This is a genomic window from Streptomyces sp. NWU339 (genome assembly GCF_003143855.1).
Lineage (GTDB): Bacteria > Actinomycetota > Actinomycetes > Streptomycetales > Streptomycetaceae > Streptomyces.
Window position 1 is genome coordinate 163905 of sequence record NZ_QFRK01000012.1, and the last position, 44127, is coordinate 208031.

Genomic DNA, 44127 nt, shown 5'->3' on the forward strand with positions numbered 1-44127 from the left:
GGCGCTTCGGGGGGCCCGAGGATGTGGTCCGTCTCCGGGTCGACCGGACGGTCCAGATAACGGGGCAGGTCCGCGTCGGTCTCCCCGCGCAGGACCGCGGCCAGATGGAACACGAGCCAGCCCCCGAGGGTGGAGAACAGGGCCGCCAGCAGGACACCGACGGTCGCTTCGGCACGGATCACCGGGTCGTGGAAGGCGAGCCCGACGATCAGCAGGGACACGGTGAAGCCGATCCCGGACAGGATGCCGCCGCCCAGGACATGGCCCTGCCCCACCCCGGTCGGGAGCTTCCCGAGGCCGGTCCGGGTGCCGAGGTAGGCGCCGCCCCAGATGCCGACCAGCTTTCCGACGACGAGACCCGTGACCACCGCCCAGGTGACGAAGGAGGTCAGGGCATTGGTCAGGACGCCGTTGCGCAGGTCGACACCGGCGTTGGCCAGCGCGAACACAGGGACGATGACGTAGCTGGACCAGGGGTGGAGCACCGTCTGGAGCCGCTCGTTGACGGAGACGGCCTGCTGGAGCCCCCTGCGTGCCGTCTTGCCGACGTCCGCGAGGGGGGACTGACGGAAGGCGCGGAAGAGCCGTGCGGCCTGCTCCACTCCCTCGCGCGAAGGGTTCCGGGCGGGGATCAGGAGGCCGCCGAGCATGCCGGCGATGGAGGCGTGCAGGCCGGCCTGGAGGGTGGCGAGCCACATCACGAGGACGATCAGGACGTACGGGGCCGCCTGCCAGACGCCGAAGCGGGTCAGCGCGGACAGCACCACGCCCAGGAGGAGGGCGACGATCAGCTCCGGCACATTGATACTGCCGGAGTAGACCACGCCGATCACGGTGACGGCCACGATGTCGTCGATGACGGTGATGGCCAGCAGGAAGACGCGCAGCTGCGTGACGAACCGCGGGCCCACGATGGCGAGCGCGCCCAGCATGAACGCCGTGTCGGTGCCGATGACCACGCCCCAGCCCGTGGCGGCCTCGCCCCCGGGCGCGATCGCCAGGTACAGCAGGACGGGCACGAGCATGCCGCCGATCCCGGCGAGGAGCGGGATCATGAGCCGGCTGCGGCTGTTCAGCTCCCCGACGGAGACCTCGTAACGGACCTCCAGGCCGATGATGAAGAAGAACAGGGCCATCAGCCCGTCGTTGACCCAGTGCCCCAGGTCCATCGACAGCTCGGCCTTGCCGAGGGAGAGGGACATGTCGGTGGCCCAGAGCGACGTGTACGAGTCCGACCAGGGCGAGTTCGCCCAGATCAGGGCCACCGCGACGGCTATCAGGAGCAGACCGGCGCTGCCGGCCTCGGTCTCCATGAAGGAACGCACGCGGGTGGAGAGCTGCCCACCCAGTGAGCGGCGCTTCGCCCGGGACTGCGTGTCCGGAGTCTTCGTCGCGCTCATCACGGAATCACAGTACTCGTCCGCATGGTGGACAAGGCCTGGGAATGGTGCTGACAGGGGTTGTCGCGGACGGGTGTGATCATGCGGGACCCTCCTTCGGGTTCTTCAGATACTTCTGGCCTTTCGGGCTCTGCGTGCGGCGCGCGGCGGCCGGGACCTTGATCTTCAAGAATCGCACACAAGTTTTCGATTGCTCGTACAACCATTCACCGGTGTCATGTATCTGATCAGCTGAGTCAACAGACTCCAAGGTCACTCGGGCCCCGGAAGTGACGACGAGCCGTTGGGAACGACGACCATCGGGGCCCCTTCTCCACCTGGGGAATGCATGCGTATTCGAGCCACCGTCGTCGCCGCGGTCTCCGGCGCCCTGGCCCTGTCCGCCCTCGCCGCCCCGGCCGCGCAGGCCGACGGCCCCTCGTTCCGTGAGAAGGCCGCCTCCGCGTTCGCGTCCGCGCACGGAGCGTCCGCCCGCTCCACGTTCAGCACCGCCGCCGTCATCGATGACCTCGATGTCTCCTTCTCGAACTTCAAGATCGCCACGGCGGTCAAGGTCGGTACGACGAACAAGGTCTCCACCACGGTGACCTACAAGATCACGCACGGCGCCGACGTGGACATCAAGTCCGAGGACTTCGACACCGGCCCCTACCTCTACAAGGGCTCTTTCGAAGCCCCGGTCAACCTCCTGTTCGGCGACTACGCGGCGAACTGCACCGCGACCTCGTCGACCACCGCCAACTGCACGGGCAAGATCGACATCTACCCGGCCTACGGAGAGCTGATCAACTCCGACGCCGGTACCTGGAAGGGCGGCGCCCTGGCCCTGAACTACGAGACGGAGCAGTACGCCGACAAGGGCGCCCTCGGCACCATCAAGGTCCAGCGCTACTCCAAGCTGACCGTCAACGCCTCTCCCGAGCCGGTCAAGAAGGGCAAGACCATCACGGTCACCGGCAAGCTGACCCGCGCCAACTGGGAGACCAACAAGTACGCCGGTTACACGAACCAGTCGGTGAAGCTGCAGTTCCGCAAGAAGAACTCCAGCACCTACACCACCGTCAAGACCATCAAGACCAACTCGACGGGCAACCTGAAGACCACGGTCAAGGCCTCCGTCGACGGCTACTACCGCTACAACTTCGAGGGCACCACGACCACCCCGGCCGTCAAGGCCGCCGGTGACTTCGTCGACGTGAAGTAGGCCCTACCAGGGCTGGTCACGCGGTTCCCCGCGCCCCTGCAAGGGGCGCGGGGCCGTGTCGACATGCGGCTCCGCCGCGCGGGCGCGACCAGCCCCCACCGGCCCGCAGGGAAACCGACGGCCGATGTTCCCTGCCAGGCCGAGCGCTAAGCGGAAACGCGGTCCACCCGTCTCCACAGGAGTTCCAGGACGGCCGCCGCCACCACCGCGATGCCGACCGCGATCCACGGCATCGTCATCCCCACCAGCCTCAGCGCGAAGAACTCCTGCAGCCGCGGCACGACCAGCACCAGCAGGAACCCCGCGGCCATCGTCGCCACCAGCCCGATCCGCCACCAGGTGTAGGGCCGGGCGATGATCGCCAGCACCCACAGCGAGATCAGGAACAGCGTCAGCGTCGCCGCGCTCGTCTCCGCCTCCAACGCCCCCTCACCGCTGTAGTGGTGGCGGGCGAGCAGATACGTGGCGAACGTCGCCAGCGCGGCCAGCACCCCGCCCGGGACCGCGTACCGCATGACCCGCCGTACGAAGTTCGGCCGGGCCCGCTCCTTGTTGGGGGCGAGGGCCAGGAAGAACGCCGGGACGCCGATGGTGAGCGTGGACAGCAGGGTCAGATGGCGCGGCAGGAACGGGTACTCCACCTGCCAGCACACCACCAGCACCGCCAGCAGCACCGAGTAGACGGTCTTCACCAGGAACAGCGTCGCGACCCGGGTGATGTTGCCGATCACCCGCCGCCCCTCGGCCACCACCGACGGCAGGGTGGCGAAACTGTTGTCGAGCAGCACGATCTGCGCGACCGCCCGCGTGGCCTCAGAACCGGAGCCCATCGCCACCCCGATGTCGGCGTCCTTCAGCGCCAGCACGTCGTTCACCCCGTCGCCGGTCATGGCGACCGTGTGCCCGCGAGACTGGAGCGCGCCCACCATGTCCCGCTTCTGCTGCGGGGCGACCCGCCCGAACACCGTGCCCCGGTCCAGCGCCTCGGCCATCTCGTCCCGCTCGGCGGGCAGCCGGCGCGCGTCGACCGTCGTACCGCTCAGCCCGAGCTTGGCCGCGACCGCGCCGACCGACACGGCGTTGTCGCCGGAGATCACCTTGGCGCGGACGTTCTGCTCGGAGAAGTACCGCAGGGTGTCGGCCGCGTCCGGCCGCAGCCGCTGCTCCAGCACCACCAGCGCGGCCGGGCGGACCCCCTTGGCCGCGTCCGGGTCGTCCACGTCCACGTCGCGCTCGGCGCGGGCGAGCAGCAGCACCCGCAGCCCCTGCTCGTTCAGCCGCGTGGTCCGGGCGAGGGCCGGGTCGTCGGCGTCCAGCAGCACGTCGGGCGCCCCGAGCAGCCAGGTGACGGGCGGTTGCCCGGCGCCCTCGGCGCCCTCGTCGAAGGTGGCGCCGCTGTACTTGCGGGCCGAGGAGAACGGCAGGGTGTCGGTGCAGCGCCAGTCCCCGGTGTCCGGGTAGGCGTCGACGATCGCCCGGAGGGACGCGTTCGGCCGCGGATCGGACGCGCCGAGGGCCCCCAGCACCTTCCGTACGTACGTCTCGTCGCTGCCGTCGAGCAGCCGCAGTCCGGTGACGTCCATGCCGCCCTCGGTGAGGGTGCCGGTCTTGTCCAGGCAGACCGTGTCGACGCGGGCCAGTCCCTCGATGGCGGGCAGTTCCTGCACCAGGCACTGCTTGCGCCCCAGCCGGACGACCCCGATGGCGAAGGCCACCGAGGTGAGCAGCACCAGCCCCTCGGGCACCATCGGCACGATCCCGCCGACCGTGCGGGCGATGGAGTTGCTCAGCTCGTTGTGATTCACGACCAGCTGGCTGATGATCAGCCCGGCCGCGGTCGGGATCATCATCCACGTCACGTACTTGAGGATCGTGGAGATGCCCGAGCGCAGCTCGGAGTGGACCAGCGTGAACCGGGACGCCTCCTCGGCGAGCTGCGCCGCGTACGCCTCGCGTCCCACCCTGGTCGCCTGGAAGGCACCGCCGCCCGCGACCACGAAACTTCCGGACATGAGCCGGTCCCCGGGCTGTTTGACCACGGGATCGGCCTCGCCGGTGAGCAGCGACTCGTCGATCTCCAGCGCGTCCGCCTCGGCGCACACCCCGTCGACGACGACCTTGTCGCCCGGCCCGATCTCGATCAGGTCGTCCAGCACGATCTCGGACGTGCCGATCTCCGTCGCCGTCCCGTCCCGGCGCACCGTGGGCCGCACCTCGCCGATCAGCGCCAGTGAGTCCAGGGTCTTCTTCGCCCGCCACTCCTGGACGATGCCGATCCCGGTGTTGGCGAGGATCACGAAGCCGAAGAGGCTGTCCTGGATGGGTGCGACGGTCAGCATGATCACCCAGAGGACGCCGATGATCGCGTTGAACCGGGTGAAGACGTTCGCGCGGACGATCTCGATCATGGACCGGCTGCTGCGCGCGGGCACGTCGTTGACCTGCCCGCGGGCGACCCGCTCCGCCACCTCCGCGGCGGTCAGGCCGGTCACCGGCGAGGTGACGGTGCCGGGCTGCGTGGCCCCTGTCCGGGGGTCCGCGTCGAGAGGCGTCATGCAGCCGACGGTACGTGCGGTTTCACGGCTTCACCCACCGGATACGAGGAAGATCCGACCAGGGGAGGAGAGTCGCGGGGCGGCCGTAGTTCCGTGGTCGTACAGGAGCGGTGAAGAGTCAGTCGGCCGACGACGGGGAGGGGGTGCCGGAGGAGGCGCCCGAGGGACCGCCGGCCGGTTCCGTCTCCACCGACTCCGCTGTCTCCACCGACTGTGCCGACTCCGTGCCCCGCGCGGCCGCCGCGGCCTGCTCGCGCTTGATCGCGGCGTCGCGCCGGCGGACGTACCAGATGCCGATGAACCCGAGCCCGCCGCCGGCCAGGCAGGTCCACAGCCACCAGGTGTGGCCGTGGTCGTCGAACCAGCCGTAGAAGGGCAGCTGCACCAGGAAGAGGGCGAACCAGATGATCGTGCCGCCGACGATGGTGGCGACCACGGGGCCCTCCAGGGGCTCCGGCGCCTCGTGCTTGGGGGTCCCCGTGAACCAGCGAGAGAGACCCGAGAAGAAAGCGGCCATGCGGACAGCTTACGAGGGCGGGCGGGGGTGAGGTTCGCCGCATCGGGCCGCATGGGTCTACGCGCGGAGATAGCGTGGATGTCGTTATATCTTCATACTGAATCTGTTTGTCTCTGGCCAGTTCTGCTCGTAGGAAACGCCAAAGGGCTTTGATGGAAGTCCGACGGTGATGAGGTTCTGCATGTCCACGTCGGCCCCCAGCAAGGCCCCCCTGCCCGATCAGCCTGGGCCCGCGCCCGCGCGCGGCGCACTCGACCGCTACTTCAAGATCTCCGAGCGGGGCAGCAGCCTGCCCCGCGAGATCCGTGGCGGATTCGCCACCTTCTTCGCGATGGCCTACATCATCGTGCTGAACCCGATCATCCTCGGCAGCGCGAAGGACATGTACGGCAACCAGCTCGACAACGGTCAGCTGGTCACCGCGACCGCCCTGACGGCGGCGTTCACCACGCTGCTCATGGGCGTCATCGGCAACGTGCCGATCGCACTGGCCGCCGGCCTCGGAGTGAACTCGGTCGTCGCACTCCAGCTCGCCCCCCGCATGTCGTGGCCCGACGCGATGGGCATGGTGGTGCTGGCCGGCTTCGTCGTCATGCTGCTGGTCGCCACCGGTCTGCGCGAGCGCGTGATGAACGCCGTCCCGTACGGCCTGCGCAAGGCCATCGCCATCGGTATCGGCCTGTTCATCATGCTGATCGGCCTGGTCGACTCCGGCTTCGTCTCCCGGATCCCGGACGCCGCCCAGACCACCGTCCCGCTCCAGCTCGGCACCGGCGGTCACCTCACCGGCTGGCCGGTCCTCGTCTTCGTCCTCGGCGCGTTGCTCACGCTGGCGCTGATCGTGCGCAAGGTGCCCGGCGCGATCCTCATCTCGATCGTCGCGATGACGGTCCTCGCCGTGGTCATCAACGCCGTGGCCGACATCCCCTCCTGGGGCCTGACGAACCCGAGCTGGCCCGGCAACCCCGTCGCCACCCCCGACTTCGGCCTGATCGGCGAGGTCAGCCTGTTCGGCGGCTTCGCCAAGGTCGGCGTGCTGACCGGCGTCCTGTTCGTCTTCACCGTGCTGCTGTCGTGCTTCTTCGACGCGATGGGCACGATCATGGGCGTCTCCGACGAGGCCAAGCTGACCGACGCCGACGGCCAGATGCCCGGCATCAACAAGGTCCTGTTCATCGACGGTGTCGGGGTCGCCGCGGGCGGTGTCGGCTCCGCCTCCGCCACCACCGCCTTCGTGGAGTCCACGGCCGGCGTCGGCGAGGGCGCGCGCACCGGCTTCGCGAACGTCGTCACCGGCTCGCTGTTCGCCGTCGCGCTGTTCCTCACGCCCGTCGCCACGATGGTGCCGTCCCAGGCGGCCACCCCGGCGCTGTTCGCGGTCGGTTTCCTGATCCTTGCGGGCTCGATCAAGGAGATCGACTGGGCGGACTACACGATCGCCGTCCCGGCCTTCGTGACCATGGTGATGATGCCCTTCACCTACTCGATCACCAACGGCATCGGCATGGGCTTCATCACCTTCGTGCTGCTGCGCCTGGCGGCCGGGCGCGGCCGGGAGGTCCCGGTGGCGATGTACGCGGTGTCGGGGGTCTTCGCCTTCTACTACCTGATGCCGGCACTGGGTCTGACCTGACCCGACCCGGCCCGTCCCGACCGGCTCGGTGCGGGCTCAGGTGACGCCGTAGAACTTCTCCGTCTCCTCGACGGCGGTCTGGAACCGCTGGTCGAAGTCATCGCGAATGAGCGTCTGGACGACATAGTCCTGGACGCTCATTCCGCGTTTGGCGGCATGGCTCCGGAGTCTTTCGAGCAGTTCCTGGTCCATGCGCAGACTGAGTACGTCGGTCCCCATGGACATGAGCCTTGCCGCACTCTCCGGCCCGGTGCGCCCTGTTTCACGCAGAGATCACCCGTACGAGTGATCTATGGCCTGCTCTATGGCCTGCTCTATGGCCCGCTCTGTGGCGTGACTGCGGCATGACAGCGGCACGAGTGGCCGACCTCACGGGCACGGGCGGAGTTCGAGCGCGCCCCGACTGGTCCTTTAGCGAGAGTAATGAGTTATGCTAAAGAACATGCCGGACCTCAGCCATGGCGACGACGCGGCTGCCGTCAACGCCCTTCGATCCGCCGTGATGCGACTGTCCCGTCGACTCAGGCACCAGCGCGTCGACGAGTCGCTCAGCCCCACCGAGATGTCGGTGCTGGGCACCCTGGCCCGCTGCGGCCAAGCCACCCCGGGCGAGCTCGCCCGCAAGGAACACGTCCAGCCGCCCTCGATGACCCGCATCGTGGCCCTGCTGGAGGGCAAGGGGCTGGTCCGGCTGGAGCCGCACCCCGACGACCGGCGGCAGAAGGTCGTGACGCAGACCGAACAGGCCGAGGCGATGCTCGCCGAGAGCCGACGCAGGCGGAACGTCTTCCTGGCCGCCCTCGCCGAGGAACTCGACGAGGACGAATGGGCGAAACTCCGTGCCGCCGCCCCCGTGCTGGAGAAGCTCGCGCACATCTAGGAACTCAGCAGCTGTCGCTAGGAGGCGAACCTTGAGTACGGGACCCGGAGCAGACTCCGCCCCCGGACCGGACACCCACGACATCACCACCGGCGGTGACACACCGCCCGCCCCCGAAAAGCCGGGGCGGAACATCCGCACGTCCCGGATGTTCTCCTCGCTGCGGGTCAGGAACTACCGCCTGTTCTTCATCGGCCAGGTCGTCTCCAACATCGGCACCTGGATGCAGCGCATCGCCCAGGACTGGCTGGTGCTCACCCTCACCGCCTCCTCGGCCGCCGTCGGTATCACCACGGCCCTGCAGTTCCTGCCGATGCTGCTGTTCGGCCTGTACGGCGGCGTCCTCGTGGACCGCCTGCGCAAGCGCCCCACGCTGCTCGTCACCCAGTCGGCGATGGCCCTCACCTCGCTGGCGCTCGCGGCCCTCACCCTCACCGGACAGGTCGAGGTCTGGCACGTCTACGTCGCCGCCTTCGTCACCGGTCTGGCGACGGTGGTCGACAACCCCGCCCGCCAGTCCTTCGTCGCCGAGCTGGTCGGCCCCGGGCAGCTGCAGAACGCGGTCAGCCTGAACTCCGCGAACTTCCAGTCCGCCCGCCTGGTCGGCCCCGCCGTCGCGGGCCTGCTGATCACCGGCGTCGGCACGGGCTGGGCGTTCCTCCTCAACGGCCTGTCCTTCATCGCGCCGCTGGCCGGCCTGATGATGATGCGGGCCCGCGAACTGCACGCCGTCACGCCGTCCCCGCGCGGCAAGGGGCAGCTGCGGGAGGGGCTGCGCTATGTCGCGGGCCGGCCCGATCTGGTCTGGCCGATCGTCCTGGTCGGCTTCATCGGCACGTTCGCCTTCAACTTCCCCGTCTACCTCTCGGCCTTCGCCGACGACGTCTTCCACGGGGGCGCGGGCGCCTACAGCCTGTTCAACACCCTGATGGCGGTCGGCTCGCTGGCCGGCGCCCTGCTCGCGGCCCGGCGCGGCACGGCCCGCCTGCGGCTGCTGATCCTGGCCGCGCTGGCCTTCGGCGGACTGGAGATCGTGGCGGCCGGGGCACCCACCCTGTGGCTGTTCGCCCTGCTCATGATCCCGATCGGCCTGTTCGCCATGACGGTCAACGTCACCACCAACACCAGCATCCAGATGTCCACCGACCCGGCCGTACGCGGCCGCGTCATGGCCCTGTACATGATGGTCTTCCTCGGCGGCGCGCCCGTCGGCGCCCCGATCGTCGGCTGGATCACCGACACCTACGGCGCCCGTCTCGGCTTCGCGATGGGCGGTGCCGTCGCGGTCCTCGCCGCCGCCGTGATCGGCCTGATCCTGGCCCGCGTCGGCAACCTGCGCCTGACGGTCGGCTGGACCGGGGGCCACCCCCAGGTGCGGTTCGTACCGAGGGAACGGCAACGGGAGCTGACGGCGGTGGCCTGACGGCCGGACCCACCGCCCCGACGGGTTCCCCCGCGGTCAGTCGCGGGGGAACCCGTCGGTCTTGAGCACCAGACCGACGACCGTCCCGGTCAGGTCGACCCCCTCACCGAAGGGGAGCCGGACCGCCCCGCGGTACGTGCCGTCCTTCGGCAGGGTGTGCAGGTGCCACTCGCCGGTGTACGGGTCCATGATCAGGTACATGGGCACACCGGCAGTGGCGTAGGCGTCCTTCTTCGGCCCGTAGTCGTTGGCCGCGGTCTCCTCGGAGATCACTTCAGCGACGAACTCGATGTCACGGTGAGTGCCTCCGGTGAAAGCGACCACGTCGGAGGCGAACCCGTTGAGACGCCCCGGGTAGTCCGTGCGGACGTCGGACCACAGGCACTTGCGCGGGTACTTGGCACGCAGTTGCTCATGGATGTCGATGGTGATGTCCCAGTGGGTGTCCCGCTGGGGCGTCAGGAAGATGTGACCCCCGACGATCTCGGTCTTGTAGCCCTCGGGGACGGGCATCTTCTCGAGCCACTCGAACATCATGTCGAGCGTGAGTCCGCCGGTGTGCTCGGTCATCGGTGGTGTTCCTCCCGGCCGCACCCGGACGGGTGCAGCCGCGCAGTGCAACGATACGCACGGTGACCAGGACACGCGTGGGCGTACACGCGTTCCCCGGCGAGACTGGAGACATGAGACTCTTCGCCGCCGTGGTGCCGCCCGAGGACGTGATCCGTGAGCTTGCCGTCGAGGTCGAGGAACTGCGGCGGCTGCCCGGCGCGGACGCCCTGCGCTGGACCGGCCGGCCTGGCTGGCACTTCACGCTCGCCTTCTACGGTGAGGTCGACGACGAGCTCGTCCCCGAACTGACCGCCCGCCTGGAGCGGGCCGCGTCCCGGAGCGAGCCCTTCGGGCTGGCGCTGTGCGGCGGTGGCCAGTTCGGCCACGGACGGGCCCTGTGGACCGGGGCGGACGGTGACCTGCACACCCTGAGCCTGCTCGCCGACCGTACGGAGGCGGCGGGGCGCAAGGCGGGCGTGGCGATGGGGGAGCACCGCCGCTACAAGGCCCACCTGACGCTGGCCCGCAGCCGGACCGGCGCCGACGTACGGCCGTACGTGGAGGCCCTGGGGCGGTTCCGGAGCCGTGCCTGGACCGTGGGCGAGCTGGCGCTGGTGCGCAGCAACCTGCCGAGGTCGGGGGTGCCGGGCGAGCGGCCGCGTTACGAGGTGGTCGCGCGCCGGCCACTCGGGGCGGCCGGTTAGGCTCGAAGGCGTGGACCCGAAAACCCGGAACCGGATCATGGCCGGTGCGCTCGTACTGATGTTCGCGGTGGTGGCCCTGGCGGCGGCGCTCGGATACTAGCCCCGCCGCCAGGCACCCCCGGCGCTCCCGGCGTGCCCGCCGGGAAGGCGGCGTCCTACCAGGCGAAGGCCTCCGGAGAAGGCCCCGGGCCCGGGAAGATCTCGTCCAGTGAGGTCAGCAGTTCCTCGCTCAGCTTCAGCTCGACCGCCCGCAGCGCCGACGCCAGCTGTTCGGTGGTGCGCGGACCGACGATCGGGCCCGTCACCCCGGGCCGGGTGAGCAGCCAGGCCAGCGCGGCCTCGCCGGGCTCGACGCCGTGCTTGTCGAGCAGGTCCTCGTACGCCTGGATCTGGGCGCGGGCGGTGGGGTCGGCGAGCGTCTCGGCGGCCCGTCCGGACGCGCGGCGCCCGCCCTGGGCCTCCTTCTTGATGACCCCGCCCAGCAGACCGCCGTGCAGCGGCGACCAGGGGATGACCCCGAGCCCGTAGTCCTGCGCGGCCGGGATGACCTCCATCTCGGCACGGCGCTCGGCGAGGTTGTACAGGCACTGCTCGCTCACCAGGCCGTACGACCCGCGCCGGGCGGCGATCTCGTTGGCCTGGACGATCTTGTAGCCGGGGAAGTTGGACGATCCCGCGTAGAGGATCTTGCCCTGCTGGACCAGGACGTCGATCGCCTGCCAGATCTCCTCGAACGGCGTCGACCGGTCGATGTGGTGGAACTGGTAGAGGTCGATGTAGTCGGTCTGCAGCCGCTTGAGGGAGGCGTCGACGGCCCGGCGGATGTTCACCGCAGAGAGCTTGTCGTGGTTGGGCCACGCCTCGCCGTCGGCTCCCATGTTCCCGTACACCTTGGTGGCGAGCACGACCTTGTCGCGCCGCTCGCCACCCTTGGCGAACCAGTTGCCGATGATGGTCTCGGTACGGCCCTTGTTCTCGCCCCAGCCGTACACGTTGGCGGTGTCGAAGAGATTGATCCCGGCGTCCAGCGCCGCGTCCATGATGGCGTGACTGTCGGCCTCGTCGGTCTGCGGACCGAAGTTCATCGTCCCGAGGACGAGCCGACCGACCTTGAGTCCCGTGCGTCCGAGCTGCGTGTACTCCATGAGCACCAAGCCAACGTCTTGGAGCGCGCTCTATGCAAGGGGATCAGTCGGCGGTGCCTGCGGGGGCGGCCCAGGCCGTCGGCTGTCTCCTCCACGGGCCCCGTGAGGCCGGGTAGCCCGCCCTCGGCCAGCCAGGTCAGGAACGACATCCGCTTTCGGCGTTTGATGGCGTCCTCGAGAGCCGCGTTCACGGTGGCGACCTTGGTGCTCGTCCCGAAGATCTCGGCGGCCTCGGCCAGCTTGTCGTCGTCGATGTCGATGACCGTTCGTGCCATCAAGGAAGCCCCCGGGTTGTTGACGGAGACCAGGAGCACGTCGGTGTGATGGGCGCGGACGGGACAGGGATCAGTCGCGGGGAAAGTCGCCGGTCCCGACCGTCAGGTCCGCCACTGTGCCGGTCAGATCGATGTCGTCGCCGAAGTCCACCCGCGTCCTGGTGACGTAGTCGCCGTTCTTGGGGTCGGTGTAGACGTAGCAGAGGCCCTGGTAGGGGTCGGCGATGACGTAGAGCGGGACCTCGGCGGTCGCGTAGGCGGTCTTCTTCGGGCCGTAGTCGTTGGCGGCCGTGCCCTCGGAGATGACCTCGAAGACGAACTCGACGTCCTCGTAGCGCCAGCGGCCTTCGTCGTCCTTCTCGGCGGAGGCGCGAAGCACGGCCACGTCGGGGCAGAGGCCGTTCTCGTGGCCGGGGAAGTCGATGCGGACGTCCGAGAACACCTTGACGTCCTCCCCGAACCGGGCCTCAACGGCCATCGCCATCTTGAAGGTGATGGCCCAATGGGTGTCCCGCTGCGGTGTCATGTAGACGTTGCCCCCGACGATCTCGACCCTGAATCCTTCGGGGACGGGCATCCGCTCCAGCCGCTCGAACCACTCGTCCAAGCGCTGCGTGTTGGCGTCGGCCATGGCGATCCTGTCGTCTACGACGGTCATCGTGGCACTCCTCCCCGGCTGCCCCATGGAAGAGCACAGCCGCGAGGTACAACGATACGCACGGTGACCGGGACACGGGGAGAGGCGCATATGCCGCCGCAGCGCCGTCGTCGGTTACGGAGTGCAGGACGCGGAGTAGGGCCCGCCCAGCTCCCAGCCCTCGTACATCGCCTCCGCGAAGGCTTCCGCGATCCTGTGTTCACCGGTCGCGTTGGGGTGGGTGCCGTCGTAGGTGTCGGTGTGGATGTCGTACGACGGCGGGACGGCGGCCAGGAGGAGCGGGGAGCCCGGGGTGTCGAGGTCGGCGGCCGCCTTCGCGAGGAGTTCGTTGAAGTGGGTGACCTCGGTGGCGAAGGACGGGTCGGCCTCCGCGCGTATGTTGGGGATCACGGGCAGCACGACCATGCGGATGCGCGGGTTGGCCGCCCGCGCCCCGGCGACGAAGGCGCGGACGTTGTCCGCGGTCTGCTCGGCGTTCGTGTAGAAGCCGAGGTCGATCAGGCCCAGGGAGACCAGGAGCACGTCGGCGCGCTGGGACCGGACGGTCTCGCCGATCAGCGGCGCCATGTGCTGCCAGCCCTCGCCCCAGCCGGCCAGGTGGGCCCGGGGGAAGTCGGGGTCGGCGTAGGCGTACGAGGTGGGGGAGTCCGTCGCCTGGTCGTGCAGCGTCTCGCGCGGGCCGACGAAGGTGAAGGGGCCGCCGTACTCCGTGCACAGGTGCCGCCACAGGCGGTAGCGCCAGGTGTGTTCACCCGCGCTCCCGATGGTCATCGAGTCGCCGACGGGCATGAACCTGAGCACCCGGTCATCATCGTCGATCAGCCTGGCCGCCGCGATGTGAGACCGACCACCTGCCGTCAAGTCGGCGGCGGGATGGCAGTCTTGGGACATGCGCCGACCCTCCGCCCTGCTCGCCGCGGCCCTTCTCCTCGGGGCGACCGCTGTGCTCACCGCACCCGCCGCCCCCGCCTCCGCAGCCGACGGCGACGAGGGGTTCACGATCAAGGACCCGCGCATCACCGAGTCCAGCGGTCTCGCCGCCTCCCGCCTCCACCCGGGCGTCTACTGGACCCACAACGACAGCGACGACGGCCCCTACCTCTACGCCGTCGACAGCGCCACCGGCGACACCGTCGCCCGGCTCACCCTCACCGGCATCGGCGAGCCCCGGGACGTCGAGGCGATCTCCATCGGTCCGGGCAACCGGATCTTCGTCGGGGACATCGGCGACAACCTCGGCGGCACCTGGCCGTATGTGTGGGTCTACGAGCTGCCCGAGCCGAAGGAGCTGCGGGACCAGACCGTGCGGGCCACGCAGTACGTCGTGAAGTACTCCGACGGGCCCCGCGACGCCGAGTCCCTCGTCGTGCACCCGAAGACCGGACGCGTCTACATCGTCGACAAGAAGGAGGAGGGCGGGCACCTGTACGAGGGGCCGGCCGAACTCTCCGCCTCGGGCAGCAACGTCTTCGAGCCCGTCGCGCCCGTCGAGCTGTGGGCCACCGACGCCGCGTTCTCCCCGGACGGCCGGCAGCTCGCCGTGCGCGGGTACTTCGGCGGGATCCACTACGCGTGGGACGACTCCCGGGACGGGAAGATCGAGCGCAAGGGGCGGCTCAGCGTGCCGCTCCAGGGGCAGGGCGAGTCCGTCAGCTACTCCGCCGACGGCTCCCGGCTGATGTACGGGAGCGAGGGCGCGCAGAGCCCGGTCGAGGCCCGGGAGGCGCCCGGCGGTGGCGGCTCCGGACCGGCGTCCTCGTCGGGCGCCTCGGGTTCTTCGGGTGGGGGCTCGCAGGCGGGGGGCGAGGGCTCGGGGGGCGGTGCCGGTTCCGGTGACGGCCTCACGATCGGTGCCGTGGCCGCCGTGGCCGTCGTCTGTGCGGTCCTGTTCGGGCTGGGGCGCCGGCGCAGGCGGGGCTGAACCGGCGGGCGGTCACGCGGCGCCGTCCGCGGGCGCCGTCCGCACCTCGTAGTGGAGCGTCCGCGTCCGCATCAACCGGTGCGCTAGCGGGACCAGGGCGCCCTGCACGACCGGGTACTTGCGCCGCAGCAGCCGTGCCGCGTGCCGGTCCTCCTCGCTCCCGTGGTCCAGCAGCCGGACCCGGGCGCGCATCTCCGGTCCGACCGGCTTGCCGTCGGGGGTGGCGGGGGCCAGTTCCACCAGCGGGTCGCGGCGCAGGCGTCTGACCTTCTTGGCCTTGCCGGGGGTGCGGAAGTAGGCGTGGTCGCCCTCCACGGCGAGGTTCACGGCGGTGCCCACGCCCGTGCCGTCCCTGCGGTGGCTGGTGAGCAGCACGGCCCACTGTCCGGCGAAGTCCGTCAGTTCCGGGCGGGTGGGTTCCGGGTGTGCGCGCGAGGTGGTCATGCCTCCATCCAGGCACCGATCCGCCGGCCTGTCATCCGGTGGCACGTCGGCGGACCAGCACCTCCAGCCCGTCCAGGACGCGCTGCAGCCCGAACTCGAAGTGGTCGAAGTCGGGGCCGAAGGTGTCCTCGGAGAGGGAGGCCAGGACGGGGTAGCGCCCGCTGAGCATGGCCTGCTCCAGCGCCGGCCGCTGGGCCTCCCAGAACTGCGCGTCCGTCAGTCCGGTGCGGCGCTCCGCCTCCGCCTCGTACAGCTGGGTGCGGGCGGCCCCGACGACGTACCCGTCGATCATGATGATCACCGACACCAGTTCGGGGTCGGACAGGCCCATCGGCTTGATCCGGGTGAGCACCTTCTCCATGCCGTCGAGCGCGCTCGGGCCGAGGATCGGGCGGGACTGGTTGACCTCCAGCAGCCAGGGATGGCGGCGGTACAGGGCGAGGGTGGCGTGGGCCAGTGCTTCCAGGGCCGGGCGCCAGCCGCCGTCGCCGAAGTCGGCGGGGTCCTCCGACGGGCGCTGCACGCGGTCCAGCATCAGGTCGAGCAGCTCGGCCTTGCCGGGAACGTAGCGGTACAGGGACATCGTGCCGGTGCCGAGCTCGGCGGCGATCCGGCGCATCGAGAGCGCGCCGAGCCCGTCCCGGTCCGCGATTTCGACGGCGGCCTCCACGACGCGGTCCAGCGTCAGTCCCGGTTTCGGCCCCCGGCTGGGGCGTCGGCCCGTGTTCCACAGCAGGTCGAGGGTGCGGGTGATGTCGCCGCCGCCACTGCTTTCCGTACCGCCCGTACCGCTGGTCATGGGGGCAGTCTAGATCCGCGGAAAATAACTGGGTACGGCGTACGCGCAATCGGGTACGGTGTACCCGGTTATCGGAAGGGGGATTCATGAACGACGGTTACGACGACGGTTACGCGGTACGCGCCGAGGCCCTGGAGAAGCGCTACGGCGACAAGCGCGCCCTCGACGGCTTCGATCTGGCCGTCCGCGAGGGCACCGTGCACGGACTGCTGGGGCCGAACGGGGCCGGCAAGACCACCGCCGTGCGCATCCTGTCGACGCTGATCCGGCTTGACGGGGGGCGGGCCACGGTGGCCGGGCTCGACGTGGCCCGGCAGGCGCGCGAGGTGCGGGCGCGGATCGGGCTCACCGGGCAGTACGCGGCCGTGGACGAGGTGCTCACGGGGCGGCAGAACCTGGAGATGTTCGGGCGGCTGTTCCACCTCGGCGAAAAAAGGGCCCGGCTGCGGGCCACCGAACTGCTGGCGCGGTTCGACCTCACCGACGCCGCCGACAAGGGCGTCGGCGACTACAGCGGGGGCATGCGGCGGCGGCTGGATCTCGCCGCCTCGATGATCCTCGCGCCGGCCGTGCTCTTCCTGGACGAGCCGACGACGGGGCTCGATCCCCGCAGCCGGGGTGAGGTCTGGGAGTCCGTACGGGCGCTGGTCGCGGACGGCACCACCGTGCTGCTGACCACGCAGTACCTGGAGGAGGCCGACAAGCTGGCCTCCCGCGTCACCGTCATCGACCAGGGGCGGGCCATCGCCGACGACACCCCGGACGGGCTGAAGAACCGGATCGGTGGCGACCGCATCGAGGTCGTGGTCGCCGAACGGGCCGACATCCCGCGTGCGGTGAAGATCGTGGCCCGGGTCGCCGACGGTGAACCGGAGGCGGAGGAGAGCGAGTTGCGCGTGCACGCCGCGGTCACGGACCGGGTGGCCGCGCTGACCGACGTGGCGCGCACCCTGCAGGACGAGGGGGTGCGGGTCGAGGACATCGGGCTGCGCAGGCCGAGCCTCGACGACGTGTTCCTGCGGCTGACCGGGCACCGCACGGACGTCTCGGTCCCGCAGACGAAGGAGGCCGCCGCATGAGCGCCGTCGACCTGACCACCGCACCCGCCGCGCACGGCCGCACGTACTGGGCGCTCGCCGACTGCTGGAACATCGTCCGCCGCGGCCTGACCCACTACCGGCGCCAACCCGTGAACATCGCCTGGCAGCTGGGCTTCCCGATCCTGTCGGTGCTGCTCTACGGCTATGTCTTCGGCAGCGCGATGAAAGTGCCCGGCGGTGGAAACTACAAGTACTTCCTGATGCCCGGGATGTTCGTGTTGACGATGGCGTTCGGCTTCGTCAACACGGCGACCATCGTGGTGTACGACGCCACCAAGGGCGTGATCGACCGGTTCCGCTCGATGCCGATGGCGTCCTCCGCGGTGGTGGCCGGGCGCGGGGTGACCGATCTGGTCGTCGCCTGCGCGGAGTTGGCGATCCTCATGCTCACCGCGCTGGCCATCGGCTGGCGGCCGGACGGCGGTTGGGGCTTCCTCGCGGCGTTCGGTCTGCTGCTGTGGCTGCGGTTCGCGCTCATCTGGCTCGGAGTGTGGCTGGGCCTGCTGGTGCCCAACCCGGAGGCCGCCGGCGGGCTGTTCGCGGTCGCCTTCCCGCTGACGATGATCTCCAGCATCTTCGTGGCCCCGCAGCTCATGCCGGACTGGCTGGGCTGGGTCGCGGTCTGGAACCCGATCTCGTCCACGGCGGCGGCCACCCGTGAGCTGTTCGGCACGCCGGTCGGCGGCGACTCGTGGGTCGAGCAGCACGCGCTGCTGATGGCGGGGGTGTGGCCGCTCGTCCTGACGGCGGTCTTCCTGCCGCTCGCGGTGCGCAGGTTCCAGCGGCTCAGTCGGTGAGCGGCTGACAGGGCGTGCGGCGGGCGGTGTACGGAAGCACGAATACCGCCCGCCTCCTTGACGTGTTCATGTGACATGGCTTGCATGGGGGTGCAGGGTGATGGGAGCGCTCCCATTCGTTCCGGGCCCGTCCCTCCGAGAGGAAGCGGTGACATGTTCCGCAGCTTGCGAAGAGCGCTGTGCGTAGCCGTGGCGGCGTTCCTGCTGCCACTGGCGGGTGCGCCGTCGGCCGGTGCGGTGGAGCGGGGCGACGGCCCGGCGCGCACCGCGATGGCGGGCGAGGGCTACTGGCACACCGACGGCCGTCGGATCCTGGACGCGGCCGGGCGGTCCGTACGCATAGCCGGCGTCAACTGGTTCGGCTTCGAGACCGACACCCGTGTGGCCCACGGCCTGTGGGCCCGCGACTACAAGAGCATGATCGGCCAGATGAAGTCGCTGGGCTACAACACGATCCGTCTCCCTTACAGCGACGACATCCTCAAGCCGGGTGCCATGCCCGACAGCATCAGCCACGACGGCATCAACACCGACCTGCGCGGCCTGACTTCGCTCCAGGTCATGGACAGGATCGTGGCGTACGCGGGGCAGTCGGGCCTGAAGGTCGTGCTCGACCGGCACCGTCCGGACGCGGCCGGGCAGTCCGCGCTCTGGTACACCTCCGCCGTTCCCGAGTCGACGTGGATCGCCAACCTCAAGGCGCTCGCGGCCCGTTACAAGGGGGATTCGACCGTCATCGGCATCGACCTGCACAACGAGCCCCACGACCCCGCCTGTTGGGGCTGTGGCGACACCGCGAAGGATTGGCGGCTGGCCGCCGAGCGGGCCGGCAACGCGGTGCTGTCCGTCAACCCGGACCTGCTGGTCTTCGTCGAGGGCGTGCAGTCGTACAACGGGGTCAACGGCTGGTGGGGCGGCAACCTGATGGGCGTCGCCGAGCACCCGGTCCGCCTGAACGTGCCGGACCGGCTCGTCTACTCCGCCCACGACTACGCCACCAGCGTGGGCCGGCAGCCCTGGTTCGAGGATCCGTCGTTCCCCGCCAACATGCCGGGCATCTGGGACAAGTACTGGGGCTACATCTTCAAACAGGACATCGCCCCGGTCTGGCTCGGCGAGCTCGGCACGACGCTCCAGTCGGGCGTGGACCAGCGGTGGCTGTCCGCACTGGTGACGTACCTGCGGTCGACCTCGGGGCACGGCGCCGACAGCTTCCACTGGACCTTCTGGTCCTGGAACCCCAACTCCGGTGACACCGGGGGCATCCTGAAGGACGACTGGAAGACCGTGGACACGGTCAAGGACGGCTACCTCGCGGACATCAAGGCGCCGGGGTTCCCGGCCGGCGATCCGGGTGGCCCGGGCGGCCCGGGTGGTCCCGGGGGCGACGGGCCCGCGTGCAGTGCCGCCTACACCGTCAGCAGCGACTGGGGCGGAGGCTTCAACGCCGAGGTGAAGGTCACCAACACCGGGACGGTTCCGCTGAAGTCCTGGAAGGTGACGTGGACCTGGAGCGGCTCCCAGCGGGTCACCACCATGTGGAACGCCTCGTACACCCAGTCCGGCCCGACCGTCACCGCGACCAACGCCCCCCACAACGGTGCGGTCCCGACAGGCGGTTCGGCGAGCTTCGGCTTCGGTGGCGCCCCCGGCGGCGGAAGCACACCGAGCGCGACGTGCACGGCGACGTGAGCGGCGTGTGATCAGGGGGCCCGGCGCAGTGGCCGTACACAGCGCCGGGCCCTGGGGAGCTTGAGGGGTGCGACATCGGCTGGGCAAGGTCCTGTGCGCTCTCCAGAGGGCACGCAGAGGATCTTGCTCTCGTGGGCTCTCGGCATGCCGGGGGTTTCTGCGTTTTCGGACATCATCCGCGCCGAGCCGACGATTCCTTCGGTGCGGTGGCCGGGGGGCCAGTGCTGCGACAGCCGCTGACAGGACTTCGACATGGCCCCAGCCGCAGGACCTGCACAATCACGGCATGGCCGACACAGTCGAAGCAGCTTGGCGCAAGATCCTGACCACTGCCGGTGAACCTCGATGGCCGGAAGGATCACCGCTTCTGGAACCGTTTGCCGAGCTGGTGCGGGTGGCGCATGCCGAGCCGCTGCTTCGTCAGCTCTACCCCTGGACCGGTATGTGGGAGCTGCACTTCAGCAGGTGCACGGAAATCCGTCACACCTGGGACATCCCCTACATCGGCACCCTGAGAGACGGCCGGTACTACGTCGAAGGACCTAGCCGGAGCAGCCCGCGAATCGCCGAGACGGGCAGCGCGCGGACCGCAGTGACGATGGTCATCGATCGCCTGCCGCCGCACTGCGGCCCGGCCTTCATCGGCACCGCGGAGGAACTTGCCTCTCACGAGAAGGCACGAGACAGCGAGTAGAAGCGGCCCAACGACTTCGAGGAAGCGGAAACCGGCTTCATGAGCGGCTTTGAAGACGGGTCCTGGTGTGGGTGGCTTTCCGCGACTGTCCGGTGGGGCGGCGGCCTCGACGTGTGCGATGCCGGGGCGCGCGTCCACGCTCCAGGGAGGACACACCGTCCCAGAACCGTGAGCACTTCAGCCATCATTGCCCTGATGCCGCTCTTTTGAGCGCTTGAGTGACACATGTCCGCCGACTGCTCACGGTTTTCGGCACGGCACCCGTCTCCGGCCCCGCGGCGTCGGGCGAGCGCCTCACAGAGTTGACGGGAAGCGAGCGCTCTCCGCCTCGCCGAGCGCGAACAGCGCCCGACGAGGATCCGTCGGGCGCCCTTCGTCGTCGTGCGGGGGAGCGGTCAGAGCTGCTCGATGACGTAGTCGACGCACTTCGTCAGGGCCTCGACGTCCGTGGGGTCGATGGCCGGGAACATGGCGACGCGGAGCTGGTTGCGGCCGAGCTTGCGGTAGGGCTCGGTGTCGACGATGCCGTTGGCGCGCAGGACCTTGGCGACCGCGGCGGCGTCGACCTCGTCGGTGAAGTCGATGGTGCCGATGACCTGGGAGCGCTTGGCCGGGTCGGTGACGAACGGGTTCGCGAACTTCACGTCCTCCGCCCAGCCGTACAGCGTGCGGGCCGAGGTGGCGGTGCGGCGGACCGCCCAGTCCAGGCCGCCCTGGCCGTTGATCCACTTCAGCTGCTCGTTGAGGAGGAAGAGGGTGGACAGGGCCGGGGTGTTGTACGTCTGGTTCTTGCGGGAGTTGTCGATCGCCGTGGGGAGCGAGAAGAACTCCGGGATGTGGCGGCCGGACGCGTGGACGCGCTCGGCGCGCTCGATGGCGGCCGGGGAGAAGACGCCGATCCACAGGCCGCCCTCGGAGGCGAAGGACTTCTGCGGGGCGAAGTAGTAGACGTCCGTCTCGGCGATGTCGACGGGCAGGCCGCCGGCGCCGCTCGTCGCGTCCACGAGGACCAGGGAGCCCTCGTGGACGCCGGACACCCGCTTGATGGGCATGGCGACACCGGTGGAGGTCTCGTTGTGGGTGAAGGCGTAGACGTCCACGCCCGCCGCGGCGACCGGTTCGGGGTGCGTGCCCGGGTCGGCGGAGACGACGTCCGGCTCGGCGAGCCAGGGGGCGAGCTTGGCCGCCTTGGCGAACTTGGAGCTGAACTCGCCGAAGGTGAGGTGCTGCGACCTGTTCTCGATCAGGCCGTGGGTCGCGATGTCCCAGAACGCGGTGGAGCCGCCGTTGCCGAGGACGACCTCGTAGCCCTCGGGGAGCTGGAACAGGTCACGGATGCCCTCGCGCACTTCGCCGACCAGGTTCTTCACCGGGGCCTGGCGGTGGGAGGTGCCCAGCAGGGACGTGCCGGTCGCGGCCAGCGCGTCCAGCGCTTCCGTCCGCACCTTGGAGGGGCCCGCGCCGAAACGACCGTCGGCGGGCTTGATGTCAGCAGGAATCCGGATCTCAGCCACGAAAGGAGCCTAGCGGCTCCGGGAAACCCGGGTGCAATCTCGTCCGTCGGCTGAGACACGAACCAGCCGGTGGGGGAGGGGAGTGCCGGGGCAGGGCGGTGGGGTGGCGGGACGGGGGCGATTCCCCGTCCCGCCACCCCGAAAGTCGCCCCGAAGGCCGGCCCGGAAAGGTCAGCCGCCGAGTGTCACCGGCAGTTCGTACAGGTCGTTCTGGGTGACGACCGGCTTGTTGCGGAGTTCGGTCGCCGGGACCGCCAGGTCCAGCTTCGGGAAGCGCGCGTACAGGGCCGGCAGGGCGACGCCCGCCTCCAAGCGGGAGAGGGCCGCACCGGGGCACACGTGCGGGCCGTGCCCGAAGGAGATGTGCCGGTTGGCGGTCTCACGGGTGATGTCGAAGGCGCCGGCGGTGGGGCCGTGCGCCTGCTCGTCCCGGCCGATCGCGGCGTACGACACGATCAGCGCCTCCCCGGCCGGGAGGACGGCGTCGCCGACCGGTACGTCCTCGGTGGCGAACCGGATCAGCACGTGGGAGGTGGGCGTGGAGTACCGCAGGGTCTCCTCGACCACCGCCGACCAGTCCGCCTTGCCGGACAGCACCAGCTCGCGCTGCTCGGGGTGGAGGGAGAGGTTGACCACCGCGTTGACGATGAGCGAGATCGTCGTCTCGTGACCGGCCGCGATCATCAGCTGGAGCGTGGAGACGATCTCCTGGTCGGTGAGCCGGTTGCCGTCCTCGGACGCCTGGATGAGCGCGGACGTCAGGTCGTCGCCGGGGTTCTCCCGCTTGCTCGCGACCGTCTCGGCCATGATCCCGGCCAGTTCGGTCAGCGTCGCGATGACCTCCTGGGGCGGGGTCTGCGTCGAGAAGAACTTCTCGAACAGCTCCTTCAGCCGCGGCAGCCGCTCCTCGGCGAGCCCCATCAGGTCGGCGACCACGTACATCGGCAGCGGGTAGGCGAACAGGGCCTTCAGGTCGACCGTTCCGCCCGGTTCCGCGGCCACCTGGTCCAGCAGGCCCTCGGTCAGTTCCGTGATCCGCTCCCGCATCCGCTCCACCCGGCGGGGCGTGAGCGCCTGCGCGACCAGCGTGCGCAGGCGGCGGTGGTCGGCGCCGTCCACGGTGAGCATGGAGCGGGGCGGGTTGGCGAGTCCGATCAGCGGCCAGTCGGGGGCGATCTCGCCGCGCTGCCAGGCGCCCCAGACGTTGATGTCCTTCACCACCCGGGGGTCGGTGAGCAGTTTCTTCGCCTCGGCGTGGTGCGTGACCGCCCACACCGGTACGTCGCCCGGCAGCACCACGCGTGCGAGGGGCCCGGCGGCCCGCAGCACCGCGCTCTCCGAGTCCAGGTCGGAGACGAACGGGTCGAGGTGGATGGGGGTCTGGCCGGTGTCCGTCGTGGTGGTGGGAGAGTCCGTACCAGCAGCCGTCATCTGAGTCCTTTCGTGGAAACCCCTGCCTTCAGGCGGGGGTGGGGGTACCGCCCGCTCGCCAGGGAGAGATAAAACCCCTGCAAATCAGGACATCAAGCGGGATTTCGCCGTCAAGGCGGAAAACCGTGTCCTGACCGGCAGGTTTGATGCTTACAGGTGGTCGCGCTAATTTGTGAGCGTGACCGCGAAGTGCGTGAAGCGGGCGTTCAAGTACCGCTTTTATCCGACCGATGCGCAGGCGGCCGAACTGTCGCGCACGTTCGGCTGCGTGCGGAAGGTCTACAACCTGGCCCTGGCCGCCCGCACCGAGGCGTGGACACGGCAGGAGCGGGTCAACTACAACCAGACGTCGGCGTTGCTGACGGCCTGGAAGAAGATTGAGGAACTCGCCTACCTCAACAAGGTCTCCTCGGTCCCGCTCCAGCAGTGCCTGCGCCACCTGCAGGCGGCGTTCACCAACTTCTTCGCCAAGCGGGCGAAGTATCCGCGCTTCAAGTCGAAGAAGAAGTCGAGGAAGTCCGCCGAGTACACCACCAGCGGGTTCCGCTACCGAAACGGGCGGCTGACGCTGGCGAAGATGGCGGAACCGCTGGACATCGTCTGGTCGCGCCCGCTGCCCGAGGGAGCGCAGCCGTCCACGGTGACCGTCTCGCAGGACGCGGCCGGCCGCTGGTTCGTGTCCCTGCTGTGCGAGGACCCCCGAGTTCAGCCGCTGCCCGCCACCGATACGGCGGTCGGTATCGACGTGGGCCTTACCCACCTGCTGACCCTCTCCACCGGGGAAAAGATCACAAATCCCCGGCACGAACGCCGCGACCGCGCCCGGCTCGCGAAGGCCCAGCGGGAGCTGTCGCGGAAGGTGAGGGGCTCGGCGAACCGGGCCAAGGCCCGGCGCAGGGTCGCCCGCATCCATGCCCGCATCGCCGACCGCAGGCGGGACGTGCTGCACAAACTGACCACCCGACTCGTGCGTGAGAACCAAACGCTCGTGATCGAGGACCTGGCCGTGCGCACCATGGTCAAGAACCGGAGCCTGGCCCGCGCCATCGGTGATGCCGCCTGGTCGCAGTTCCGGAGCCTGCTGGAGTACAAGGCCGCCTGGTACGGGCGGGAAGTGGTGGCCATGGACCGCTTCTTCCCCTCCTCCCGGCTGTGCTCCGCCTGCGGCGCCCTGCGAGAGCGGATGCCGCTCAGCGTCCGCACCTGGACGTGCGGGAGCTGCGGCACGACCCATGACCGGGACGTGAACGCGGCGCAGAACCTGCTGGCCGTCGGACTGACGGTGTCGGCCTGTGGAGCCGGTGTAAGACCTCAACGGAGAACTCCGGGCGGGCAGTCGGCGGTGAAGCAGGAAACCCCACGGCGCGAGCCGTAGGACTCCACCTCCTTCGGGAGGGGGAGGAAGTCAACTGAGTCTTCCTCCAAGGGCGGGGGTCGGGGTGAACGTGACCGGAAGTTCGGACAGGCCGCGCAGCCACGGCGACGGGCGGCGGGTCAGGGACGCGGCCGGCACCGCGAGGTCGATGTCCGGCAGCCGGTCCAGGACGACCTCGATGCCGGTCCGCGCGATCACCTCGGCGATCTCCTGCGCCGGGAACGGGCACCGGTGCTCCCCGTGGCCGAAGGAGAAGTGCGCGCCGTTCCCGCCGGTCAGGGCGGAGCCGTCGGTGCGCACCTGGGGGTCGGAGTTGGCACCCTGGAGGCCGAGGAGCAGCATGTCACCGGCGCGGATGCGGCGACCGCCCAGCTGGGTGTCGCGGGAGGCCCAGCGGCCGGCCACGTTCTGGGTGGGGGTGTCCTCCCACAGCACCTCGTTCATCGCCTCGGCGACACTGTTGCGGCCGCCGAACAGGGACGCGGCGAACCGGTTGTCCGTCAGCATCAGGTGCAGGGAGTTGCCGATCCAGTCGGCGGTCGGCTGGTGCCCGGCCGCCATCATCACCATCAGGTCCTGGACGATCTCCTCGTCGGTGAACCCGGAGGTGTCGGCGAGCATCCGCGACGCCACGTCCTCGGCGGGCTCGTTCCTGCGGGCGGCCACCAGTTCGGTCATCGACGTGAACAGGTGGGCCTGGCCCGCCAGCGCCCGCTCCCGCCCGTCGATCATGTCGTTGAGGGCGGTGACCAGGACCGGTCCCTGCTCGTCGGAGAAGCCGTAGAGCCGGGCCAGTACGCGTACCGGCAGCAGCATCGCGAACTCGCCGATGATGTCGGCGGTGCCCTCGGGGCAGATGCCGTCGATCAGCTCGTCGGCGAACTTCTCGGCGTAGCGGCGCAGTTCGAACGGGTCCACCGCCTCCAGCGCGTGGATCATCATCCCGGCCCGCTCGCGGTGCCGCTCGCCGACGGTGTAGAGGATGGAGGGCTGCTTGCGGCCGATCATCGGCAGCAGCGGCCAGTCGTCGGGGATGTTCTCCCACTGGCTCCACAGGTCGGAGTCGCGGCTGAACAGCACCGGGTCGCCGGTGATCTGGTGCAGCTCGCGGTAGCCGAGCACCAGCCAGGCCGGTACGTCGCCGTCGAGTAGCACCGGGACCACGCTGCCGTGGTCGCGCCGCATCTCCCGGTACACCCCGGCGGGGTCGTCCTGGAGCAGGGGCCCGCTGAGGGCGACGGGGGCGGCGGCCGGGGACGCGGGGGTGGGGCTCACACCAGCTCCTGACGGGGGGCTCGGGCCGGGTCGGCGTAGCGGGCCTGGATGTGCTCCACCAGTGTGATCAGCACCAGCTTGCTGGACTCCCGGGACCGCGCGTCGCAGGTGACCAGCGGGACGTGCGGATCGAGGTCGAGGGCCTCGCGGATCTGCTCCGGGGCGAAGGCGGGGCCGCCGAAGTCGTTGCAGGCCACGATGAACGGAGTGCCGTGCTTCTCCAGCCGGTCGATGGCGTACCAGGATTCGTCGATGCGCCGGGTGTCGACCAGGACGACCGCGCCCAGGGTGCCGGAGAACAGCCGGTCCCACAGGAACCAGAAGCGTTCCTGGCCGGGCGCCCCGAACAGGTACAGCACATTGCGCCGGTCCAGGGTGATGCGGCCGAAGTCGAAGGCGACGGTGGTCGCGGTCTTGCCGCTCACCCCGCTGGTGTCGTCGACGGCCTCCCCGGCCCGGGTCATCGTCTCCTCGGTGTTGAGGGGACGTATCTCGCTCACCGAGCGGACCATCGTCGTCTTGCCGGCGCCGAAGCCGCCCACGACCACGATCTTGAGGCCGTTGTCGGCCGACGCGCCCAGCGGCGTACGCGTCTCAGAGGTTGCGGAGTCCAACGAGCACCTGCTCCAGGATGTCGGGGTCGGGTACGGCGGCCTGGCGGGGGTGGCGGGCGCTGACGCGTCCCGCCGCCTGGAGGTCGGCGAGCAGGATGCGGGTGATGCTCACCGGCAGCTTCAGCTCGGCCGCGATCTCCACGACCGCCGTGGGCCGTTCGGTCAGCCGCAGGATCGCGGCGTGCTCGGACTGCATGCCCGGCACCGGATCGCATTCGGCGACGACCAGGGTCACCAGGTCGAAGGGGTTGTCGGCCCCGGACCGGCTGCGCCCGCCGGTGACGGTGTAGAGGCGGTCGGGGGCGTCGTCCCTGCCCGGCCTGCTCATGAGGTGCGCGGCGGCGCGGTCAGGTGCTCCCCGAGCTGCTCCACCAGCTCGCTCATGTTGTGCCCGATGAGCCCGGCGTCGGCGTCCTCGTCGGTGATGACGGCCAGGTGCGCGCCCTGGCCGGCCTCCACGATGAACAGCACGCCGCCGTAGAACTCGGTCATCGCCGACCTGACGCCTCCGCTGCCGTCGCCGAACTCCACGGACGCGCCGTGCGACAGGGACTGGATGCCCGCGGCGATCGCGGCGAGCTGGTCGGCCTGGTCGGCGGAGAGCTCGGGGGTGCGGCACAGTTTCAGGCCGTCCCTGGACAGCACGAGCGCGTGCCGCGCGCCCGGCGTGCGCTCCAGCAGGCCTTCTATCAGCCAGGTGAGCTTCTCGTCGGCGGTCGTCGTGCCGGTCATGAGGTGGTGTCGCCTTCCGGTGTTACGGGGGTGGGAGTCGGGGTGGGGGTGTCGAGGGGGGCGGTGCTTGCGCCGGTGTCCGTGCTCGTACCTGTGCCTGTGCCTGTGCCTGTGTCCGTTTCTGTGCAGGGTTCCGCGTCGTCCGGGGCGGTGGCGCGGACGGCCTGGCGGAAGCTGCTGAAGCGGGCCGTGCGGGCCCTCGTCTCCTCGGCGGTGGGCGCCGTGGGGCGCGGGGTGGTGGCGCGGGTCCCGGCGCTTCGGGTGCGCTCGGCCTCGGCGAGGGTGCGGCCGCGGCGGCGGCGCGGGAGGCCGAGCGGGGGCGCTTCCGGCGCGGATGCGTCCGTGCCTGTGCCTGTGCCTGTGCCTGTGTTCGGGCTCGGGTCCGTGGGCCGGTCCGGGGACTCGTGGGTGGGCACCGGGTCGGGGTCGAGGTCGGCTCCGGCGCGGTGTGCCGCGTACGAGTGGCCGGCCGACGCGGTCGCCGACGTGGTCGCCGACGTGGCCGCGGGGCCCGTTTCCGTCGGGGCCGTGGCGTCGGCGGGGTGGACGGCCGGTGCCTCGGCCGGGCGGGTGCCGGTGCGCTGGGGGAGGCCCGGCGCGGACGGCCCGGGTGCCGCGCCCGCCGGTGCCTCCGCCTCGGAGCGTGCGGGCCGCGCGGGCCTGGTGTGCGCTCCGGTGCGGGTGCCCGTCGGGGCGGGGGCGCCGGCGGGCGGGATGTGGGGCGCGTCCGGCGATACGAGGATGTCCTGCGGTACGAGCATCAGCACGCCCGTGCCACCGCGGGCCGAGGGCCGGTAGGAGACCCGGAGGCCGTAGCGCCGGGCCAGCCGGCCCACCACGGCGAGTCCGAGCCGGGTGCCGGTGAGGCCGCCGAGCCCGCTGGTCTCGCCGGAGACGGCACGCTCGGCACGCCGCAGCTGGGCCTCGCCCATGACGAGCCCGCTGTCCTCGACGGAGACGATGACGCCGGCCGGCACCTCCTCCACGTAGACGTGGACCTCGGCGGTCGGCGGCGAGAAGTTGGCCGCGTTGTCGAGGAGTTCGGCGAGCGCGTGCATCACGCCCTCGGCGGCGTGTCCGGCGACGGCGGTGTCGGCGGCGGAGTGGACGCGGACGCGCCGGTAGCCGCTGATCCTGCCCATGGCACCGCGCAGGATCGACTCCATGCGGATCGGCCGGGCCCAGCGGCGGCCGGAGCGGGCGCCGGTGAGGACGGCGACGGAGTCGGCGAGCCTGCCCGCCTGCGCGGTGCGGTGGTCGAGGTGGAGGAGGTCGGCGAGGACCTCCTCGTCGTGGTGCTTGTCCTCCATCGCGCGCAGGTCCGCGAGCATGCCGGTGGACAGGGCCTGCATCCGGCCGGCCGCGTTGGCCGTCGCGGACAGCGCGGCGGCGCGGGCGCCGTCGGCCTCGCGCAGCCGGACGGCCAGCCGCGCGTTCTCCCCGATGTGCCGGTCCCGGTCCTGTGACAGCCGCGCCCGCTCCTCGCCGAGCCGCTTGAGTTCCGCGTCGAGCCGGTCGCGCTCGTCGGTGTGCTGCTGGACCAGTCGGGCGGTGTGGGCGTCGTGTTCCTCGGCGCGCCGGCGCAGTTCCCCGGCGTGCTCGTCGGCGAGCCGGGAGAGTTCGGCGGCGTGCTCGTCCCTCAGCCGGGTGAGTTCGGTGGCGTGCTCCTCCGCGAGCCGCGCCCGCTCGGCGGTGTGCTCCTGCGTCAACCGGGCCGTGGCGGTGGCATGTTGATCGTTGAGGCGCTCGCGCTCCGCCGCCACGGACTTCGCGAGGCGGGCCCGCTCCTGGTCCAGGTCGGCCGACAACCGGGCCCGCTCCCGGGTGAGTTCGCCGGTCAGCCGCTCGTGCTGGCGGCGGGCCTCCTCCGCCTGCCGGGCGCGCTCCTGGAGCAGCCGGCCGACGTCCTGGGAGACCTCCTCCAGCCGCCCGCGGAGCGCCCGCGCCGTCAGCACGGCGTGGGTGGCCCAGGTGACGGCCGCGCACAGCAGCAGGGCGGCGATCACTCCGGCCGCCGTGAGGGCGCCACGCGCGGAGGCCGGTCCCAGGAGCACCGCGACGACGACCCCGACCGCGGAGAGCGCCGCGGTGAGCAGGGGGACGGGCAGCAGGCTGCGGGGGGTGGGGCGGTCACCGGGGAGCAGGGGGGAGGTCATCAATCAGGGTCCTCGATCGGGTCCTCGGTCGGGTCCGCGGGGCATACGCCGTCGTCTGCCCGTGTCGTCTCGTCTGCACGTGTGGTCTGCACGTGTGGTCCGCGCGGCCCTCGAGTGGTCCATGGGGTCGCCGGGCCCGGTTCCGGGGTCGCTTCTGGAACGAGGGCCGACAACTGCGCGCAACTCGCGGTCACTATATGCAAGTTAGTGATCTGGTTGGGAAGATTCCGGTCTCGTTCCTGGTATTTGAGCCACTCCTGAGGGAATCGGGCCCCGGTGGTCCCGCCCCGTGTGCCGCGCGGGGTGTGAGCCGGCACCGGTCTTCCGCTCGTCCCGGGGGCATCCTGGGGGGTATGACGGATCTCCGGGAACTGCGGGCCGGGCTGCGCGCGGACGTGCGCGGTGAGGTGGACTTCGGCGTCACCGCGCGGGCGCTGACCACCATGGACGCCTCCAACTACCGCCGGGTGCCGCTGGGCGTGGTGTCGCCGCGGGACGCCGACGACGTGGCGGCGGCCCTCGCCGTCTGCAGGGAGCACGGCGTCCCCGTGGTGCCGCGCGGCGGCGGCACGTCGATCGCGGGCCAGGCGACCGGCACCGGTGTGGTGCTCGACCTCACCCGGCACATGAACCGGCTGCTGTCCCTCGACCCGGGGACCCGCACGGCCGTCGTCCAGCCCGGCCTCGTCCTCGACCGGCTCCAGGAGGCCGCCGCTCCGCATGGACTGCGCTTCGGCCCGGACCCCTCCACGCACAGCCGCTGCACCCTCGGCGGCATGATCGGCAACAACTCCTGCGGTTCCCACTCGGTCGCCTGGGGGACGACGGCGGACAACGTGCGGGAACTGTCGGTCGTCACCCCGCGCGGGGAGCGGCTGCGCCCCGGACGGGGGTGGGCTGGGGCCCCGGCGGGCCTGCGGGAGCTGGTGGACGGTGAACTCGCCCGCCTGCGCACCGGCTTCCCCGAGCTGCCCCGCCGTATCTCCGGCTACGCCCTGGACGCCCTGCTGCCCGAGAAGGGCGCCGACGTCGCCCGCTCCTTCTGCGGCTCCGAGGGCACGCTGGGCGTGCTGACACAGGCGGTCGTGGAGCTGGTACGCGCCCCACGCGCGCGTGCGCTCGCCGTGCTGGCGTACGCCGACGAGAGCGGCGCCGCCGAGGCCGCGGCCGGGCTGCTGCCGTACGAGCCGCTGACCGTGGAGGGCATGGCGGCCGATCTGGTGCCGTCCTCGGTGGACCTTCCGCGCGGTGGCGCCTGGCTGTTCGTCGAGACGGGCGGGGACACGGAGGAAGAGGCACGCGCGCGTGCGGACGCGATCGTCCGCGCGGCGGACGTCGTGGACTCCCTGGTGGTGACCGACCCGGCCCGGCAGCGCGCCCTGTGGCGCATCCGGGAGGACGCGAGCGGCACGGCGACCCGGATGCCCGACGGGACGGAGGCCTGGCCCGGTTGGGAGGACTGCGCGGTGCCGCCCGCCCGGCTCGGCGCGTACCTGCGGGACTTCCGGGGGCTGCTGGCCGCCCACGGGCTGCGCGGGGCGCCGTACGGGCACTTCGGGGACGGCTGCATCCACGTCCGTATCGACTTCGACCTGCTGACGGAACCGGGCATCGCCCGCTTCCGGACCTTCTCCGGGGAACTCGCCGACCTGGTCGTGGCCCACGGCGGATCGCTGTCCGGCGAACACGGCGACGGGCAGGCGCGCGCGGAGCTGCTGCCGCGCATGTACGGCACGGAGACGGTGGCCCTCTTCGAGCGCGTGAAGGGCCTCTGGGACCCGGACGACCTGCTCAACCCGGGGATGCTGGTGCGCCCCGAGCCCCTGGACGCGAACCTCCGCTTCGCCGTCCTCCCGCGCGAACCGGTGGACGTCGCCTTCGGCTACCCCGCCGACGGCGGCGACTTCTCCGCGGCGGTCCGCCGCTGCGTGGGCGTCGCCAAGTGCCGTACGGAGTCGGTGTCGGGACCGGCGGTGATGTGCCCGTCGTTCCGGGCGACGGGCCGGGAGGAGCACTCCACGCGCGGGCGCGCCCGGCTGCTGCACGAGATGCTCGCCGGCGAGCTGGTGACCGACGGCTGGCGGTCCACGGAGGTACGGGACGCGCTGGACCTGTGCCTGTCCTGCAAGGGCTGCCGTTCGGACTGCCCGGTCGAGGTCGACATGGCCACCTACAAGGCGGAGTTCCTCCACCACCACTACGCCGGACGCCGCCGCCCCGCCGCCCACTACGCGATGGGCCGGCTGCCGCTGTGGCTGGGCTGGGTGGCGCGCACCAGGTCGGCGGCGCTGGTCAACGCGGGCGCCTCGGTGGGTCTGCTCGCGCGGGCGGCGAAACGGCTGGGCGGGATCGCGGGGGAGCGGGAGATCCCGCGCCTGGCCGGGGAGACGTTCACCCGCTGGTGGCGGGGACGGCGGACCGCCGCGCCCTCCGCCCCGGGCACTCTGGTGGTCCTCTGGCCGGACACCTTCACCGAACACCTCTCGCCCTCCGTGGGCCGCGCGGCCGTACGGGTCCTGGAGGCGGCGGGCCTGCGGGTCGCGCTGCCCCCGACGCTGCGCCTGGCCGGACACCGGGGCCTGGTGGGGGACGCGCGCTCCCGCTCGGCGATGCGGCTGCTGACGGCCCGCCGCGGCCGGGTCTGCTGCGGTCTGACGTACATCTCGACCGGCCAGCTCGACCACGCCCGCGCGGTGCTGCGCCGCACCCTCGACCTGATGGAACCGGTGCTCGCCACCGACGCCCCGGTGGTCGTCCTGGAACCGAGCTGCGCGGCAACCCTGCGCACGGACGCCCCGGAGCTCCTGCACGACGACCCCCGCGCGGCACGACTGGCCTCCCGCGTCCGCACGTTCGCGGAGACCCTGGAGCAGTACGCGCCGGACTGGACCCCACCGGCCCTGGACCGCCCCGTCACCGGCCAGACCCACTGCCACCAGCACGCGGTCCTCGGCGACACGGCCGACCGTCGGCTGCGTGCCGCCGCGGGCCTCACCGGCGACCTGAGCGGCGGCTGCTGCGGCCTCGCCGGCAACTTCGGCTTCGAGAAGGGCCACTACGAGGTGTCGGTGGCCTGCGCGGAGGACCAGCTCCTCCCGGCGGTGCAGCAGGCACCGGAGGACGCGCTGGTCCTGGCCGACGGCTACTCCTGCCGCACCCAGCTGGCCCAGCTGGCGGGCGTACGGGGCCGCCACCTGGCGGAGGTGCTGGCGGAGGCCTTGCAGAAAGACTCGTGAGGGTTCAGGCGAGGCGGTTCGCGTCGCGGATGGCCCGGGTCAGTTCGCGGATGGCCTTGTCCTCGGTCCGGGAGGACAGGTCGGCGGCGCGGTCGGCGAGTTCGCCGAGGTCCGGGGCGCCGGGCAGGGCGCTGTAGCGGTGGTCGGAGGAGCGCAGGGCGTCGGCGAAGTAGGCGGCGGTCGCGGTGAGCGTGAGACCGCGGTTCGCGGTCCAGACGGAGTCGTCGAGGGCGTCGGTCTCCAGGGCGCCGGTCTCCTCGTGCGGGGCGCGGGTGTCGGGGTCGAGCCAGCGGACCGTGGCCGTGGCGAGGTGGCCGTCGGCGCCGGACCTCGTACGGACCGCGTACAGGGCGGTGACGGTGTGGCCGGGGCCCACCTCGCCGCCGTCGACACTGTCGTCGCGGAAGTCCTCGTCGGCGACGCGGCGGTTGTCGTAGCCGACGAGGCGGAACTCGGCGACGGTCTGCGGGTCGAAGGCGACCTGGGCCTTGGCGTCGCGGGCGGTCAGCTCGATGTGGCGGGGCAGCTGTTCGCAGAAGACCTCGCGGGCCTCCTCCTCGTCGGACACGTACACCGTGTGCCCGTCGCCCTTGTCGGCGAGGCGTTCCATCAGGGCGTCGCCGTAGTCGCTGCCGACGCCCACGCCGAAGAGGGTGATGCCGTGCTCGCGACGGGACGTCGAGATGCGTTCGAGGATCGCGTCGGCACTGGTCTCGCCGGTGTTAGCGAGCGCGTCGGAGACGAGGACGACCCGGTTGGTGGCGCCCTCGCGCAGGCCCTCGACGGCGGTCGCGTAGCCGGTCTCGACGCCCGCGCCGAGGTTGGTGGACTGAGCCGGTTCCAGGCTGTCGACGGCGTCGTGGATCCTGCCCCGGTTGCCGTCGAGGCGGGTCATCGGCAGGACGGTCTCGGCCTCGTCGCTGAAGGTGACGATCGCCACGGAGTCCTCGTCGCGCAGTCGGTCCGTCATGGTGCCGAGGGACCGCCGGGCGAGGTCGAGGCGGCCCGGTTCGGCCATGGAGCCAGAGATGTCGACGACGAAGGTGAGGGCCGCGGGCGGGCGCTCGCCGCTCGGTCCGGCGGGGCGGGTGGCGAGGCCGACGCGGACCAGGGACCAGTCGTCCTCATCGGTGCGGGCGCCGTCGACGGTGACCGTGAAGCCGTCGCCGTCGGGGCGTGCGTAGTCCTGGCGGAAGCTGTTGACGAACTCCTCGGGGCGGACCGCCGACGGGTCGGGCAGCCGGCCGTCGGCGAGGGTGCGGCGGGCGTAGCCGTAGGAGGCGGTGTCGACGTCGAGGGCGAAGGTGGACAGATAGTCCGGCGCGGGGGCGATGCCGCGGGAGTCCTGCTCACCCTCGCGCTGCCCGTCCTCGCGTTGTTCGCCCGAGCCCCGGGGGCCGTCGGGGGCGGGGAGCGGGGCCGAGCCGTTCCCCCTGCGGTCGTACCCGCTGTCGGTCGCCGAGTTCTGGTTGCCGCCCGCGCTGCATCCGGTGAGCAGCAGGCCGCTCGCCGCCGTGAGTGCCAGCAGTGCGCCGCTCAGCCGCTGTGTCCCGTGCCGCTTCGTCGTCCCGTGCCGCTTCGTCGTTCTGCGTTGCTTCGTCGTCGCGTGCCACTTCATCGTCCGTGCCCCCTCGGTCCGTTGAACCCGACTCATGCGACTGTGACGCCGGGGCGGGGCGGAACGTGCGGCACGGGGCGTCACAGGTGCGTCTCGAAGCGGGCACGGACGACGGCCGCCGAGACCGGTGGGTGACCTTCCGTTGACCTACGGCGTCATGCCGTCGTGTCGTCGCCCGTCCGATCGTCCGTATGACGGACCGGATTGACCCGGGCGGGACGCGGGCCCCATCGTCAGGTACGTGAAAGCTGCATGCTGCTGACTGGGTCCATTACTCTGGACCGGGCAGTTCATCGCCATGCACAATCCCCGAGGGGGGTCACCCGCTCCCCGTACCGAGCCCATGGAAGGCGCCGTGACCACCCCCAGCTCCGCCACTCCGTCCGTCCCGGCCCCGGCCGCCGTCCCCGCGGCGGCTCCCGGGCATACGCCCGGCGGGGCGGGTGCTCCGCGCGGGCGGGGCTCGCTGGGGCCCGTCGGGCTGGTGCTCGCCGGTGGGATCTCCGTGCAGTTCGGCGGGGCGCTCGCGGTGACGCTGATGCCGCGGGCCGGCGCGCTCGGCGTCGTGACGCTGCGGCTGCTGGTGGCCGCGGTCGTGCTGCTCCTGGTGTGCCGGCCCCGGCTGCGCGGGCACTCGCGCGCCGACTGGACCACAGTGATCGTCTTCGGGCTCGCGATGGCCGGGATGAACGGCCTCTTCTACCAGGCCGCCGCCCGCATCCCCCTCGGTACGGCGGTCACCCTGGAGGTTCTCGGCCCGCTCGCCCTGTCCGTGCTGGCCTCCCGGCGCGCGATCAACTTCCTCTGGGCCGGACTCGCCCTCGCCGGTGTCTTCCTGCTCGGCGGCGGAGGCTTCGACAGCCTCGACCCCGTGGGTGCCGCCTTCGCCCTGGGGGCCGGTGTCATGTGGGCGGCCTACATAGTCTTCAGCGCGCGTACGGGCCGCCGCTTCCCGCAGGCCGACGGGCTCGCCCTCGCCATGGGCGTGGCGGCGCTGGTGTTCCTGCCGCTGGGCATCGCCGAGTCCGGCACCAAACTCCTCGACCCGACGGTCCTCGGCCTGGGCGCGGCGATCGCGGTGCTCTCCTCCGTCCTGCCGTACACCCTGGAGCTCCTCGCCCTGCGCCGCCTGCCCGCCTCCACCTTCGCCATCCTGATGAGCCTGGAACCGGCCATCGCCGCCACCGCGGGCTTCCTCATCCTCAGCCAGGCCCTCACCCTCACCGAGGCCGCCGCCATCTCCCTGGTCATCGCGGCGAGCATGGGGGCGGTACGGACCCAGGTGGGACGACGCCGGGCCAAGGTGCTCCCGGACCTTCCCTAGAGGCTCCCGGACCCCCCCCGGAGCCTGCGACAGCCCTGGCCGGGCCGACGGTCACCGGCAGCGCATAGGCTGCGGATCTGATCAACTCATCGGGATCACGGGGAGGAAACCGATGAACCACACGGCCGAGGACTTCCAGCCTCTGCAGGACGACGATCCACGCGCAGTGGCCGGCTACCGCCTCGCCGCCCGGCTCGGAGCGGGCGGCATGGGCCGGGTCTACCTGTCGCACACCCGGGGAGGCCGGCCGGTGGCCGTCAAGGTCGTACGGTCGGAGCTGGCCGACGACCCGGCCTTCCGGCAGCGTTTCGGCCGGGAGATCAAGGCGGCCCGGAGGGTGAAGGGCGCGTACACCGCCGAGCTGATCGACGCCGACGCGGACGGCGTACCGCCCTGGCTGGCCACGCTGTACGTGCCCGGCCCCTCCCTGACCGAGGCCGTCGCCCGGCGCGGGCCGCTGCCGGTGCCGGCGGTGCTGTGGCTGATGGCGGGGGTGGCCGAGGCACTGCAGGCCATCCACGGTGCGGGAATCGTGCACCGGGACCTGAAGCCGTCGAACGTGCTGCTGGCCGCCGACGGGCCGCGGGTGATCGACTTCGGCATATCGCTCGCCGCCGACGGCACCGCGCACACCGCCACGGGCGCCACCGTCGGCACGCCCCAGTACATGGCTCCCGAGCAGGCCGTCGCGGGGGACGTCACGGCGGCGACCGACGTCTTCGCGCTCGGCCAGACGGCCGCGTTCGCGGCGTTGGGCGAGCCGCTGTACGGGGACGGCCCCGCGGTCAGCGTGCTCTACCGGATCGTGCACTCCGAACCCGACCTGTCCGGGCTGCCCGAGCGGCTCCGCGGGCTGATCGCCCGGTGCCTGGCCGCCGATCCGGGGGAGCGGGCCACACCGGCGGAGATCGTCGAGTGGTGCCGACGGGAACTGGGACAGGACGCCGACGCGGGTGCGGGTCCGGCCGTCTGGCGGGAGATCGCGGGGCCGGAAGTGACGGTTCCGCCGCCGGCTCCGGCTCCGTCCCCGGAGTTCCCGGCCCCCACCGCGGCGTACACGTGGCCGTTGAGCGCCCCGCAATCGTCGGCCGTCCCGCTGGGGCCCGCCGCCGCGCCGTGGCCGACCGTCCCGCAGGGGCCGACCGGGCCGGACGAGCGGAAGCGCCGCAGGAGACGCGCCGCCCTGATCCCGGCCGCCGCCCTGGCCGCGGTCGGGCTGCTGCTCACGGCGGCGTGGACGGTCATGGAGGCGAGGGAGGGAGCCCGCGACCGCGACCGGGACACGGCCGCGTCGGCGTCCGGGACACCCGGCCCGGCGGCGGGACGGTCGTCGGCGTCCGGGAAGCCGCCGTCCGGGTCGGCGCCGACGGGGGAGGCCGCGTCGTCGACCGGACCGGAGGCCACCTCGTCGACCGCGTCGGACACGGGGGCCGACGGCCCCGCGGGCGGTGCCGGGACGCCGCGGGCCCATGCCTATGTCGGGCTGTCGCTGAGCCCCGAGAACTCCCTCAGCATCGGCAGCGGCAAGCTGCGCAAGGACCGCAAGGGGGACATCCGCTTCGGCTGCTCGAAGAAGGTCGGCTGCGAGCTGGAGAGCGACACCAGCGTGTTCACCATGGTGTACGGCGATCCGGGGGACGGCACGTACGAGACGTGCCGCCTGCTGACCGCCAGCCAGGACGCTCGTCTTTTTCCGCTGGCCGCCGCTGCGGCGGGCAGCGAGATCTGCGTCAAGGACGGCGACGGCAACATCGGACTGTTCGTCATCCAGACGAAGTCGACCGCCCTGCCGGACCTCGGCTTCGTCAGGGCGGACATGACGGTCTGGCGGACGGACTGAGGACCGAGGGCGTCCAAGGGGCCCGGAGCTTTCGAGGGCGGGACCCGAGAGCGGCCGCACGCTTCGCACGAAATATGCAAGCACGATTGATTGTTTCTTGAGTGCCTGTCATGCTCGCTCCATGGCCGACCCGACGCCCGTGATCGACGACCTGTGTGCGGAGAGCGACGAACTCGACCGGCTGGTGGCCGGGCTGGGTGGGAGGGAATGGGTGCTGGACACTCCCGCGCCCGGCTGGACCGTAGCCCATCAGATCGCGCACCTCGCCTGGACCGACCGCTCCTCGCTGCTCGCGGTGACCGATCAGGGCGCCTTCGCCCGCGAGGTCGAGAAGGCGCTGACCGAGCCCGGGGACTTCGTGGACAACGCCGCGCGGGAAGGGGCGGGCCTGCCGCCCGCACGGCTGCTCGCGGACTGGCGGGCCGGACGCGAGGCCCTCGAGAGCGCCCTGCGGGCAGCACCCGAGGGGGCGCGTTTCCCCTGGTACGGCCCTCCCATGTCCGCGGCCTCCATGGCCACCGCCCGGCTCATGGAGACCTGGGCCCACGGCCTGGACGTGGCGGACGCGCTGGGTGTGGTGCGGCCACCCACCGACCGGCTCCGGCATGTGGTGCGGCTCGGCATCCGCACCCGCGACTTCGCCTTCGGGGTGCACGGGCTGCCCGCGCCGTTCGAGCAGTTCCGCGTCGAACTCACCGCCCCCTCGGGCGGACTGTGGACGTACGGTCCCGAGGACGCCACGGACCGCGTCACCGGCCCCGCGCTCGACTTCTGCCTCCTGGTCACCCAGCGCGCCCACCGCACCGATCTCGCCCTCACCGCCGACGGCCCCGACGCCGACCGCTGGCTGGACATCGCCCAGGCCTTCGCCGGGCCGCCCGGAGGTGGCCGGGAGCCGCAGGGGGACACCGCGCGGTGACGGCGACGACCCTGCGCATCGGGAACTTCTCCGGCTTCTACGGCGACCGCTTCGACGCCCTGCGCGAGATGCTCACCGGCGGTGAGCTCGACGTCCTCACCGGCGACTGTCTCGCCGAACTGACCATGCTCATCCTGGCCCGCGACCGGCTCAAGGACCCCTCCGCCGGGTACGCCCGCACCTTCCTGCGGCAACTGGAGGACTGCCTCGGCCTCGCCCACGAGCGCGGCGTCAAGCTCGTCACCAACGCCGGCGGACTCAACCCGGCCGGTCTCGCGGACGCCGTACGGGAGCTGGCCGGGCGGCTCGGCGTCCCGGTGCGGGTCGCCCATGTGGAGGGCGACGACCTCACCGCCGCCCACCCGGGTGCGCTGGCCGCGCACGCCTACCTCGGCGGCTTCGGCATCGCGGCCTGTCTGCGCGAGGGCGCCGACATCGTGGTCACCGGGCGGGTCACCGACGCGGCCCTGGTCACCGGACCCGCCGCCGCCCACTTCGGCTGGGCGCCGACGGAGTACGACCGGCTCGCGGGAGCCGTCGTCGCCGGGCACGTGCTGGAGTGCGGGACCCAGGCCACCGGCGGCAACTACGCCTTCTTCGGCGGGCGGCCGCCCGGCGACCTGCTGAGGCCCGGCTTCCCCCTCGTCGAGCTGTACGAGGACGGCTCCGGCGTCATCACCAAGCACCCCGGCACCGGCGGCTTCGTCGACGTCGGCACCGTCACCGCGCAGCTGCTCTACGAGACGGGCGGCGCCCGGTACGCCGGGCCCGATGTCACCGCCCGGCTGGACACCGTACGGCTCACCCAGGACGGCCCCGACCGGGTACGCGTCGAAGGAGCCGAAGGGGAGGCGCCGCCGCCCACGCTCAAGGTCGGGCGGAGTCGGCTCGGCGGCTTCCGCAACGAGGTCGTGTTCGTCCTCACCGGGCTCGACATCGAGGCCAAGGCGGATCTCGTACGGGAGCAGATGACCGGCGCGCTCGCCAAGGCGCCGCCCGCCGAGGTGCGGTGGGAGCTGGTGCGCACCGACCGGCCCGACGCGGACACGGAGGAGACCGCGAGCGCCCTGCTGCGGCTCGTCGTGCGGGACCCCGGACAGGAGGCGGTCGGACGTGCGCTGAGCGGGGCCGCCATCGAGCTGGCGCTGGCCAGTTACCCCGGATTCCATGTGGTGGCACCACCAGGGAAGGGCGCTCCCTATGGGGTGTTCGAGGACGTGTACGTCCCCCATGGCGGGGCCCACCATGTGGCCGTCCTCCACGACGGGCGCCGGATCACTGTGGACCCGCCCCACGACACCGCTGTATTCGCGGACGTGCCGGAGCCGGAGCTGCCGGAACCCCTGGCTCCCGGACCGACCCGCCGCGCCCCGCTCGGGCTCCTCGCCGGCGCCCGCAGCGGGGACAAGGGCGGGAACGCCAACGTCGGCGTCTGGGTGCGCGGCGACGACGCCTGGCGGTGGCTCGCGCACGAGCTGACCGTCGAGCGGTTCCGGGAGCTGATCCCCGAGGCCCGCGACCTGCCCGTCACCCGGCACGTCCTGCCCCGCCTGCGCGCCCTGAACTTCGTCGTCGAGGGGATCCTCGGTGAGGGCGTCGCCGCGCAGGCCCGCTTCGATCCGCAGGCCAAGGCGCTCGGCGAATGGCTGCGCTCCCGGCACCTCGACATCCCGGAGGCCCTGCTGTGACGGTCCTCGAATCCGCCCTGGACACGGGCGACCCGGAGTACCGGGCCCACCGCGAGGCCATGCTCGGCAAGCTCGCCGAACTGGACGCCGAGCACGCCAAGGCCCTCGCGGGCGGCGGTGAGAAGTACGTCGAGCGGCACCGGAGACGCGGCAAGCTGCTCGTCCGTGAGCGCGTCGAGCTGCTCCTCGATCCCGACACGCCCTTCCTGGAGCTTTCCCCGCTGGCGGCCTGGGGGAGCGACCACACCATCGGCGCCTCCCTCGTCACCGGCATCGGTGTCGTCGAGGGCGTGGAATGCCTGATCACCGCCAACGACCCGACCGTGCGGGGCGGTGCCAGCAACCCCTGGTCGCTGAAGAAGGTCCTGCGCGCCAACGACATCGCGCTCGCCAACCGGCTGCCCGTGATCAGCCTGGTGGAGTCCGGCGGCGCCGACCTGCCCTCCCAGAAGGAGATCTTCATCCCCGGGGGCGCCGTCTTCCGGGACCTGACCCGGCTCTCGGCGGCCGGCATCCCGACCGTCGCGGTCGTCTTCGGGAACTCCACCGCCGGTGGCGCGTACATCCCCGGCATGTCCGATCACGTGATCATGGTCAAGGAGCGGGCGAAGGTGTTCCTCGGCGGTCCGCCGCTGGTGAAGATGGCCACCGGGGAGGAGAGCGACGACGAGTCGCTGGGCGGCGCCGAGATGCACGCGCGCGTGTCGGGCCTCGCCGACCACTTCGCCGTCGACGAGCCGGACGCCCTGCGGCAGGCCCGCCGGGTCGTGGCCCGTCTCAACCACCGCAAGGCGTACCCCGATCCGGGACCGGCGGCGCCTCCCCGGTACGACGAGGACGAGCTGCTCGGCATCGTCCCCGGTGACCTGAGGATCCCCTTCGACCCGTGCGAGGTCATCGCGCGGATCGTCGACGCCTCCGACTTCGACGAGTTCAAACCGCTGTACGGCACCAGCCTCACCACCGGCTGGGCCACCCTGCACGGCTATCCCGTCGGCATCCTCGCCAACGCCCGGGGGGTGCTGTTCAGCGAGGAGTCGCAGAAGGCCGCCCAGTTCATCCAGCTCGCCAACCAGCGCGACATCCCCCTGCTCTTCCTGCACAACACCACCGGCTACATGGTCGGCAAGGAGTACGAGCAGGGCGGGATCATCAAGCACGGCGCCATGATGATCAACGCGGTCGGCAACTCCCGCGTCCCCCACCTGTCCGTCCTCATGGGCGCCTCCTACGGCGCCGGGCACTACGGCATGTGCGGGAGGGCGTACGACCCGCGCTTCCTGTTCGCCTGGCCCAGCGCCAAGTCCGCCGTCATGGGCCCGCAGCAGCTCGCCGGCGTGCTCTCCATCGTCGCCCGGCAGTCGGCGGCGGCGAAGGGCCGGCCCTACGACGACGAGGCGGACGCGGCGCTGCGCGCCATGGTGGAGCAGCAGATCGAGTCCGAGTCGCTGCCCCTGTTCCTGTCCGGGCGGCTGTACGACGACGGCGTCATCGACCCGCGCGACACCCGTACCGTCCTCGGCCTGTGCCTGTCGGCCGTCCACACCGCGCCCTACGAGGGCGTGCGCGGTGGCTTCGGCGTCTTCCGGATGTGAGGGGCTGTGTTCACCTCGATCACCTCGATCAATTCCGTACTGGTGGCGAACCGGGGCGAGATCGCCTGCCGTGTCGTCCGCACCTGCCGTGAGCTCGGGATCCGGACGGTCGCCGTGCACTCGGACGCCGACGAGAACGCCCTCCACGCGCGCGTGGCGGACACGGCGGTACGGCTCCCGGGTGCGGCGCCCGCCGACACCTACCTCCGTGGCGACCTGATCGTGAAGGCGGCACTCGCGGCAGGCGCGGACGCCGTGCACCCCGGTTACGGCTTCCTCTCCGAGAACGCCGGCTTCGCACGGGCCGTCCAGGACGCCGGCCTGGTGTGGGTCGGGCCGCCCCCGGAGGCGATCGAGGCGATGGCGTCCAAGACGCGCGCCAAGGAACTGATGGGCATCGAGTCCCTGCGCGAGGTCACCGAGGCCGACCTGCCGGTACTGGTGAAGGCCGCGGCGGGCGGCGGCGGGCGCGGGATGCGCGTCGTACGGCGCCTCGCGGACCTGGACGCCGAACTGGCCGCCGCCCGCGCGGAGGCGGCGAACGCCTTCGGCGACGGCGAGGTGTTCGTCGAGTCCTACGTGCAGGGCGGACGGCACGTCGAGGTGCAGGTCCTCGCCGACACGCACGGCACGGTGTGGACACTGGGCACCCGGGACTGCTCCCTCCAGCGCCGCCACCAGAAGGTGATCGAGGAGGCCCCGGCACCCGGGCTGCCCGCGCGGCTCACCGGCGAACTGCACACCCTCGCCGTACGCGCCGCCCGCGCCGTCAGTTATGTCGGCGCCGGAACCGTCGAGTTCCTCGTCGCGGACGGCAGGGCGCACTTCCTGGAGATGAACACCCGCCTCCAGGTCGAACACCCGGTGACGGAGGCCGTGTTCGGAGTCGATCTCGTCGCCGAGCAGATCCGGGTCGCCGAGGGGCACCCGCTCGAGAAGGACCCGCCGCGCGCGCACGGTCACGCCGTCGAGGCCCGCCTCTACGCCGAGGACCCCGCCCACGACTGGGCCCCGCAGACCGGCCGCCTGCACCGCCTCGCCGTCCCGGACGGCATCCGCCTGGACACCGGCCATGCCGACGGCGACGACATCGGCGTCCACTACGACCCCCTGCTCGCCAAGGCCGTCGCCCACGCCCCCACCCGCGCGGAGGCGATCCGCAAGCTGGCCTCCGCCCTGGACCGCGCGGTGATCCACGGCCCCGTCACCAACCGGGACCTGCTCGTCCGCTCCCTGCGGCACGAGGAGTTCGCCGGAGCCCGCATGGACACCGGCTTCTACGACCGCCACCTGCCCGAGCTGACCACCCCGGCCCCCGACCCGTACGCCCCGCTCGCCGCCGCCCTCGCCGACGCCCACGGCCGCTCCCGCTTCGGCGGCTGGCGCAACCTGCCCTCGCAGCCGCAGGTCAAGCGGTACGCGATGGCGGGCGAGGAACACGAGGCCCGCTACCGGCACACACGCGACGGCCTCGCGGCCGACGGGGTGCGGGTCGTACACGCCGACGCGGGGCTCGTCGTTCTCGACGTGGACGGCGTACGGCGCAGGTTCGAGGTCAGCCGTCACGGCGACCGCGTGTACGTGGGCGCCACCGCCCTCACCGCCCTGCCCCGCTTCCCCGACCCCACCGCCCGACACGCCCCCGGCTCCCTCCTCGCCCCCATGCCGGGCACGGTCGTCCGCATCGCGGAGGGTCTGACCGAGGGAGCCGTGGTGGAGGCCGGACAGCCCCTCCTCTGGCTGGAGGCGATGAAGATGCAACACAAGATCACAGCCCCGGTCGCGGGCACGCTGAGCACCCTCAACGCCCTACCAGGACAGCAGGTAGAGGTCGGTGCCCTTCTGGCTGTCGTGGAGACAGGCGCCCCTCAGGGGCGCGGGGAACTGCGCGACCAGCCACGAACGACCCGCACCCTCCCGACGACCTGAAGCCCCTCCCCCTTAGCCTCGATCCACCGACGTGCTCTGAAGGTGATCTCTTGATCGTTTTGTGAGCTGGTTTCGGTCGGTGATCGTGGATGGGCAGGTTGTTTCTGCTGGTCTGCCCAGCTTTTCCACGGTGCGGTTCCGGTCGAGCCCTGGCGGGCGGGGTGGGCAGGGGGATCAGGCCAGTGCGGGTGGGTCGTGGACGGTGTCGAAGAGGTGTGTCCAGGCTTGCTCCCAGGGCCAGTTGCAGGGCAGGTGCAGGGTGATGCGTCGTGCGGATCGCGCGATCCGGGCCGGGACCTGGACCAGGTGGGCCCGGAGGGTGGCCGTGGTGGCCTTGGCGTGGAACGCGGAGGCCAGGGAACCTGCGGCCCGCAGCAGGTTGTAGGCCATCGCCCACAGGGTCAGCCAGGCCGCGTTGGCGTGGAAGTGCCCGGACGGCAGATGGGCCAGGGCCCCGGCCTTGCTGTCCGCGATGACCTGCTCGACCA

General features: G+C 71.5%; 38 protein-coding genes (1 of these 38 cut by a window edge). 18 read left to right on the top strand and 20 right to left on the bottom strand.

Annotation, left to right across the window (positions count from 1 at the left end):
* Positions 1-1400: the 5' portion of a Na+/H+ antiporter NhaA gene (nhaA, locus tag DIZ27_RS17435; RefSeq protein ID WP_109379331.1), read on the bottom strand. The gene continues 496 nt to the left of window position 1, outside the view; 1400 of the gene's 1896 nt are visible here — the first part of the coding sequence; the start codon lies at positions 1398-1400; its stop codon lies beyond the left edge, outside the window.
* 328 nt (positions 1401-1728) lie between these two features.
* Here nhaA and DIZ27_RS17440 point away from each other — a divergent pair, with 328 nt between their 5' ends.
* Positions 1729-2604: a hypothetical protein gene (locus tag DIZ27_RS17440; RefSeq protein ID WP_109379332.1), complete on the top strand. Its 876-nt coding sequence runs from the start codon at positions 1729-1731 to the stop codon at positions 2602-2604.
* 146 nt (positions 2605-2750) lie between these two features.
* On the opposite strand, the gene DIZ27_RS17445 is transcribed toward DIZ27_RS17440, so the two are convergent.
* Positions 2751-5159 carry an HAD-IC family P-type ATPase gene (locus tag DIZ27_RS17445; protein ID WP_109379333.1) on the bottom strand — a complete coding sequence of 803 codons (2409 nt, stop codon included), beginning with the start codon at positions 5157-5159 and terminating at the stop codon, positions 2751-2753.
* A 118-nt stretch (positions 5160-5277) separates the two neighbouring features.
* Complete coding sequence (locus DIZ27_RS17450) at positions 5278-5676, bottom strand: DUF2530 domain-containing protein (RefSeq protein ID WP_258308418.1); 399 nt, start codon at positions 5674-5676, stop codon at positions 5278-5280.
* A 181-nt stretch (positions 5677-5857) separates the two neighbouring features.
* Between DIZ27_RS17450 and DIZ27_RS17455 the strand changes: the two genes are divergently transcribed.
* On the top strand, positions 5858-7309 hold the full coding sequence (locus DIZ27_RS17455; protein ID WP_109379379.1) for an NCS2 family permease: 1452 nt from the start codon (positions 5858-5860) through the stop codon (positions 7307-7309).
* 36 nt (positions 7310-7345) lie between these two features.
* On the opposite strand, the gene DIZ27_RS17460 is transcribed toward DIZ27_RS17455, so the two are convergent.
* Entirely contained in the window at positions 7346-7528 is a 183-nt protein-coding gene (locus tag DIZ27_RS17460; protein WP_109379380.1) for a ribbon-helix-helix protein, CopG family, read from the bottom strand.
* Positions 7529-7751: 223 nt separating this feature from the next.
* Here DIZ27_RS17460 and DIZ27_RS17465 point away from each other — a divergent pair, with 223 nt between their 5' ends.
* Positions 7752-8189 carry a MarR family winged helix-turn-helix transcriptional regulator gene (locus DIZ27_RS17465; protein WP_109379334.1) on the top strand — a complete coding sequence of 146 codons (438 nt, stop codon included), beginning with the start codon at positions 7752-7754 and terminating at the stop codon, positions 8187-8189.
* A gap of 31 nt (positions 8190-8220) precedes the next feature.
* A complete protein-coding gene (locus tag DIZ27_RS17470) occupies positions 8221-9612 on the top strand; it encodes an MFS transporter (RefSeq protein ID WP_109379335.1) in 1392 nt (463 codons plus the stop codon).
* Positions 9613-9648: 36 nt separating this feature from the next.
* Here DIZ27_RS17470 and DIZ27_RS17475 read toward each other — a convergent pair whose 3' ends face one another.
* Positions 9649-10182 (bottom strand): Uma2 family endonuclease, encoded by a 534-nt coding sequence (locus DIZ27_RS17475; protein ID WP_109379336.1) that lies wholly within the window; start codon positions 10180-10182, stop codon positions 9649-9651.
* A gap of 113 nt (positions 10183-10295) precedes the next feature.
* Here DIZ27_RS17475 and thpR point away from each other — a divergent pair, with 113 nt between their 5' ends.
* Positions 10296-10868 (top strand): RNA 2',3'-cyclic phosphodiesterase, encoded by a 573-nt coding sequence (gene thpR / locus DIZ27_RS17480; RefSeq protein WP_109379337.1) that lies wholly within the window; start codon positions 10296-10298, stop codon positions 10866-10868.
* Positions 10869-11023: 155 nt separating this feature from the next.
* Here thpR and DIZ27_RS17485 read toward each other — a convergent pair whose 3' ends face one another.
* The 4 genes from DIZ27_RS17485 to DIZ27_RS17500 form a co-directional block, all read right to left on the bottom strand.
* On the bottom strand, positions 11024-12013 hold the full coding sequence (locus tag DIZ27_RS17485) for an aldo/keto reductase (protein WP_109379338.1): 990 nt from the start codon (positions 12011-12013) through the stop codon (positions 11024-11026).
* Positions 11950-12288, bottom strand: a complete 339-nt coding sequence (locus DIZ27_RS48765) for a type II toxin-antitoxin system VapB family antitoxin (protein WP_109379381.1) — start codon at positions 12286-12288, stop codon at positions 11950-11952. Before DIZ27_RS48765 ends, DIZ27_RS17485 begins: the two co-directional genes overlap by 64 nt.
* 70 nt (positions 12289-12358) lie before the next feature.
* The gene (locus DIZ27_RS17495; RefSeq protein WP_109379339.1) at positions 12359-12946 is read right to left on the bottom strand and encodes a Uma2 family endonuclease; all 588 of its coding nucleotides are present in this window, start codon (positions 12944-12946) and stop codon (positions 12359-12361) included.
* Positions 12947-13060: 114 nt separating this feature from the next.
* Positions 13061-13747 (bottom strand): SGNH/GDSL hydrolase family protein, encoded by a 687-nt coding sequence (locus DIZ27_RS17500; protein WP_109379340.1) that lies wholly within the window; start codon positions 13745-13747, stop codon positions 13061-13063.
* Positions 13748-13835: 88 nt separating this feature from the next.
* On the opposite strand from DIZ27_RS17500, the gene DIZ27_RS17505 reads away from it, so the two are divergent.
* Entirely contained in the window at positions 13836-14867 is a 1032-nt protein-coding gene (locus tag DIZ27_RS17505) for a hypothetical protein (protein WP_109379341.1), read from the top strand.
* A 12-nt stretch (positions 14868-14879) separates the two neighbouring features.
* Here DIZ27_RS17505 and DIZ27_RS17510 read toward each other — a convergent pair whose 3' ends face one another.
* Both DIZ27_RS17510 and DIZ27_RS17515 read right to left on the bottom strand, forming a co-directional pair.
* On the bottom strand, positions 14880-15311 hold the full coding sequence (locus tag DIZ27_RS17510; protein WP_109379342.1) for a PPOX class F420-dependent oxidoreductase: 432 nt from the start codon (positions 15309-15311) through the stop codon (positions 14880-14882).
* Between the two features lie 31 nt (positions 15312-15342).
* Positions 15343-16110, bottom strand: coding sequence for a TetR/AcrR family transcriptional regulator (locus tag DIZ27_RS17515; RefSeq protein ID WP_109379343.1), 768 nt, complete (start codon positions 16108-16110; stop codon positions 15343-15345).
* Between the two features lie 86 nt (positions 16111-16196).
* Here DIZ27_RS17515 and DIZ27_RS17520 point away from each other — a divergent pair, with 86 nt between their 5' ends.
* The 4 genes from DIZ27_RS17520 (at position 16197) to DIZ27_RS17535 (ending at position 20393) form a co-directional block, all read left to right on the top strand.
* Positions 16197-17189 carry an ATP-binding cassette domain-containing protein gene (locus tag DIZ27_RS17520; RefSeq protein ID WP_109379344.1) on the top strand — a complete coding sequence of 331 codons (993 nt, stop codon included), beginning with the start codon at positions 16197-16199 and terminating at the stop codon, positions 17187-17189.
* Positions 17186-18007, top strand: coding sequence for an ABC transporter permease (locus DIZ27_RS17525; protein ID WP_109379345.1), 822 nt, complete (start codon positions 17186-17188; stop codon positions 18005-18007). The genes DIZ27_RS17520 and DIZ27_RS17525 overlap by 4 nt, the downstream gene beginning before the upstream one ends.
* Positions 18008-18160: 153 nt before the next feature.
* Complete coding sequence (locus tag DIZ27_RS17530) at positions 18161-19699, top strand: cellulase family glycosylhydrolase (RefSeq protein WP_109379346.1); 1539 nt, start codon at positions 18161-18163, stop codon at positions 19697-19699.
* Positions 19700-19985: 286 nt separating this feature from the next.
* Positions 19986-20393, top strand: coding sequence for a DUF6193 family natural product biosynthesis protein (locus DIZ27_RS17535; protein WP_219933621.1), 408 nt, complete (start codon positions 19986-19988; stop codon positions 20391-20393).
* A 395-nt stretch (positions 20394-20788) separates the two neighbouring features.
* Here DIZ27_RS17535 and serC read toward each other — a convergent pair whose 3' ends face one another.
* Positions 20789-21907 (bottom strand): phosphoserine transaminase, encoded by a 1119-nt coding sequence (gene serC / locus DIZ27_RS17540; RefSeq protein WP_109379347.1) that lies wholly within the window; start codon positions 21905-21907, stop codon positions 20789-20791.
* A gap of 171 nt (positions 21908-22078) precedes the next feature.
* On the bottom strand, positions 22079-23338 hold the full coding sequence (locus DIZ27_RS17545) for a cytochrome P450 (RefSeq protein WP_109379348.1): 1260 nt from the start codon (positions 23336-23338) through the stop codon (positions 22079-22081).
* A gap of 172 nt (positions 23339-23510) precedes the next feature.
* Between DIZ27_RS17545 and DIZ27_RS17550 the strand changes: the two genes are divergently transcribed.
* Entirely contained in the window at positions 23511-24713 is a 1203-nt protein-coding gene (locus tag DIZ27_RS17550) for an RNA-guided endonuclease TnpB family protein (RefSeq protein ID WP_109379349.1), read from the top strand.
* Positions 24714-24743: 30 nt separating this feature from the next.
* Here the strand turns inward: DIZ27_RS17550 and DIZ27_RS17555 are convergent, their stop codons facing one another.
* The 5 genes from DIZ27_RS17555 to DIZ27_RS17575 are packed head-to-tail and all read right to left on the bottom strand — an operon-like array spanning position 24744 to position 29490.
* Positions 24744-25988, bottom strand: a complete 1245-nt coding sequence (locus DIZ27_RS17555) for a cytochrome P450 (protein ID WP_109379350.1) — start codon at positions 25986-25988, stop codon at positions 24744-24746.
* Positions 25985-26602, bottom strand: coding sequence for an ATP/GTP-binding protein (locus tag DIZ27_RS17560; protein ID WP_258308419.1), 618 nt, complete (start codon positions 26600-26602; stop codon positions 25985-25987). Before DIZ27_RS17560 ends, DIZ27_RS17555 begins: the two co-directional genes overlap by 4 nt.
* Positions 26583-26930, bottom strand: a complete 348-nt coding sequence (locus DIZ27_RS17565; RefSeq protein ID WP_109379351.1) for a DUF742 domain-containing protein — start codon at positions 26928-26930, stop codon at positions 26583-26585. Before DIZ27_RS17565 ends, DIZ27_RS17560 begins: the two co-directional genes overlap by 20 nt.
* A complete protein-coding gene (locus DIZ27_RS17570) occupies positions 26927-27334 on the bottom strand; it encodes a roadblock/LC7 domain-containing protein (RefSeq protein WP_109379352.1) in 408 nt (135 codons plus the stop codon). Before DIZ27_RS17570 ends, DIZ27_RS17565 begins: the two co-directional genes overlap by 4 nt.
* Positions 27331-29490 carry an ATP-binding protein gene (locus DIZ27_RS17575; RefSeq protein ID WP_109379353.1) on the bottom strand — a complete coding sequence of 720 codons (2160 nt, stop codon included), beginning with the start codon at positions 29488-29490 and terminating at the stop codon, positions 27331-27333. The genes DIZ27_RS17570 and DIZ27_RS17575 overlap by 4 nt, the downstream gene beginning before the upstream one ends.
* 353 nt (positions 29491-29843) lie before the next feature.
* On the opposite strand from DIZ27_RS17575, the gene DIZ27_RS17580 reads away from it, so the two are divergent.
* On the top strand, positions 29844-32726 hold the full coding sequence (locus DIZ27_RS17580) for an FAD-binding and (Fe-S)-binding domain-containing protein (RefSeq protein WP_109379354.1): 2883 nt from the start codon (positions 29844-29846) through the stop codon (positions 32724-32726).
* A gap of 4 nt (positions 32727-32730) precedes the next feature.
* On the opposite strand, the gene DIZ27_RS17585 is transcribed toward DIZ27_RS17580, so the two are convergent.
* On the bottom strand, positions 32731-34344 hold the full coding sequence (locus DIZ27_RS17585) for a VWA domain-containing protein (protein ID WP_109379355.1): 1614 nt from the start codon (positions 34342-34344) through the stop codon (positions 32731-32733).
* Between the two features lie 355 nt (positions 34345-34699).
* On the opposite strand from DIZ27_RS17585, the gene DIZ27_RS17590 reads away from it, so the two are divergent.
* From DIZ27_RS17590 to DIZ27_RS17615, 6 genes are all read left to right on the top strand, one after another.
* Entirely contained in the window at positions 34700-35668 is a 969-nt protein-coding gene (locus tag DIZ27_RS17590; protein ID WP_109379356.1) for a DMT family transporter, read from the top strand.
* Between the two features lie 112 nt (positions 35669-35780).
* Positions 35781-37508: a serine/threonine-protein kinase gene (locus tag DIZ27_RS17595; RefSeq protein ID WP_109379357.1), complete on the top strand. Its 1728-nt coding sequence runs from the start codon at positions 35781-35783 to the stop codon at positions 37506-37508.
* Positions 37509-37629: 121 nt separating this feature from the next.
* Positions 37630-38427 carry a TIGR03084 family metal-binding protein gene (locus DIZ27_RS17600; protein ID WP_109379358.1) on the top strand — a complete coding sequence of 266 codons (798 nt, stop codon included), beginning with the start codon at positions 37630-37632 and terminating at the stop codon, positions 38425-38427.
* Positions 38424-40115 carry an acyclic terpene utilization AtuA family protein gene (locus DIZ27_RS17605; protein WP_109379359.1) on the top strand — a complete coding sequence of 564 codons (1692 nt, stop codon included), beginning with the start codon at positions 38424-38426 and terminating at the stop codon, positions 40113-40115. Before DIZ27_RS17600 ends, DIZ27_RS17605 begins: the two co-directional genes overlap by 4 nt.
* Positions 40112-41710 carry an acyl-CoA carboxylase subunit beta gene (locus DIZ27_RS17610; RefSeq protein WP_109379360.1) on the top strand — a complete coding sequence of 533 codons (1599 nt, stop codon included), beginning with the start codon at positions 40112-40114 and terminating at the stop codon, positions 41708-41710. The genes DIZ27_RS17605 and DIZ27_RS17610 overlap by 4 nt, the downstream gene beginning before the upstream one ends.
* A gap of 6 nt (positions 41711-41716) precedes the next feature.
* Complete coding sequence (locus DIZ27_RS17615) at positions 41717-43639, top strand: biotin carboxylase N-terminal domain-containing protein (RefSeq protein ID WP_258308420.1); 1923 nt, start codon at positions 41717-41719, stop codon at positions 43637-43639.
* A gap of 174 nt (positions 43640-43813) precedes the next feature.
* Here DIZ27_RS17615 and DIZ27_RS17620 read toward each other — a convergent pair.
* The coding region (locus DIZ27_RS17620) for a transposase (protein ID WP_181383567.1) at positions 43814-44127 on the bottom strand (314 nt) is incomplete at its 5' end.

What these genes read in the sequence shown, in the direction of transcription:
- DIZ27_RS17465 (WP_109379334.1), top strand. Translation starts at nt 7,752, where the DNA reads ATGCCGGACCTCAGCCATGGCGACGACGCGGCTGCCGTCAACGCCCTT.
- DIZ27_RS17535 (WP_219933621.1), top strand. Translation starts at nt 19,986, where the DNA reads ATGGCCGACACAGTCGAAGCAGCTTGGCGCAAGATCCTGACCACTGCC.
- DIZ27_RS17510 (WP_109379342.1), bottom strand. Translation starts at nt 15,311, where the DNA reads ATGACCACCTCGCGCGCACACCCGGAACCCACCCGCCCGGAACTGACG.
- DIZ27_RS17600 (WP_109379358.1), top strand. Translation starts at nt 37,630, where the DNA reads ATGGCCGACCCGACGCCCGTGATCGACGACCTGTGTGCGGAGAGCGAC.
- DIZ27_RS17455 (WP_109379379.1), top strand. Translation starts at nt 5,858, where the DNA reads ATGTCCACGTCGGCCCCCAGCAAGGCCCCCCTGCCCGATCAGCCTGGG.
- DIZ27_RS17515 (WP_109379343.1), bottom strand. Translation starts at nt 16,110, where the DNA reads ATGACCAGCGGTACGGGCGGTACGGAAAGCAGTGGCGGCGGCGACATC.
- DIZ27_RS17575 (WP_109379353.1), bottom strand. Translation starts at nt 29,490, where the DNA reads ATGACCTCCCCCCTGCTCCCCGGTGACCGCCCCACCCCCCGCAGCCTG.
- DIZ27_RS17440 (WP_109379332.1), top strand. Translation starts at nt 1,729, where the DNA reads ATGCGTATTCGAGCCACCGTCGTCGCCGCGGTCTCCGGCGCCCTGGCC.
- DIZ27_RS17445 (WP_109379333.1), bottom strand. Translation starts at nt 5,159, where the DNA reads ATGACGCCTCTCGACGCGGACCCCCGGACAGGGGCCACGCAGCCCGGC.
- DIZ27_RS17580 (WP_109379354.1), top strand. Translation starts at nt 29,844, where the DNA reads ATGACGGATCTCCGGGAACTGCGGGCCGGGCTGCGCGCGGACGTGCGC.
- DIZ27_RS17520 (WP_109379344.1), top strand. Translation starts at nt 16,197, where the DNA reads ATGAACGACGGTTACGACGACGGTTACGCGGTACGCGCCGAGGCCCTG.
- DIZ27_RS17525 (WP_109379345.1), top strand. Translation starts at nt 17,186, where the DNA reads ATGAGCGCCGTCGACCTGACCACCGCACCCGCCGCGCACGGCCGCACG.
- DIZ27_RS17475 (WP_109379336.1), bottom strand. Translation starts at nt 10,182, where the DNA reads ATGACCGAGCACACCGGCGGACTCACGCTCGACATGATGTTCGAGTGG.
- DIZ27_RS48765 (WP_109379381.1), bottom strand. Translation starts at nt 12,288, where the DNA reads ATGGCACGAACGGTCATCGACATCGACGACGACAAGCTGGCCGAGGCC.
- DIZ27_RS17460 (WP_109379380.1), bottom strand. Translation starts at nt 7,528, where the DNA reads ATGGGGACCGACGTACTCAGTCTGCGCATGGACCAGGAACTGCTCGAA.
- DIZ27_RS17545 (WP_109379348.1), bottom strand. Translation starts at nt 23,338, where the DNA reads ATGACGGCTGCTGGTACGGACTCTCCCACCACCACGACGGACACCGGC.
- DIZ27_RS17565 (WP_109379351.1), bottom strand. Translation starts at nt 26,930, where the DNA reads ATGAGCAGGCCGGGCAGGGACGACGCCCCCGACCGCCTCTACACCGTC.
- DIZ27_RS17495 (WP_109379339.1), bottom strand. Translation starts at nt 12,946, where the DNA reads ATGACCGTCGTAGACGACAGGATCGCCATGGCCGACGCCAACACGCAG.
- DIZ27_RS17585 (WP_109379355.1), bottom strand. Translation starts at nt 34,344, where the DNA reads ATGAAGTGGCACGCGACGACGAAGCAACGCAGAACGACGAAGCGGCAC.
- DIZ27_RS17530 (WP_109379346.1), top strand. Translation starts at nt 18,161, where the DNA reads ATGTTCCGCAGCTTGCGAAGAGCGCTGTGCGTAGCCGTGGCGGCGTTC.
- DIZ27_RS17450 (WP_258308418.1), bottom strand. Translation starts at nt 5,676, where the DNA reads ATGGCCGCTTTCTTCTCGGGTCTCTCTCGCTGGTTCACGGGGACCCCC.
- DIZ27_RS17485 (WP_109379338.1), bottom strand. Translation starts at nt 12,013, where the DNA reads ATGGAGTACACGCAGCTCGGACGCACGGGACTCAAGGTCGGTCGGCTC.
- DIZ27_RS17570 (WP_109379352.1), bottom strand. Translation starts at nt 27,334, where the DNA reads ATGACCGGCACGACGACCGCCGACGAGAAGCTCACCTGGCTGATAGAA.
- DIZ27_RS17595 (WP_109379357.1), top strand. Translation starts at nt 35,781, where the DNA reads ATGAACCACACGGCCGAGGACTTCCAGCCTCTGCAGGACGACGATCCA.
- DIZ27_RS17505 (WP_109379341.1), top strand. Translation starts at nt 13,836, where the DNA reads ATGCGCCGACCCTCCGCCCTGCTCGCCGCGGCCCTTCTCCTCGGGGCG.
- thpR (WP_109379337.1), top strand. Translation starts at nt 10,296, where the DNA reads ATGAGACTCTTCGCCGCCGTGGTGCCGCCCGAGGACGTGATCCGTGAG.